At 67.6% G+C, this 57,671-nt stretch carries 43 protein-coding genes and 3 pseudogenes (2 of these 46 cut by a window edge); 15 read left to right on the top strand and 31 right to left on the bottom strand.

Features of this window, described 5'->3' with window-relative positions; all coding sequences use genetic code 11:
• A pseudogene (locus Sp245p_RS36530) lies at positions 1-138 on the bottom strand (DDE-type integrase/transposase/recombinase); its annotated part reaches 441 nt to the left of the window's first position; the annotation flags it as partial.
• A 174-nt stretch (positions 139-312) separates the two neighbouring features.
• Positions 313-1,542 carry an ABC transporter substrate-binding protein gene (locus tag Sp245p_RS12235; RefSeq protein WP_041810932.1) on the bottom strand — a complete coding sequence of 410 codons (1,230 nt, stop codon included), beginning with the start codon at positions 1,540-1,542 and terminating at the stop codon, positions 313-315.
• 113 nt (positions 1,543-1,655) lie between these two features.
• Between Sp245p_RS12235 and Sp245p_RS12240 the strand changes: the two genes are divergently transcribed.
• Positions 1,656-2,345, top strand: coding sequence for a phosphoenolpyruvate hydrolase family protein (locus Sp245p_RS12240; RefSeq protein WP_165359972.1), 690 nt, complete (start codon positions 1,656-1,658; stop codon positions 2,343-2,345).
• Here Sp245p_RS12240 and Sp245p_RS12245 read toward each other — a convergent pair.
• Positions 2,327-4,123, bottom strand: coding sequence for a sigma-54-dependent Fis family transcriptional regulator (locus tag Sp245p_RS12245; protein ID WP_014239650.1), 1,797 nt, complete (start codon positions 4,121-4,123; stop codon positions 2,327-2,329). The genes Sp245p_RS12240 and Sp245p_RS12245 overlap by 19 nt on opposite strands.
• Positions 4,124-4,228: 105 nt before the next feature.
• Between Sp245p_RS12245 and Sp245p_RS12250 the strand changes: the two genes are divergently transcribed.
• Genes Sp245p_RS12250 through Sp245p_RS12260 form a run of 3 tightly spaced genes read left to right on the top strand, consistent with a single transcriptional unit; the run spans position 4,229 to position 6,799 of the window.
• Complete coding sequence (locus Sp245p_RS12250) at positions 4,229-5,464, top strand: Tm-1-like ATP-binding domain-containing protein (protein ID WP_014239649.1); 1,236 nt, start codon at positions 4,229-4,231, stop codon at positions 5,462-5,464.
• 13 nt (positions 5,465-5,477) lie between these two features.
• Positions 5,478-6,314: a phosphoenolpyruvate hydrolase family protein gene (locus Sp245p_RS12255; RefSeq protein WP_041810930.1), complete on the top strand. Its 837-nt coding sequence runs from the start codon at positions 5,478-5,480 to the stop codon at positions 6,312-6,314.
• Positions 6,315-6,325: 11 nt separating this feature from the next.
• A complete protein-coding gene (locus Sp245p_RS12260; protein ID WP_014239647.1) occupies positions 6,326-6,799 on the top strand; it encodes an SRPBCC family protein in 474 nt (157 codons plus the stop codon).
• Here Sp245p_RS12260 and Sp245p_RS12265 read toward each other — a convergent pair.
• Positions 6,765-6,890 (bottom strand): annotated as a pseudogene (locus Sp245p_RS12265) (electron transfer flavoprotein subunit alpha/FixB family protein); the annotation flags it as partial. The gene Sp245p_RS12260 and the pseudogene Sp245p_RS12265 sit on opposite strands and share 35 nt — an antisense overlap.
• A gap of 2 nt (positions 6,891-6,892) precedes the next feature.
• On the opposite strand from Sp245p_RS12265, the gene Sp245p_RS35475 reads away from it, so the two are divergent.
• Both Sp245p_RS35475 and Sp245p_RS12275 read left to right on the top strand, forming a co-directional pair.
• Positions 6,893-7,219, top strand: a complete 327-nt coding sequence (locus Sp245p_RS35475) for a hypothetical protein (RefSeq protein ID WP_014239645.1) — start codon at positions 6,893-6,895, stop codon at positions 7,217-7,219.
• Positions 7,216-7,470, top strand: coding sequence for an ATP-binding protein (locus Sp245p_RS12275; protein ID WP_014239644.1), 255 nt, complete (start codon positions 7,216-7,218; stop codon positions 7,468-7,470). Before Sp245p_RS35475 ends, Sp245p_RS12275 begins: the two co-directional genes overlap by 4 nt.
• On the opposite strand, the gene Sp245p_RS12280 is transcribed toward Sp245p_RS12275, so the two are convergent.
• Positions 7,440-8,312, bottom strand: coding sequence for an AraC family transcriptional regulator (locus Sp245p_RS12280; protein ID WP_014239643.1), 873 nt, complete (start codon positions 8,310-8,312; stop codon positions 7,440-7,442). The two genes, Sp245p_RS12275 and Sp245p_RS12280, sit on opposite strands and share 31 nt — an antisense overlap.
• Before the next feature lie 75 nt (positions 8,313-8,387).
• Between Sp245p_RS12280 and Sp245p_RS12285 the strand changes: the two genes are divergently transcribed.
• Positions 8,388-9,491, top strand: a complete 1,104-nt coding sequence (locus tag Sp245p_RS12285) for an alpha/beta hydrolase (RefSeq protein WP_014239642.1) — start codon at positions 8,388-8,390, stop codon at positions 9,489-9,491.
• A gap of 50 nt (positions 9,492-9,541) precedes the next feature.
• Positions 9,542-9,703 (top strand): hypothetical protein, encoded by a 162-nt coding sequence (locus tag Sp245p_RS34900; RefSeq protein ID WP_158310387.1) that lies wholly within the window; start codon positions 9,542-9,544, stop codon positions 9,701-9,703.
• A 278-nt stretch (positions 9,704-9,981) separates the two neighbouring features.
• Here Sp245p_RS34900 and Sp245p_RS12290 read toward each other — a convergent pair whose 3' ends face one another.
• The 9 genes from Sp245p_RS12290 to Sp245p_RS12330 all read right to left on the bottom strand — a co-directional run bounded on the left by Sp245p_RS12290 (position 9,982) and on the right by Sp245p_RS12330 (position 31,710).
• Positions 9,982-22,686, bottom strand: coding sequence for an Ig-like domain-containing protein (locus Sp245p_RS12290; RefSeq protein WP_109138527.1), 12,705 nt, complete (start codon positions 22,684-22,686; stop codon positions 9,982-9,984).
• Positions 22,687-23,267: 581 nt separating this feature from the next.
• Entirely contained in the window at positions 23,268-23,642 is a 375-nt protein-coding gene (locus tag Sp245p_RS12295) for a hypothetical protein (RefSeq protein WP_014239637.1), read from the bottom strand.
• Between the two features lie 65 nt (positions 23,643-23,707).
• Positions 23,708-24,082 (bottom strand): Rid family detoxifying hydrolase, encoded by a 375-nt coding sequence (locus Sp245p_RS12300; protein WP_014239636.1) that lies wholly within the window; start codon positions 24,080-24,082, stop codon positions 23,708-23,710.
• Between the two features lie 48 nt (positions 24,083-24,130).
• On the bottom strand, positions 24,131-25,375 hold the full coding sequence (locus tag Sp245p_RS12305) for an aminotransferase class V-fold PLP-dependent enzyme (RefSeq protein ID WP_014239635.1): 1,245 nt from the start codon (positions 25,373-25,375) through the stop codon (positions 24,131-24,133).
• A gap of 91 nt (positions 25,376-25,466) precedes the next feature.
• Positions 25,467-26,627, bottom strand: a complete 1,161-nt coding sequence (locus Sp245p_RS12310; RefSeq protein WP_014239634.1) for a mandelate racemase/muconate lactonizing enzyme family protein — start codon at positions 26,625-26,627, stop codon at positions 25,467-25,469.
• A 36-nt stretch (positions 26,628-26,663) separates the two neighbouring features.
• Positions 26,664-28,337, bottom strand: a complete 1,674-nt coding sequence (locus Sp245p_RS12315; RefSeq protein ID WP_014239633.1) for an ABC transporter ATP-binding protein — start codon at positions 28,335-28,337, stop codon at positions 26,664-26,666.
• Complete coding sequence (locus Sp245p_RS12320; RefSeq protein ID WP_014239632.1) at positions 28,334-29,179, bottom strand: ABC transporter permease; 846 nt, start codon at positions 29,177-29,179, stop codon at positions 28,334-28,336. Before Sp245p_RS12320 ends, Sp245p_RS12315 begins: the two co-directional genes overlap by 4 nt.
• Positions 29,176-30,129, bottom strand: coding sequence for an ABC transporter permease (locus Sp245p_RS12325; protein WP_014239631.1), 954 nt, complete (start codon positions 30,127-30,129; stop codon positions 29,176-29,178). The genes Sp245p_RS12320 and Sp245p_RS12325 overlap by 4 nt, the downstream gene beginning before the upstream one ends.
• 15 nt (positions 30,130-30,144) lie before the next feature.
• Entirely contained in the window at positions 30,145-31,710 is a 1,566-nt protein-coding gene (locus Sp245p_RS12330; protein WP_082188127.1) for an ABC transporter substrate-binding protein, read from the bottom strand.
• 152 nt (positions 31,711-31,862) lie between these two features.
• Here Sp245p_RS12330 and Sp245p_RS12335 point away from each other — a divergent pair, with 152 nt between their 5' ends.
• A complete protein-coding gene (locus Sp245p_RS12335) occupies positions 31,863-32,816 on the top strand; it encodes a LysR family transcriptional regulator (RefSeq protein ID WP_158310386.1) in 954 nt (317 codons plus the stop codon).
• A 608-nt stretch (positions 32,817-33,424) separates the two neighbouring features.
• On the opposite strand, the gene Sp245p_RS12340 is transcribed toward Sp245p_RS12335, so the two are convergent.
• The 10 genes and pseudogenes from Sp245p_RS12340 to Sp245p_RS12385 form a co-directional block, all read right to left on the bottom strand.
• Positions 33,425-34,234, bottom strand: coding sequence for a substrate-binding domain-containing protein (locus Sp245p_RS12340; protein WP_014239627.1), 810 nt, complete (start codon positions 34,232-34,234; stop codon positions 33,425-33,427).
• Between the two features lie 11 nt (positions 34,235-34,245).
• Positions 34,246-34,659 (bottom strand): c-type cytochrome, encoded by a 414-nt coding sequence (locus Sp245p_RS12345; protein WP_014239626.1) that lies wholly within the window; start codon positions 34,657-34,659, stop codon positions 34,246-34,248.
• Positions 34,656-35,009 carry a hypothetical protein gene (locus Sp245p_RS12350; protein ID WP_014239625.1) on the bottom strand — a complete coding sequence of 118 codons (354 nt, stop codon included), beginning with the start codon at positions 35,007-35,009 and terminating at the stop codon, positions 34,656-34,658. The genes Sp245p_RS12345 and Sp245p_RS12350 overlap by 4 nt, the downstream gene beginning before the upstream one ends.
• A 9-nt stretch (positions 35,010-35,018) precedes the next feature.
• On the bottom strand, positions 35,019-35,627 hold the full coding sequence (locus Sp245p_RS12355) for a cytochrome c oxidase subunit 3 (RefSeq protein WP_014239624.1): 609 nt from the start codon (positions 35,625-35,627) through the stop codon (positions 35,019-35,021).
• Positions 35,624-37,561, bottom strand: coding sequence for a cytochrome c oxidase subunit I (gene ctaD / locus Sp245p_RS12360; protein WP_014239623.1), 1,938 nt, complete (start codon positions 37,559-37,561; stop codon positions 35,624-35,626). The genes Sp245p_RS12355 and ctaD overlap by 4 nt, the downstream gene beginning before the upstream one ends.
• 12 nt (positions 37,562-37,573) lie before the next feature.
• Entirely contained in the window at positions 37,574-38,602 is a 1,029-nt protein-coding gene (gene coxB / locus Sp245p_RS12365; RefSeq protein WP_014239622.1) for a cytochrome c oxidase subunit II, read from the bottom strand.
• Positions 38,599-39,168, bottom strand: coding sequence for a c-type cytochrome (locus Sp245p_RS12370; RefSeq protein WP_014239621.1), 570 nt, complete (start codon positions 39,166-39,168; stop codon positions 38,599-38,601). Before Sp245p_RS12370 ends, coxB begins: the two co-directional genes overlap by 4 nt.
• On the bottom strand, positions 39,140-40,879 hold the full coding sequence (locus Sp245p_RS12375; protein ID WP_198421074.1) for a methanol/ethanol family PQQ-dependent dehydrogenase: 1,740 nt from the start codon (positions 40,877-40,879) through the stop codon (positions 39,140-39,142). The genes Sp245p_RS12370 and Sp245p_RS12375 overlap by 29 nt, the downstream gene beginning before the upstream one ends.
• A 661-nt stretch (positions 40,880-41,540) precedes the next feature.
• Positions 41,541-41,636, bottom strand: a pseudogene (locus Sp245p_RS12380) (IS5/IS1182 family transposase); the annotation flags it as partial.
• A gap of 301 nt (positions 41,637-41,937) precedes the next feature.
• On the bottom strand, positions 41,938-42,834 hold the full coding sequence (locus Sp245p_RS12385) for a LysR substrate-binding domain-containing protein (protein ID WP_014239618.1): 897 nt from the start codon (positions 42,832-42,834) through the stop codon (positions 41,938-41,940).
• A gap of 135 nt (positions 42,835-42,969) precedes the next feature.
• Between Sp245p_RS12385 and Sp245p_RS35695 the strand changes: the two genes are divergently transcribed.
• From Sp245p_RS35695 to Sp245p_RS12395, 3 genes are all read left to right on the top strand, one after another.
• The gene (locus Sp245p_RS35695) at positions 42,970-43,602 is read left to right on the top strand and encodes an MFS transporter (protein WP_246119761.1); all 633 of its coding nucleotides are present in this window, start codon (positions 42,970-42,972) and stop codon (positions 43,600-43,602) included.
• A gap of 32 nt (positions 43,603-43,634) precedes the next feature.
• Complete coding sequence (locus Sp245p_RS35700; protein WP_246119762.1) at positions 43,635-44,171, top strand: MFS transporter; 537 nt, start codon at positions 43,635-43,637, stop codon at positions 44,169-44,171.
• A gap of 91 nt (positions 44,172-44,262) precedes the next feature.
• Positions 44,263-45,024: a glucose 1-dehydrogenase gene (locus Sp245p_RS12395; protein ID WP_014239616.1), complete on the top strand. Its 762-nt coding sequence runs from the start codon at positions 44,263-44,265 to the stop codon at positions 45,022-45,024.
• Positions 45,025-45,200: 176 nt separating this feature from the next.
• Here the strand turns inward: Sp245p_RS12395 and lipA are convergent, their stop codons facing one another.
• The 7 genes from lipA to Sp245p_RS12430 all read right to left on the bottom strand — a co-directional run bounded on the left by lipA (position 45,201) and on the right by Sp245p_RS12430 (position 53,577).
• On the bottom strand, positions 45,201-46,118 hold the full coding sequence (lipA, locus tag Sp245p_RS12400) for a lipoyl synthase (protein ID WP_014239615.1): 918 nt from the start codon (positions 46,116-46,118) through the stop codon (positions 45,201-45,203).
• Between the two features lie 181 nt (positions 46,119-46,299).
• Positions 46,300-47,085 carry an SDR family NAD(P)-dependent oxidoreductase gene (locus Sp245p_RS12405; RefSeq protein ID WP_014239613.1) on the bottom strand — a complete coding sequence of 262 codons (786 nt, stop codon included), beginning with the start codon at positions 47,083-47,085 and terminating at the stop codon, positions 46,300-46,302.
• Positions 47,086-47,145: 60 nt separating this feature from the next.
• Positions 47,146-48,279 carry an acetoin dehydrogenase dihydrolipoyllysine-residue acetyltransferase subunit gene (locus Sp245p_RS12410; RefSeq protein ID WP_014239612.1) on the bottom strand — a complete coding sequence of 378 codons (1,134 nt, stop codon included), beginning with the start codon at positions 48,277-48,279 and terminating at the stop codon, positions 47,146-47,148.
• 18 nt (positions 48,280-48,297) lie between these two features.
• Positions 48,298-49,329 carry an alpha-ketoacid dehydrogenase subunit beta gene (locus tag Sp245p_RS12415; protein ID WP_014239611.1) on the bottom strand — a complete coding sequence of 344 codons (1,032 nt, stop codon included), beginning with the start codon at positions 49,327-49,329 and terminating at the stop codon, positions 48,298-48,300.
• 41 nt (positions 49,330-49,370) lie between these two features.
• The gene (locus tag Sp245p_RS12420) at positions 49,371-50,354 is read right to left on the bottom strand and encodes a thiamine pyrophosphate-dependent dehydrogenase E1 component subunit alpha (protein ID WP_014239610.1); all 984 of its coding nucleotides are present in this window, start codon (positions 50,352-50,354) and stop codon (positions 49,371-49,373) included.
• A gap of 54 nt (positions 50,355-50,408) precedes the next feature.
• On the bottom strand, positions 50,409-51,467 hold the full coding sequence (locus Sp245p_RS12425; protein ID WP_014239609.1) for an ATP-NAD kinase family protein: 1,059 nt from the start codon (positions 51,465-51,467) through the stop codon (positions 50,409-50,411).
• Between the two features lie 175 nt (positions 51,468-51,642).
• The gene (locus Sp245p_RS12430; protein ID WP_014239608.1) at positions 51,643-53,577 is read right to left on the bottom strand and encodes a sigma-54-dependent Fis family transcriptional regulator; all 1,935 of its coding nucleotides are present in this window, start codon (positions 53,575-53,577) and stop codon (positions 51,643-51,645) included.
• A 416-nt stretch (positions 53,578-53,993) separates the two neighbouring features.
• On the opposite strand from Sp245p_RS12430, the gene Sp245p_RS12435 reads away from it, so the two are divergent.
• The 3 genes from Sp245p_RS12435 to Sp245p_RS12445 all read left to right on the top strand — a co-directional run.
• Positions 53,994-56,324 carry a hybrid sensor histidine kinase/response regulator gene (locus tag Sp245p_RS12435; protein ID WP_014239606.1) on the top strand — a complete coding sequence of 777 codons (2,331 nt, stop codon included), beginning with the start codon at positions 53,994-53,996 and terminating at the stop codon, positions 56,322-56,324.
• Positions 56,325-56,640: 316 nt separating this feature from the next.
• Positions 56,641-57,087: an excinuclease ABC subunit A gene (locus Sp245p_RS12440; protein ID WP_041810922.1), complete on the top strand. Its 447-nt coding sequence runs from the start codon at positions 56,641-56,643 to the stop codon at positions 57,085-57,087.
• 84 nt (positions 57,088-57,171) lie between these two features.
• On the top strand, positions 57,172-57,671 hold the 5' portion of the coding sequence (locus Sp245p_RS12445) for an alpha/beta fold hydrolase (RefSeq protein ID WP_014239602.1). Its footprint extends 607 nt past the window's final position; 500 of the gene's 1,107 nt are visible here — the first part of the coding sequence; its start codon is at positions 57,172-57,174; the stop codon falls past the right edge of the window.

Consider the following 57,671-nt stretch of genomic DNA (forward strand, 5'->3'; position numbering starts at 1 on the left):
GAATCCGCGCATCGTCGGCGTCCTTCCTTTCACCCCGCGATGATCTTGCTCCAAACGGTTGTTCTTGAATTTGGAAGTGCGGTGCCCAACCGCATCCCCGAACACCTGCTTGATAGCTGGCGGGTTGCCGGCGTGCTTGTCCGTCGTAACCGTTTAGTGTTGTTCCCTTTGCGAACGGGCACACGCCCGCTTCGACGCCGCGGATTTCCGCAGCGATCGAGGCGGAACGCTCATCATCCAGACCCCAGCGGTTCGCAACGCGGAGGCATGGAGCAGGATCACCATCGGGGGCAGGAATCTACGCCACCGCCATCATTTCTTCACGAGGGGGCAATCGCTTTGCGAGAGCGGCCGAAATGCCTCCTCGGCGGGAATCGTGGCGCGCAGGGTGTAGTAGTCCCAGGAATACTTGGATTCGGATGGCTTCTTCACCTGCATCAGATACATCTCACGCATGAGGCGACCATCCTCGCGCACCCAGCCGTCCTTCACGAACACGTCGTTGATCCGCGTGCTCTTCAGCTTTTCCATGACGGGGCCGGCCTCGTCGGTGCCGGCGGCCTCGATGGCTTTCAGGTAGGCGAGCGTCGAGGAATAGACGCCGGCCTGCCCCATGTTCGGCATGATCTTCACCCGCTCGTGGAAGCGCCGGGAGAAGGCGCGGGTCTCGTCGTCGCGGTCCCAGTAGAAGGCGGTGGTCAGGTACATCCCCTGCGTCGCCTCCAGCCCCAGGGCGTGGACGTCGGTGTCGAACAGCAGGAGACCGGCGAGTTGCTGCCCGCTCTGGGTCAGGCCGAACTCGGCGGCCGCCTTGATGGCGTTGCGCGCGTCCATCCCGGTGGTGGCGAGGCCGACGATCTTGGCACCCGATGCCTGCGCCTGCGTCACGTAGGACGCGAAATCGAGGTTGTTCAGCGGGAAGCGCACGGCGCCCAGGACCTTGCCGCCGTTCTCTTGGACGATCTTCGCCGTGTTCTCCTCCAGCCCGTGGCCGAAGGCGAAATCGACGGTGAGGAAGTACCAGGTGTCACCGCCCTGCTTGATCGTCTGCGCCCCGGTGCCCTTGGCCAGCGCGTAGGCATCGTAGGCGTAGTGGATGGTGTTGGGCGTGCATTTGTCGCCGGTCAGGCGGGTGACGGACGGGCCGTTGAAGATGGCGACACGGTTCTTGTCGCGGACGATGTCCGCCACCGCCAGCGCCAGACCGGAGTTCGCCACGTCCTGGATGAGGTCGACGTTCTGCGCGTCGATCCACTCGCGCACGATGGACGACCCGACATCCACCTTGTTCTGGTGGTCGGCGGTCAGCACCTCGATGGGCTTGCCCAGCACCGTGCCGCCGAAATCCTCCACCGCCATTTGCGCGGCGGCGATGGAGCCGCGGCCGCTCTGGTCGGAGAAGGCCCCGGACAGGTCGGTGATGACCCCGATCCGGACGACATCGTTCGAGATCCTGGCCCCTTGCTGCGCCGCCGCCGGCAGCATGGTGGCGAGCAGCAGCGCGGTCCCGGACAGCAGCGCGGTGCCCAACTGACGCTTCATCGCTTCCTCCCTTGTTTTGCGTCGTCCCGGCGAGCCTTCACCGAAACCCGTTGCCATACCGTCCCGCCCCATGGTCGATTCCACAACGGCGCGCGATCCGGGGCATGGGTAAAATGGGGAAAAACGGTCGGCTCGACGTACAAATCGTTTCTGCGCTCCGTCCCTGGGCGGAAACGTCCGATGAGCGGCTGTTCTGCCCAGCCTTCGGCGGGCATCCGGTGGACCGCGCCGAGTATCTGGCCCTGCTTCCCGTCCAGGACAGCAACGGGCGGCTGCTCGCCGCCTTGGCCGAAGCGCCGGACGCCGTGCCGGAGGGGGTGTGCGTCGGTGTGCTGGCGGTCGACCCCTTCCGGCCGGTGGGTCCGTTCCTGAAGACCCTGCGCCGGTTCGGGGTGCGCGCGGTCGCAAATTTCCCCACCACCGCGCTGTTCGACGGGGAAACCGGCGAGACGCTGCGCGGCGTCGGGCTCGGTGCGGAGCGGGAGGTGTCGTTCCTGGAGGAGGCTGCCCGTGGGGGATTCGCCGTCACCGGCTTCGCCGCCGACGCGGACATCGGCCGGCGCCTGCGGGCGGCGGGTGCGGGGCGCCTCGTCGTGCATCCGGGTGCCGCGACCGGCGATCCGTCGCGCGACGCCGAGGCGGTCGCGAACGCCGCCGCGGTCGCCGCCGAACTGCGCCAAGAGGGCGGCGGTCCCGTCCTCCTCTATCGAGCGGCCGACTTCGAGGACCATCATGACGTCATGAGGCGGGCGGCCGACGGGCTGGTGCTTCCGCCCGGCGCCGGTCACTCCAACAGGCCGTAGTGACGCATCTTGTTGTAGAGCGTCTTGCGCGACAGGCCGAGGAAGCGGGCCGTCTCCCCCCGGCGGAAGCGGTGCCGCCGCAGGCCGTCGAGAATCCAGTCCCGTTCCGACTGTTTGGGCGACCGGTCTCCGGGCGCGTCGGGGCGCGGGCGGCCCGTGCGCTTGCCGTCCAGGGAAGGCAGGGACTCCGCCTCGATGACGTCGCCGCTGCCGTCCAGCGCCTGCTCGACCAGGGCGCGCAGTTCACGGAGGTTGCCCGGCCAGTCATGGGCGATGAGCAGCCGGAACGCACGCGGCGACAGGCGCACGGGACCCGCTGACGGGCGCAGCGCCGCCGCGAAATGCTCGACCAGCAGCGGAATGTCGTCCAGCCGCTCGCTCAGCGGCGGCAGGTCGATGTCGCGTCGGGCGAGGCGGAGGGCCAAGTTAGGCACGAGCGTCCCGGCGCCGGCCGCGGCCTCCAGGCCCGCCGTTCCGATCAGGATGATCCGCGCGTTGGAGCGCAGGCTGTCCTGGCCGCCCTGGCGGCGGAAGCTGCCGCGCTCCAGGAAGGCGGCAAGCTCGGCCTGCGTGCCGGGCGTCAGGCCCTCCGCGTTCTCGATCACCAGCGTCGTCCCGTTGGCGGCCTCGACCCAGCCGAGACGGCGGCGTCCGCCGTCCGCCGGCTCCACCCCGAACAGCCACCCGCCGTCCAGATGGCGGGCATCGACGGTCATCGGCGGACGCTGGCGCTGCGGACCGCGTCCGTGCAGCAGATTAGCCACCAGCGACCGCCCGCTGCCATCCGGTCCGGCGACCCACACCGGCCCGCCGTCGGGGCCGAGACGCTCCAGCCGTGCCCGCGCCTCCACCAGCGCGTCGGTGCGGCCCACCAACCCCATCCCCTGCCCGGTCTGGTCAAGGCGCCGTTCCAGCCGGTCGATGCGCCGCTGCAGGGTGGAGACCAGCTTGAAGGCGGCGGTCATATCCTCCATCGAGCTTTCCGAGGGCAGGCGGTCGATGGTGGAGCCGCCGATGTAGCCGTCGGCGCGCGCCTCGCGGCAGGCCTCGTGCATCTCCTGCGGGGTGGTGATCGGCCCGCCCTCGATCACGCACAGCGCGCCGGGGTCGGCGGTGCGGATCGCCTTGATGTGGCCGCGGGCGCGGTTGCCGACCTGAAGCACCGACTCCCCGCTGGGCACGCCCACGGCGCCGCCGGCGTTCCAGCCGATGTTGAAGCAATAGACGTCCACCCCCGCCTGGGCGAGCGCCAGCGCCTCCTCCCGGCGGCGGAAATAGCCGACGGTCGCCAGCCCGGCCGCCCGCGCCGCCTCCAGCAGGCGGACCTCCCGCGCGAAGCCCAGGCCGGTGCGCTCCAGCGCCTCGCGGAAGCGCCCGTCGACATGCGACACGGTCGGGAAATTCACCACCCCGCCGAATCCCCAGCCGCGCAGCCGCTCCATGAGGGGAGAAAACTCCTCCTCCGCGAGACCCCAGGCGCAGGCGCCGAAGAAGACCGGAATCGGTGTCGCGTCGACGATCTCCGAGCAGGCGAAGTCGGCGACGAAGGCGTTGCTGTCGCGCAGCGCCAGCATGGTGGCGATGGACGACGCCCCCATGGTGCGGAAGCGTCCCGCGGCCAGCGCCAGCAGGAAGTCGGCGCCGCCGCGCGCCGCCGCGCGGGCGGCAAGGCCGGTGCCGATGGCGGCGCCGACCAGCAACGTGTGCCGGCCCGCGCAGGCCCGCCTCAGATCGTCCAGCAGCTGAGTCCGGTGATGGGGCGCGCGGTCATGGGTCATGCCAACCACTATACCCAATATTACCCGCTCCGCCGCAACGCTCCGGTTGGCACCCCCGGCGGGCGGCCTACACTTCCGGAAAAGACGATGGGAGGAGGCCCGGCCATGGCGGATGCGGAGCGAGGCGCGGCGACGGTCTATGTCGTCGGCTGCTACGACACCAAGGGAATCGAGTTGGACTATGTGCGGGGGCTGATCGCGGCGGAGGGGCTGCGCACGGTGACGGTCGATGTGGGCACCCGCCCGCCCGCCGTCCCGGCCGACGTCTCGGCGCGGGACGTCGCCTCCTGCCACCCCGATGGGGCGGAAGCGGTGCTGGGCACCGACGACCGCGGGCTGGCCGTGTCGCGCATGGCCGACGCGTTCCGGCGCTTCGTCGAGCGGCGCACCGACGTCGCCGGCATGATCGGGCTGGGCGGTTCCGGCGGCACGGCGATCATCGCGCCGGGCATGCGGACGCTTCCCGTGGGGACGCCCAAGCTGATCGTGTCCACCGTCGCTTCCGGGAACGTCGCGTCCTATGTCGGCGAGACGGACCTCTGCATGATGGCCTCGGTCACCGACGTCGCCGGGCTGAACCGGATTTCGCGCCGCGTGCTGGGCAACGCCGCCCACGCGATGGCCGGCATGGTGGCGCGCGCGATCCCCGAGACGGACACCAAGCCGGCGCTGGGCCTCACCATGTTCGGCGTGACGACCCCCTGCGTCACGCAGGTGTCCCTGGCGCTCGACCCCGCCTACGACTGCCTGGTCTTCCACGCCACCGGCACCGGCGGGCGCGCGATGGAGAAGCTCGTCGCCTCGGGCTTGCTGGCGGGCGTGCTGGACGTGACGACCACCGAGGTCTGCGACCTGCTGATGGGCGGCGTCTTCAGCGCCGGGGAGGAGCGGCTGGACGCCATCGCGCGGGCCGGCATCCCCTATGTCGGGTCCTGCGGCGCGCTGGACATGGTGAATTTCGGCCCGCGCGAGACCGTGCCCGACCGCTACCGCGACCGGCTGTTCTATGTGCACAACCCGCAGGTCACGCTGATGCGCACCACGGCGGACGAGAACCGGGCGATGGGCGCCTGGATCGGCCGCAAGCTGAACGCTTTCACCGGGCCGGTGCGCTTCCTCATCCCCGAAGGGGGCGTGTCGGTCCTCGACGCGCCGGGCCAGCCCTTCCACGATCCCGAGGCGGACGCCGCGCTGTTCGATGCGTTGGAGCGCACCGTCGAGCAGACGGACGCGCGCCGGCTGGTCCGCCTTCCCCACAACATCAACGACCCCGCCTTCGCCGCCGCGCTCGTCCAGGCCTTCCGGGACATCGCCGCGGCCGGCCACGGCACGACGCCATAAGGAGCCTTCGACGATGCCCCGCATTCCCCGTCAACAAATCCTCGACCGGTTCCGCGGCATGATGGCCCGCGGCGAACCCATCGTCGGCGGCGGCGCCGGTACCGGGCTGTCCGCCAAATGCGAGGAGGCGGGCGGGATCGACCTGATCGTCATCTACAACTCCGGCCGCTACCGCATGGCCGGGCGGGGCTCGCTGGCCGGGCTGCTCGCCTACGGCAACGCCAACGAGATCGTCGTCGACATGGCGCGCGAGGTGCTGCCGGTGGTCCGGCACACCCCGGTGCTGGCCGGCGTCAACGGCACCGATCCCTTCATGATCCAGGACCAGTTCCTGCGGCGGCTGGCCGATCTGGGCTTCTCCGGCGTGCAGAACTTCCCGACCGTGGGGCTGATCGACGGCGTCTTCCGGGCCAACCTGGAGGAGACCGGCATGGGCTACGGGCTGGAGGTGGACATGATCCGCGCCGCCCATGGCCTGGACCTGCTGACCACGCCCTACGTCTTCTCGGAAGGGGAGGCGGTGGCGATGGCCGAAGCCGGGGCCGACGTCATCGTCTGCCACCTCGGCCTGACCACCGGCGGCAGCATCGGGGCGGAAACGGCGCTGTCGCTGAAGGATTGCGTGCCGAAGATCGACGCCTGGGCGGAAGCGGCTTTGCGGGTGCGCAAGGACGTGATCGTTCTGTGCCACGGCGGCCCGATCGCCACGCCGGAGGACGCCTCCTTCGTCCTCGGCGCGTGCACCGTCTGCCACGGCTTCTACGGGGCGTCCAGCATGGAACGCTTGCCGACGGAAACCGCGCTGACCGAGCAGACGCGCCGCTTCAAGGCCATCACCAAGCAACGCTGAAGGGGGAACGCATGGCACGGGTCTATGTCAGCGCCGTCATCGACGCGCCCGTCGGGCAGGTCTGGGACAAGGCGCGGGATTTCAACGGCCACCACGCCTGGCATCCCATCATCGCGGACAGCCACATCGAGGACGGGCTGCGCAGCGACACGGTCGGCTGCGTCCGCAACTTCGGGCTCACCCCCGGCGGCCGGCTGCGCGAACAGTTGGTGTCCTTCAGCGACCGTGAGCACTCCTACACCTACACGATCCTCGAATCCCCGCTGCCGCTCACCGACTACGTCGCGACCTTCCGCCTGACCGAGGTGACGGAGGGCAACCGGACCTTCGGCGAATGGTGGGCCGACTTCGACTGCCGGCCCGAGGATCTGCCCACGCTGCGCGAGCAGGTCGGCCGGAACACCTTCGCCGCCGGGTTCCGGGCGCTGGCGGACCTGTGCGGCGGCGGCGTCACAGCGCCTGCCGCAACTCCGGCCCCGCCTTGAACAGGTCGGCGACGAGGCCGCAGTCGGTGACCTGGAAGATCGGCGCCTCCTCGTCCTTGTTGATCGCGACGATGACCTTGCTGTCCTTCATGATTGTTTCAGCTTGAGCCTGCGCGAGGTCGAGGTGATCCCCGGCCGCGCGGCGTTGAGGTCAGCTACGAGACCATCCGGGAGTGGGACCTACGCTTTGGCCGGGCGTTCGCCACCACGCTCAAACGTCCTCGACCCCGGCCGGGCGACTGGGATCCGGAAGCCGCCGACCGCGAAATCGAGATTCGCCCGATGCTGCATCGGCTGGTGGGCAGAAGCGCGCTCGATCTCCTCGAACGCTTTGCCGCGAAGGCGGAGAACGCGATTGCGCGGGAGCGGCGGACCAAGCCGGCGCAGGACGGCGATGAGAGGGAAGGAACGGAAGGGTGAAGCAGCTCGTCCGCATCGGCATGATCAACTGGCACCTGCTGCCCGCTGTCGACATCGCCGTGACCGCCGACGTCGGCGTGATCGGTGAGAACCGCAGCGGCAAATCGACCCTGCTCAATCTCACCCAACTGGTCATCACCGGCAACAATGGGCGCATCTTCGCCTCAACGCGAGCGCCACTCATGCGCGGACCGGTCATCACCGGGCCGCGGCCTCGCCGTCATCCGAAGCTCTTGTCGAGCAGTCGATAGAACCAGAACGCCTCGTGGGTGGCCATGAGTCCATTCAACCGTCCCGGGGACAGGCCGGTGAGGCGGCGGACCTCCCGTCCCATGTGCGACTGGTCGGCGAAACCCAGTTCACCGGCGAGCCCCGCCAGGTCGAGCTCGCCACCCTCCCGATCCTGCGCCACGCGGACGGCCACCTCCTCGACCCGGGCGAAGAGCTGCAAATCCCGGTGGCTCAGGCCGGTCCATCCCTTGATGCGGCGTTGGGCTTGCCGCACCCCCCGGCCCGTCCTCGACAGCGTCGCCTTCAGCGCCAGCGAGCACAGCCAGTCCCTCATCAGCGGGGTCCGTCCGGCTTTGCACGGGCGCGGGCCCGACCACAGCGGCTCGAGCCGGTCCTCCAGGCGATGGAACGCCGCCGCTCCCGCCTCCAGCGTGAGGAGGGCTTGGCAGGCGGCCAGCAGCGGGCCGGAGACCATCTCCTCCAGCGGCAGGATCCGATCGACAAGGGAGTCGGCGCCGATTCCACTGAGCCGGCCCAAGGCTTCCGGATAGAAGGCGACCGACAGGGCGTGGACCGGTCCCGGCGACCAGCTCGCCGCGGGACGGCGCTGCGGCCCGGACAGAACCAGCCGCGGCAACGGCGGGCCGAGGACCGGGCGCCCGTCGGCCCTGCGCTCCTCCACCATGTGGAGCGCGCCGTCGAAGATCCACGAGATCATCGACATCGGGGTGGCCGGGTAATGGTTGAACCGCTGCTCGTCCGACAGCGCCACCCCGCGCGTGTCGCGCTCCACGCCGACGAACACGCAGGCGGCAAGGGCCGGGCGCGGCGGCAGCAGGCGGGCGGAGGCGACGGACGGCATCGCGGGTGTCGTTTCCGTTCTATACGGCCGGGCAGGGTCCGGGACAATCTGGCCATGTAATCATCGGAGCCGAGCATGGCCAAGACCAAACTTCAGGGGCGCTTGCGTCACAAAGCCCGCAGCCTCGCCACCATCTCCCTCATCTCCGCCCGCGTGCTGGCCCGTCGCGCCGTCGGCAGGCCGTTGGTTCCGCAGTGGGGCCCTCTGTTCGAGATCGCCAACCTGTTCTGGCGCGCTCAGTTCGACCATGCCTTCGCGCTCAGGGACATCGCCGAAGCCCGCGCCTATTTCGACAGCCTGGTTCACGTTCTGGACAGCTCCCCCGAGGTCGACATCCGGCCCTCCCTCCCCGGCGAACCGCGCGGCGATTGGTTCATCCCGCGCACCCGCAAGGGCGAGGCCACCCTGCTCTATTTCCACGGCGGCGGGTACACGTTCTACGCCGCCGTGACGCGGCAGCTCATCGCCATGCTGGCCGACACGCTGGGGTTTCCCATCTTCGCCCCCGACTACCGCCTGACGCCCGAGCATCCCCACCCCGCGCAGATCGAGGACGCACTGACTGCCTACCGCTTTCTGCTCGCGCAAGGCGTCGACCCGTCCCGCCTCGTCGTCTGCGGGGATTCCGCGGGCGGCCATCTCATGCTGATGACGCTGATCGAACTGCGGAAGGCGGGGCTGCCGCAGCCGGCGATCGGCATCGGCCTCAGCCCGTGGACCGATGTCGGGCGGCGCGGCGCCAGCCAGTTCGGCAACGACCGCTACGACCTCGTGCAAGGCTACATGACGCTGCAATTCGCGGCCTGGCTCAAGGGCGGGGGCGGCTTCGGTGACGCGGAACTCTCCCCCATCGACCAGGACCTGCGGGGACTGGCGCCGCTCTACCTCCAGGCTGGCGGCAAGGAGATCCTGGTCGACATGATCCGCGACTTCGCCCGGACCGCCCGGACCCAAAACGCCCCGGTGCGGCTGGACGTCTGGGAGCATATGACTCACGAGTTCCAGGCCCACGGGCAGGAACTCCCCGAAAGCCGGGAAGCGATAAAGCGTCTGGAGGAAGCGATCCGGTGGGCCGTCGCACCGGCCGGGGAAGAGACCGGATTCCCGTCCACGCCGCAAACCGAGATCGACACCCTTCCCAAAGAGGGTAAGCGTTGCGTAACGGCACATCCGACATGATCGTTTGACAGGGTGACGCCGCGGCCCGCTCGGTGTTGGTCGAGGCCGCCTTGTCGGCGAAGGTGGCGCCGGGACCGCTGCGGGTCTTCTTCAACCGGGTGCAGAAGAAGGCCGGAGCCGGCGCAGCCGCGGTTAGCTACCACCCGCAGGAACGCGCCTACGAGCGGATGGTGGAAGCCTGGACGGAGCGCCCATCGGCGCCTGCCGGATGACGCCCCCCGCATCAAGGCGGCCGCTCCGCGGCCCCGCGCTGACGCGCGGCTGCGGCCTTGACCCGGACTTTGCCATCCGGCGTCTGGCCAGCGTGCGGTCGGTGCTTTGCACCGACCGCATCGGTCCAATGCCCAATTGGAGGTTCTCAACATCATCCGTCGCTGATGATGAGCGACCAGTTCGCAATGTCCTTGGCAAGCACCACGGTGACGGACCGCCGCGACCCATTCCTTCATGAGCGAGGAATGGATCGCAGCGGTCTCTGGCTGCCGAATGATCAGCCGAACCAGCCGGCGACGTTGCCGGTCTGGCCGAGGATGGTGATGCGGTTGCCCCCGCCGACGTCGAGCGTGGTGTTGCCGCCCTCCACCCGCGCCGAGCGGATCACCGCGCCGAGGTCAATGCCGGCCTCGTAGAAGGCCAAGCGGTCGACCCCCACCTCGAAGTCCATCACCACCGACCCGCCCGAGCTGCGCCCGAAGGCGAAGACGTCCGCACCGGCGCCGCCCCACAGCGTGTCCGCGCCGCCGTCGGCGAACAGCAGGTCGTTGCCCGCCCCGCCGTTCAGCAGGTCGTTGCCAGCCCCGCCGAACAGCGTGTCGTTGCCCGCCTCGCCGAACAGCGTGTCGTCGCCGTCGCCGCCGCTGGCCAGGTCGTCGCCCGCGCCGAGCCCGATCAGGTCGCGCCCCGCCCCGCCCAGCGCCACGTCGTTGCCCGCCCCGCCGCTGAGCGTGTCGTCGCCGTCGTCGCCGATCAGGAAGTCGTCGCCCGCCCCGCCGAACAGCAGGTCGTTGCCCGCCCCGCCGGACAGCGTGTCGTCGCCCTCCTCGCCGGTCAGCGTGTCGTCGCCCGCCTCGCCGAACAGGATGTCCTGGCCCGTCCCGCCGAACAGCGCGTCGTTGCCGACCCCGCCGCCGATCAGGTCGTTGCCCTCGCCGCCGAACAGCCAGTCGTCGCCCTCGCCGCCCATCACCACGTCGTCGCCGTCGTCGCCGTACAGCGTGTCGTTGCCGCCGGCGCTGGCGATCGTGTCGTTGCCGCCGCCGCCGTGCAGGAGGTCGTCGCCGGCCCCCAGGTACATGTACTGCTCGTGGTCGTCGCCGTAGACGATCTGCTCGCCGTCGCCGCCGACCAGCGTGGCGTTGCCGACCACCGCCGCGAACTCCACGTTGTCGAGCTGGATGGTCACCGGACCCGCCGCCGCCGTGGTGTCGAGCACCACCGCGGTCGGCGCCGTGCTGGCGACGCCGGTGCCGCCCAGCGTGTTGCCGGTCACCCTGGTCTGCACCGCCTGGCCGGCGGCCACCCCCGGCGTGCTGAAGTCGATGGCGCGCACCAGGAGCTGGGCCTGGGCGGAGAGCACCGAGAGGAAGCCGTCGCCGCCGCCGGTCAGGTTGCCGCGCGAGGCGGTGCCGGCGTCGGTGCGCGCCTCGATGGCGGCGATCAGGCCGGTCAGCCCGCTCTGCGCCTCCGCGGCGGTCTGCCGCTCGGCGCTGCCCGAGGTGGTGACGGCCACGCCGGTGGAGACGCTGACCGTCAGGGTGGTGACGGTGGACACCGCACCGGTCTGGCGGTCGACCACCTGCTCGCGCACCACCGGCACGTCGGCGAGGTCGGCGTTGGCGGTGCTGGTGTCCTCGACGCGGTTGCTGTTGCTGGCCGCGATGGTCACGGTGGTGACGCGCTTGCCGTCGCCGCCGGTGGTGATCGAGCCGTTGACGGTGGCGCCGTCCACGGTGGCCGTCGGCGGCGGGGCGACCGGGGCGGGCTTCTCCACGGTGGCGGTGAGCTTCTGCGTCGTCGCGGTGAAGGGCGGCGCGGCGTTGCCCGCCGGGTCGGTCAGGCCGAGGGTCAGGGTGAGCGTGCCGTCGCCCAGGGCGGAGAGGTCCAGCCCGGTCACCCGCATGGTCGGGCCGCTCATCACGCCGCCGCCGGTGACCTGGCCGCCGCCGGCCGAGGTGATCGTCCAGGTGAAGCTGGTCCCGGCCTCGCCGCCGCTGATGGTGAAGGCGGCGCTGGACTGCTCGATGGCGTCGATGCTGTCGTCCTCGAACAGCACGCTGGCCGTCGGCGGGGTGGTGTCGACGGTCAGCGACTGGGTGCCCGGCGCCGAGATGTTGCCGGCGGCATCCGTGGCGGTGGCCGAGACCGGGTTGGCGCCGTTGGCGTTGAGGCTGAGCGTGCCGGTGACCGGAGTGGCGGTGGCGAGGTTGAGGCTCCAGGCGCCGCCGTTCGTGGCGGTGGTGGTGTAGGTCGCCCCACCGACGGTGACGGTGACGGTGCTGCCGGCCTCGGCCGTGCCGGTGAGGGTGGGCGTCGTGCTGTTGGTCAGCGCCGTGGCGACGGTCGGGGCGTCGGGCAGCGTGGTGTCGATGACCAACGACTGGGTGCCCGGTGCCGAGACGTTGCCCGAGGCATCGGTGGCGGTGGCCGACACCGGGTTGGCGCCGTTGGCGTTGAGGCTCAGCGAGCCGGAGGTCGGCGTCGCGGTGGCGAGGTTGATGGACCAGTTTCCGCCGTTCGTGGCGGTGGTGGTGTAGGTGGCGCCGCCCACCGTGACGGTCACCGTGCTGCCGGCCTCGGCCGAGCCGGTGAGGGTCGGCGTCGTGCTGTTGCTCAGCGCCGTGGCGACGGTCGGGGCATCGGGCAGCGTGGTGTCGATGGTCAGCGACTGGCTGCCGGCCGAGGAGGTGTTCCCCGCGGCGTCGGTGGCGGTGGCCGAGACCGGGTTGGCGCCGTTCGGGTTGAGGCTGAGCGTGCCGGTGACCGGAGTGGCGGTGGCGAGGTTGAGGCTCCAGGCGCCGCCGTTCGTGGCGGTGGTGGTGTAGGTGGCGCCGCCCACCGTGACGGTCACCGTGCTGCCGGCCTCGGCCGAGCCGGTGAGGGTCGGCGTCGTGCTGTTGCTCAGCGCCGTGGCGACGGTCGGGGCATCGGGCAGCGTGGTGTCGATGGTCAGCGACTGGGTGCCGGCCGAGGAGGTGTTCCCCGCGGCGTCGGTCGCCGTGGCCGAGACCGAGTTGGCGCCGTTGGCGTTGAGGTTCAGCGAACCGGCGGTCGGCGTCGCGGTGGCGAGGTTGAGGGTCCAGGCCCCGTTGGTCGCCGTGGTGGTGTAGGTCGCTCCACCGATGGTGACGGTGACGGTGCTGCCGGCCTCCGCCGAGCCGGTGAGGGTCGGCGTCGTGCTGTTGCTCAGCGCGGGGCTGGTCACCGAGGGCGCGCTCGGCGCCGTGGTGTCGATGGTCAGCGATTGCGTGCCGGGGGCCGAGACGTTGCCCGCCGCGTCGGTTGCCGTGGCGGAGACCGGGTTGGCGCCGTTGGCGTTCAGGGTCAGCAAGCCGGAGGTCGGCGTCGCGGTGGCGAGGTTGATGGACCAGCTGCCGTTGGTCGCCATCGTGGTGTAGGTGGCGCCGCCCACCGTGACGGTGACGGTGCTGCCCACTTCCGCCGTACCGGTGAGGGTTGGCGTCGTGCTGTTGGTCAACGCCGCGCTGGTCACCGCCGGAGCGTTGGGCAGCGTGGTGTCGACAGTCAGCGACTGCGTGCCGGCGGAGGAGACGTTGCCCGCCGCGTCGGTGGCCGTGGCCGTAACGGGGTTGGCGCCGTTGGCATCGAGGCTCAGCGAGCCGGCGGTCGGTGTCGCGGTGGCGAGGTTGAGGCTCCAGGCGCCGCCGTTCGTGGCGGTGGTGGTGTAGGTCGCTCCACCGATGGCGACGGTGACGGTGCTGCCGGCTTCCGCCGTGCCGCCGATCACCGGGGTGGCACTGTTGGTCAGTGCCGCCGAGGTCACCGCCGGGGCGTTTGGCGCCGTCGTGTCGATGGTCAGCGACTGGGTGCCCGGCGCCGAGACGTTTCCGGCAGCGTCGGTGGCCGTGGCCGTGACGGGGTTGGCGCCGTTGGCGTTCAGGCTCAGGGAGCCGGCGGTCGGCGTCGCCGTGGCGAGATTGAGGCTCCAGGCCCCGTTGGTCGCCGTGGTGACGTAGGTAGCCCCACCGATGGTGACGGTCACCGTGCTGCCGGTTTCCGCCGTGCCGGTGAGGGTCGGCGTCGTGCTGTTGGTCAGCGCCGTGGCGACGGTCGGAGCGGTCGGAGCGGTGGTGTCGATGGTCAGCGACTGCGTGCCCGGTGCCGAGACATTGCCTGATGCATCGGTGGCGGTGGCCGAGACCGGGTTGGCGCCGTTGGCGTTGAGGCTGAGCGAGCCGGAGGTCGGCGTCGCGGTGGCAAGGTTGACGCTCCAGGTTCCGTTGGTCGCCATCGTGGTGTAGGTGGCGCCGCCCACGGTGACGGTCACCGTGCTGCCCACTTCCGCCGTGCCGGTGAGGGTTGGCGTGGTGCTGTTGCTCAGTGCCGCACTGGTCACCGCCGGGGCGTTGGGCAGCGTGGTGTCGACAGTCAGCGACTGCGTTCCGGCGGAGGAGACGTTGCCGGCGGCGTCGGTGGCCGTCGCCGTGACGGGGTTGGCGCCGTTGGCATTGAGGCTCAGCGAGCCGGCGGTCGGTGTCGCGGTGGCGAGGTTGAGGCTCCAGGCCCCGTTGGTCGCCGTCGTGGTGTAGGTCGCCCCACCGATGGTGACGGTCACCGTGCTGCCGGTTTCCGCCGTGCCGGTCAGTGTCGGCGTCGTGCTGTTGCTCAGCGCCGTGGCGACGGTCGGAGCGGTCGGAGCGGTGGTGTCGATGGTCAGCGTTTGCGTGCCGGGAGCCGAGGTGTTGCCCGCCGCGTCGGTCGCGGTGGCCGAGACCGGGTTGGTGCCGTTGGCGTTCAGGGTCAGGGAGCCGGCGGTCGGTGTCGCGGTGGCGAGGTTCAGGCTCCAGCCGCCGCCGTTCGTGGCGGTGGTGGTGTAGGTCGCTCCACCCACCGTGACGGTCACCGTGCTGCCGGCCTCCGCCGTGCCGGTGAGGGTCGGGGTGGCGTTGTTGGTCAGCGCCGCGCTGGTCACCGCCGGAGCGTCGGGCAGCGTGGTGTCGATGACCAACGACTGGGTGCCCGGCGTGGAGACGTTGCCCGCCGCATCGGTCGCCGTCGCCGTGACGGGGTTGGCGCCGTTGGCATCGAGGCTCAGCGAGCCGGTGACCGGAGTGGCGGTGGCGAGGTTGAGGCTCCAGGCCCCGTTGGTCGCCGTCGTGGTGTAGGTGGCGCCACCCACCGTGACGGTCACCGTGCTGCCGGTTTCCGCCGTGCCGGTGAGGGTCGGCGTCGTGCTGTTGCTCAGCGCCGTGGCGACGGTCGGAGCGCTCGGCGGCGTGGTGTCGATGGTCAGCGTTTGCGTACCGGGAGCCGAGGTGTTGCCCGCCGCGTCGGTCGCGGTGGCCGAGACCGGGTTGGCGCCGTTGGCATCGAGGCTCAGCGAGCCGGTGACCGGAGTGGCGGTGGCGAGGTTCAGGCTCCAGGCGCCGCCGTTCGTGGCGGTGGTGGTGTAGGTCGCTCCACCCACCGTGACCGTCACCGTGCTGCCGGCCTCCGCCGTGCCGCCGATGATCGGTGTGGCGTTGTTGGTCAGCGCCGCGCTGGTCACCGCCGGGGCGTTTGGCGCCGTCGTGTCGATGACCAACGACTGGGTGCCGGGGACCGAGACGTTGCCCGCCGCATCGGTGGCGGTGGCCGAGACGGCGTTCGTGCCGTTGGCGTTCAGGGTCAGGGAGCCGGAGGTCGGAGTCGCGGTGGCGAGGTTGACGCTCCAGGTCCCGTTGGTCGCCGTGGTGGTGTAGGTCGCCCCACCGACGGTGACGGTCACGGTGGTGCCGGCTTCCGCCGTGCCGGTGAGGATCGGGGTGGCGTTGTTGCTCAGGGTTGCGCTGGTCACCGCCGGAGCGTTGGGAGCGGTGGTGTCGATGGTCAGCGACTGCGTGCCGGCCGAGGAGACGTTGCCCGCCGCATCGGTGGCGGTGGCCGAGACGGCGTTCGTGCCGTTGGCGTTCAGGCTCAGGGAGCCGGAGGTCGGCGTCGCGGTGGCGAGGTTGACGCTCCAGGTTCCGTTGGTCGCCGTGGTGGTGTAGGTGGCGCCCCCCACCGTGACCGTCACCGTCGCCCCGGCTTCAGCCGTGCCGCTGAGGGTCGGCGTCGTGCTGTTGCTCAGCGCCGTCGTGACGGTCGGCGCGTTCGGAGCCGCGCTGTCGATGGTCACCGTCAGCGTGCTGGAGGCCGACGACGTGCCGGTGGCATCGCTCGACACGGCGGTCAGGGAATGAGCCCCATCGCCCAGCGAGGCCGTCGTGACGGTCCACAGGCCGTTGGCGTCGGCCGTCACCGTGCCCAGCGCCGTCGCGCCCTCGTACAGCACCACGGTCGTGAACGCCTTGGCCAGGCCGGTGATCGCCGGAGCCGTGACGTTGGTCAGCGTGTCCGTCGTCGAACCGCTGTTCGACGCGCTCGTCAGCGCCAGACTCGCCGGAGTCGGCGGAACGTTGCGGAACAGGGTGATGCTTGTGAAGGCGCCGACCAGGGCGTCGAGATCGCCGTCACCGTCGATGTCCACGATGCTCGGCGACCCCATCATCCCGGCATTGCTCAGCCCGAAGGGATTGGTGCCGACCAGCGTGAAGCTGGGCGCCGTCGCCGTGCCGACGTTGCGGTAGACCACCGTGTCACCGGTGATGTTGCCGATCAGGATGTCGAGGTCGCCGTCGCCGTCGAGGTCCACCATGGTCGGCGACGCCTGCCCCCCGGCATTGCCGAGCCCGAAGGGGTTGGTGCCGACCAGCGTGAAGCTGGGCGCCGTCGCCGTGCCGACGTTGCGGTAGAACAGCGTGTCGCCACCCTGGCTGCCGACCAGGATGTCGAGGGCGCCGTCGCCGTCGAGGTCCGCGATGCTCGGCGACGCGAGGGGGATGAAATTGCTGAGCCCGAAGGGGTTGGTGGCCTCCAGGGTGAAGCTGGGCGCCGTCGCCGTTCCGACGTTGCGCAGGAACAGCAGGGAGCCGGAGTTGCTTCCGACCAGCACGTCGAGGTCGCCATCGCCGTCGAGGTCCGCGAAGGCCGGGGTGGACATCGTCGCACCGCTCAGCCCGAAGGGATCAGTCGCCGCCTCCAAGGTGAAGCTGGGTGCGGTCGCGTTGCCGACGTTGCGGTAGAGCTGGAGATTGATCCCGATGTTGCCGACCAGGGCGTCGAGGTCGCCATCACCATCGATGTCGACGAAGACCGGCTTGGCTTGCGGGAAAAGACCGTTCAAGCCGAAGGGGTTGGTGGCTTCCAGGACGAAGCTGGGATCGCCCGCCACGCGGACCGCCTGACCGGTCAGCGCGCCCGCGGCGTTGCCCGCGGCGTCCGCGGTCTTCGCGCCGGAGCCCGGCGGCGTGTAGTCCACCGTGACGCTCTGGTAGACCGTCGCCCCGGCGTCGAGCGTCAGGGTGACCGTCTTGCCGCTGGTGGCGACCGCGGTGACCGTCCGCGCCACGCCGCCCACCATCACCGTGAAGGCGCCGGCCGGAGTCTGGGCGCCGTCCAGAAGCTCCGAATAGGTCAGGGTCAGCTGCGTCCCGTTCAGCGTCGCCGAGGTGAGCGTCGGTGCCTTGGTGTCGATGGTCAGCGTCAGGGCGGTCGAGGCCGACGAGGTGCCGTTGGCGTTGCTCGACGTGACGGTCAGCGAGTGCGTGCCATCGCCCAGCGAGGCGGTGGAGAGCGTCCACAGGCCGGAGGAGGCGTCGGCCGTCACCGTGCCGATGGCCGTCGCGCCGTCGTACAGCACCACCGTCGACGAGGCGACCGCGGTGCCGACGATCGCCGGCGCCGTGACGTTGGTCAGCGTGTCGGTGGTCGAGCCGCTGTTCGAACCCGCCGTCAGGGTCGGGGCCGTGGGGGTGGCGGGCGGCGGCGTGGTGTTCCGGTAAAGGACCGTCTTGCCGTCGTCCCGGCCGATCAGGGCGTCGAGGTCGCCGTCCCCGTCGATGTCCGCGAAGGTCGGCTTCGCGTTGCTGCCGACGTCGCCCAGGTTGAAGGGGTTGGTGCCCTCCAGGGTAAAGGTGGGCGCCGCCGCCGTCCCGATGTTCCGGTAGAGGACCGTGTTGCCGCTGTCGTTGCCGATCAGCGCGTCGAGGTCGCCATCCCCATCGATGTCCACGAAGATCGGCGTGGCGTTGCTTCCGGCATCGCCGAGGCCGAAGGGATTGGTGCTTTCCAGCGCGAAGGTGGGGGCCGCCGCCGTTCCGACGTTCCGATAGAAGAGCGTGTTGCCATCCGCGTTGCCGATCAGGGCGTCGAGATCGCCGTCGCCGTCGATGTCCACCAGGGACGGCGACGCGAAGCCCCCGGCATTGCTCAAGCCGAAGGGATTGGTGCCCACCAGGGTGAAGCTGGGCGCCGCCGCCGTCCCGACGTTGCGGTAGACGACGGTGTCGCCGCCCGCGTTGCCGGCCAGCAGGTCGAGGTCGCCGTCGCCGTCGATGTCGGCGAGGACCGGCTTGGCGAAGGCGGGCATGCCGCCGCCGACGGTGTTCAGGCCGAAGGGGTTGGTGCCCACCAGGGTGAAGCTCGGCGCCTCCGCCGTGCCGACGTTGCGGTAGACGACGATGTTGGCGTACCAGTCGCCGACCACCGCGTCGAGGTCGCCGTCGCCGTCGATGTCGGCGAAGACCGGGGCGGACTGGCCGACGAAGGTGCCGAGGCCGAAGGGGTTGGTGGCTTCCAGGGTGAACTTGGGATCGCCGCCCACGCGGACCGGCTGGCCGTTCAGCGCGCCCGCGGCGTTGCCGGCCGCATCCACGGTCCTGGCGCCCGAGCCCGGCGGGGTGTAGCTGACCGTCGCGCCCTCATAGAGCGAGGAGGCCCCGGCATCCAGCGTCAGGGTGACCATCCGGCCGTTGACCCCGACCGCGGTGACCGTGCGCACCACGCCGCCCACCGTCACCGTGAAGGCGCCGGCCACCGGCGTCTGGGCGTTGTCCAGCGCCTCCGAGTAGGTCAGCGTCAGCCGCGTCCCGCTCAGCACCGCCGACGTCAGCGTCGGTGCCGCCGTGTCGATGGTCACGTTCAGCGCCGTCGAGGCCGCCGACGTGCCGTTGGCGGTGCTTGCCTTGACGGTCAGCGAATGCGCGCCGTCGCTCAGCGACGCCGACGTGACCGTCCACAGCCCCGCGCCGTTGGCCGTCGCCGTACCCACCGCGGTCGCCCCGTCATACAGCACCACCGTGGCGGATGCCTCCGCCGTTCCGGTGAACGTCGGCGTCGTGACCTTGGTCAGCGTGTCCGTCGTCGAACCGCTGTTCGATCCCACCGTCAGCGCCAGACCGCCCGGCGCGGCCGGCGGCGGCGGAACGTTGCGGAACAGCACCGTATCACCGTCCGTATTGCCGATCAGGGCGTCGAGGTCACCGTCACCATCGATGTCCACGAAGATCGGTGTGGCGTTGTCTCCGACATCGCCAAGACCGAAGGGATTGGTTCCCTCCAGCGTGAAGGTGGGCGCCGCCGCCGTCCCGACGTTGCGATAGAAGAACGTCTGGCCATCCCCGTTGCCGATCAGGGCGTCAAGGTCGCCGTCACCATCAATGTCCAACAGCTTCGGCGTCGCGCTGAACCCGACGTTGCCGAGGCCGAAGGGGTTGGAGCCCTCCAGCGTGAAGGTGGGCTGCGTCGCCGTCCCGACGTTGCGATAGAAGACCGTATGGCCGTCGTCAACGCCGATCAGGGCGTCGAGGTCGCCATCCCCGTCGATGTCCGCCAGTTCCACCGACGATCCGAACCCGGCGCGGCTGAGGCCGAAGGGGTTGGAGCCCTCCAGCGTGAAGGTGGGCTGCGTCGCCGTCCCGACGTTGCGATAGAAGTATGTGTTGCCGCCGGCGGTGCCGACCAGGGCGTCAAGATCGCCGTCGCCGTCGAGGTCGGCGAAGGCCGGTTGCGCCCCGCCGGAACCCACGGTGTTGAGGCCGAAGGGGTTGGAGCCCTCCAGCGTGAAGGTGGGCTGCGTCGCCGTCCCGACGTTGCGATAGAAGACTATTTTGCTGGCGAAGTTGCCGACCAGGGCGTCGAGGTCGCCGTCACCGTCAATGTCCACGAAAATCGGTGTGGCGTTGTTCCCGACACCGCCAAGCCCGAAGGGGTTGGTACCCTCCAGGGTGAAGGCCGGATCGCCCACCACGCGGACCGCATGACCGGTCAGCGCGCCTGCGGCGTTGCCCGCCGCGTCCGCGGTCTTCGCGCCAGAACCCGGCGGGGTGTAGTCCACCGTGACGCTCTGATAGGTCGTCGCCCCGGCATCCAGCGTCAGGGTGACCGTCTTGCCGCTGGAGGCGACCGCGGTGACCGTCCGCGCCACGCCGCCCACCGTCACCGCGAAGGCCCCGGCCGGAGCCTGGGCGCCGTCCAGCAGTTCCGAATAGGTCAGCGTCAGCTGCGTCCCGTTCAGCCGCGCCGAGGTCAGCGTCGGTGCCGTCGTGTCGATGGTCACGCTCAGCGTGGTCGAGGCCGCCGAGGTGCCGGTGTGATAGACGCTGGTGGACTTCGCGGTCAGCGTGTGGACGCCTTCGGCCAGCGTGCCCGTGGTCAGGGTCCACTGGCCCTGGGAGTCGGCCGTGACGGTTCCGATCGCCGAAGCACCGTCGTACAGCACCACCTCCGACAGCGGCACGGCCGAGCCGGTGATGGTCGGTGCGGTGTTTCCGGTGATGGCGTCGGCCGTCGAGCCGGTGTTGGTGCCGGCCGTCAGCGCCAGGGCCGAGGGCGCCGCGGGAGGCGGGGGGCCCTGGAGGTACACGACGAAGTTGCCGTCGCCGTTGCCGATCAGCGCGTCGAGGTCGCCGTCGCCATCGAGGTCGGCGAACACCGGCAGGGCTGCGGTGCCGACGTCGCCCAGGCCGTAGGGGTTGGTGCCGACGACGGTGAAGCTGGGCGCCGCGTTGGTGCCGACGTTGCGGAACACCACCGTGTTGCCGTCGAAGTTGCCGACCAGCACATCGAGGTCGCCGTCGTTGTCGATGTCCACGAAGGCCGGCGTCGAGGCGAAGCCGACATCCTCGAGACCGAAGGGGTTGGTCCCGACGACGGTAAAGCTGGGCGCGGCCGTCGTCCCGACGTTGCGGTACATGGTCAACGAGCCGTCATTGCCGCCGAACAGCACGTCGAGGTCGCCGTCGCCGTCCAAGTCCCAGAGCGTCGCCTTGGCGTAACCGCCGCCGACTTGGCCGATGCCGAAGGCGTTGGTGCCGACCATGGTGAAGCTGGGTGCCGCGGTGGTGCCGACGTTGCGGTATACCACCGTATTGCCTTGACCCTGGCCGAGCAGCAGGTCGAGGTCGCCGTCACCGTCGAGGTCCACGAAGGTGGGCGTGCCGTAAGGGGTGTTGCTGATACCGAAGGGGTTGGTGCCGACGAAGGTGAAGCTGGGCTCCGCCGTGGTGCCGTCGTTGCGGTAGAACCGGACGGACGCGCCGCTGTTGCCGGTCACCAGATCGAGGTCGCCGTCGCCGTCGATGTCGACCAGGGTCGGCCGGGCGGACGTGCCGATGTCGACGAGGCCGAAGGGGTTGGTGCCGAGCAGGATGAAGTTGGCATCGCCCACGGTGACGTTGCGCACCTCCCGGCCGGTCACCGCGGCGGCGGCGTTGCCGGCCACGTCCTGCGTCTTGGCGCCCGAGCCCGGCGGCGTGTAGCCGACGGTGACCGTCTGGTAGCGTTCCACCGCGCTTCCCAGCGTCAGCGTCACCGTCGTGCCGGAGGCGTCCGCCCCCGTCACCGTGCGCGCCACCCCGTTCACCATCACGGTGAAGGCCGACCCCGCCGCGTCGGCGGCACCGTCCAGCGCTTCCGAATAGGTCAGGGTCAGGGTCGTGCCGTTGACCGACGCCGAAACCAGCGACGGCGGGGTGGTGTCGGGCGAGTTGTTGGTGACCGGCTGTGCGGTGAAACTGGCGGCGTCAGTGCCGGTGACGGATTGGACGGCGTTGGCGTCGTTGCCGGCGGTCGGGTCGGTGTAGGAGACGGTGACCGTGTCCGCGTTGGTGACCGCCTGGGCCAGCGTCAGGGTGACCGTCTTGTTCACGCTGTCAACGGCGACGCTGCTGACGGTGACCGGCTGCCCCCCCGCCGTGACGGCGAAGCGGTTCGCCGCCGGAGGGTTGGCGCTGGACAGAGCCAGATCGTAAGTGAGGACCAGCGATGTGCCGTTGACCGTAGCGCCTTGGAGGACCGGGACGGCGGGCGGCGGGGCAATGTTGCGGTACACGCTGAGGGTGCCGCTGCCCTGACCGACCATGGCGTCGAGATCGCCGTCGCCATCGATGTCGAAGAGAGACGGCGCAATCATGCTCGCCGTCCCCCGCGTGAGACCGAAGGGGTTGGTACCGGCCAAGGTGAAGCTGGGTTGCGTTGCCGTGCCGACGTTCCGGTAGAAATAGATGTCGCTGCCGTAGGGCGCGCCGGAGTTGTTCGTTTCGCCGACCAGCATGTCGAGGTCGCCGTCGTTGTCGATATCCGCGAAGACCGGCGTGGAGTAATCCTGGACGTTGCCAAGACCGTAGGGGTTGGTGCCGACCAGGGTAAAACTGGGCTGCGTCGTCGTACCGATGTTCTCGAAGGCGACCAGCCCCGAACTCTTGCCGACCACCAGATCGAGGTCGCCGTCGCCGTCAAGATCCACGAAGACAGGAGCGGCTTTGTATCCGACCCCGCTGAGGCCGAAGGGGTTGGTCGCCTCCAACGTAAAGCTCGGCGCCGCGGAGGTGCCCGCGTTCCGGAAAAGGAACAAGTTTCCGGTGTCGCGTTCGCCAACCAGCACGTCCAGGTCACCGTCGCCGTCGATGTCCGCCAAGGCCGGCACGATGAAGTTGCCAACGTCGGCCAAGCCGAACGGGTTGGTGCCAACCAGCGTGAAGCTTGGCGATGTGGGGGTGCCGACGTTCCGGAAAAGCTGCAGATCGCCGTTGTTGTTGCCGACCAGCACGTCTAGGTCGCCGTCGCCGTCAAAGTCCCCATAACGCAGCACGGTGGCCGAACCGCTGGGGCTCAGGCCAAACAGAGCGGTGCCCATCAGCGTAAAGGTCGGGTCGGTCATGATACAACTGGCTCCAATGGAACTGATGTTCGCGCGGTTTCTTTTTGGATCTCAGCTTAACGGGACTGGTATCAGCCGGAATGGCTTGGCGATGCGGCGAGAGCGACCGGCCCCGGTGCGATAAGGCGAAGCCCCTTCTGGCCCGCCCAGTCCGCAGTGAACGAATCAGTGAGCGCAACTTTGAAGCAACGCATAAGCGAATCGGACATAGGAGGAGCTTCTCCGAGGCTGATGGGTGTAACCCCTTTCAGCCAATACGCTCATAACCCAATTTAGTAAAATGCATAGGATTGAATGCCGAAATTCACTCTGTGAATTTTCCAGGCACTGCCTTGAATTTCCTTGATGTTTTGAACGCAAGCGTGATCGGGCTGGGCCAACGGATGTTGCTGTTGGACATCGTCAGGTTTGCTGACTGGACCAACGTTTTTGGGATGCGCAACTCGCTGAGGCCTAACTGCTCTCTGGTTCGACAGACGGGACTACGATGGTCCATCACCATCGGCACGCGATGCCCCCTTCTCCACCACGATAACGTACATGTCTGGAACGTGCATGTCTGGCGGCGAACGCGTAGACCGTCACCAAGTGTTGCGGTGACCCAGCCAACGCCAGCAGGCGTCGAATCGCGACCGCACCCAAACCGGCTTGCCCAGACCGCCCGCCAGATGGCAGACCGAGGTGTCGACCGTCACCACGAGGTCCAGTTCATCGATGAAGGCTGCGGTGTCGGCGAAGTCGCGGATGTGGCTGGTCCAGTCGATGACCTCCATCCCCAGAGGCGGCGCCTTGGCCTGGACGCCCGCCTCCCCGATCTGCAGGCTGTGGAAGGCGGCGCCCGGAATGGCGGCCAGGCGCGCGAAGACGCCCAGCGTCAGGCTGCGCCGACGGTCGACGGAATTGGCCTTGAAGTCCTCCTTGCGCGGCTCCCCCGCCCACACCAGACCGACCTTCAACCGTCGCTCCCCGGCCAGCCTGAGCCTCCTCCAAATCAGCTGATACCATTGTCCTGTGGAGTGCTTCACACGGCGATGATCGCGTCGATTTCGACCTGGGCGCCTTTCGGAAGGGCCGAAACTTCGTAGCAGGCACGGGCCGGCTTATGCGTGGAAAATACTTTCGCATATTCATCGTTCAGGGCGGCGAAGGTGGACAGGTCGGTGACCAGAATGGTGAGTTTCAGGGATTTGGCGATGTCCGTGCCGGCGGCCTCGGCAATCGCGGCGATGTTGGCAAGGCATTGGGCCATCTGTTCGACGGGGTCTTCCGACACAAAAGCCCCGGTCGCCGGAACGATGGGAAGCTGGCCCGAAACAAACAGCAGATCGCCGTGGCGCATGGCTTGACAATAGGGGCCTATGGCCGCCGGGGCGGAGTCGGTATGAATGGGGGTCACGGCCTGTCTCCTTATGGCTCGTTATGGCTCAGGGGCGGGGAAGTGAGATCAGCCATCACCGTGGCGAATCAGGGACCCGGCGAAAGCGACGAGCTGATCGACGTCCGCCTCGGTGTTGAAGTAGTGCGGGGCCGCGCGGACCAGCGTGGGCAGATGCCGGCGTTCGGCGTCCAGGCGGGTGCTTTCCGGCGACGAGGTGCTGATGACGATGCCACGGGCTGCAGCTCCGGCGACGATGCTCCGCGGGTCCACGGCATCGGAGCTGAAGCTGACGATGGCACTGGGGCACGCGCCCAGGTCATGAGTCCGGAAGCTGGGCACGCTTGCCAAGCCATCTCGAAGCCGCTGTGCCAGCCGGCGGCAGCGGCGCCAGATGCGGTCGATGCCGACTTCCATCGCATAATCGGCGGCCTCGCCCATGCCGAGCCGCGCCATGTGGTTGCTTTCCCAGCTTTCGTAGCGCCGGGCATCATCGCGCAGCTCATAGCGGTTGCGCTCCACCCACCGGGCGCCGATGTGATCAATGAAGGGGGGCTCACACCGGTCCAACATCGCGCGACGGACATACAAGAAGCCCGCGCCACGCGGTCCCCGCAGGAACTTGCGCGACGTCGCGGCCAGAAAGTCGCAGCCGAGTGTCTGGACGTCGACCGGCATCTGACCGACCGCTTGGCAGGCATCCAGAAGATAGGGAATGCCGTGCGCGCGGGCGATCTGCCCGACGGCCGCCGCCGGATTGTTCAACCCACCATTGGTCGGCACCCAGGTCAACGAAATCAGGCGAACCTTCGGATCGATCATCCGCTCAAGCGCTGTCAGATCGACGACGCCTTGCTCATCCGACGGACACACGCGGATAACGACTCCCCGGCGCCGCTGCATCTGGAGCAGGGTCACATAATTGGCGCCGTATTCGGCCTCGGCGGTGATGACCACATCGCCGGGGGTGAAGTCGAGGGAATGAAAAGCCAGCTGCCACGCGACCGTGGCGTTCTCGACGAGAGCGATCTCGGCGGGTGCTGCATTGATCAACTGGGCAATCGACCCATAAACACGCTCCAGTCGCTCCTCGGAAGCCGTGAAGGCACCGTATCCGCCCAGCCGGGCTTCCAGATCCAGGTAGCCGTGCATCCGCTCGACCACGGGGCGTGGCATCAGCGACGCGCCGCAACTCAGGAGGAACGTTTGTCCGGCGAGCCCCGGCGTCTCGGCGCGGAGCGCGTCCAGTTCCTCGTCCAGGATGTCGGCAGGCAAAGGGGAGGCGCCGGCCGGACGCAGATCGTTTCCGGTCATAGTCATTGGACTGCTTTGTAACGGCCGCCGAGGGAAGGCGCCGCCTTCCCCCGGTGGTCTTGACGTGTGCTGCACCCACTCGTGGGCGGTCTTAGCGAACCTCGGCCCAGATGTGCTCCCGGACCACGGCGTCCTTCAGGGTGACGCCGTAACCCGGCCCGTCCGGAATCTGCAGAGCGCCGTTCTTCAGACGGCTCTCGAAGGGCTCCGTCGCCACTTCGATCCAGCCGGGAATGCGGGCCCAGTAGGGGAAGTGTTCCTGCACATAGAAGTTCGGGATCACGGCGCTGAGATGGGTGGCGATGCTGGCCGCAACGGAACTGCCGCAGACATGGGGCTGCACCTTGACGCCGTAGGCATCGGCCATGGCGGCAATCTTATGGGTTTCGGCGAACCCGCCGGTGTTGCCGATGTCCGGCTGCAGGATGCCGACGGCCCGACGCTCCAGCAGATCGCGGAAGCCGTACCGCAGGTATTGCCGCTCGCCGGTGGCGATCGGAATGTTCGTCTTGGCGGCGACCTGTTCCAGCGCACCCAGGTCCCCCGGATCGCAGATTTCCTCGATGAAGGCGATATCCAGATCTTCCAGGCCATGGACGAAGCGGATGGTATCGCTCACCGAGAAACCGCCGGCCAGATCGAGCATGAGCGTGACGTCGGCGCCCACGGTGCGCCGGACCTGCGCGACGATATCCAGCGCGGCGTTTACCGCGTCGCGGTCATCCGCGTAGCGGTTGACCGTGTGCCGAAGGGTCCCGTTGGGCTGAATCCGCGCCAAGGGGTACATTTTCAGGGCCTTGTGCCCGTCCTTCACGGCCGCCTCCGCTTGGCGCAGCAGATCGGCAACGGAGGTCGCGCCGAAGTACCAGCCATTGGCGTAGTAGGCGAGCGTGTCACGCATCCGTCCGCCGAACAGCTCGTGGACCGGAACGTTCAGCGCCCGTGCCCGAATGTCCCACAGAGCCTGCTCGATGGCACTGAGGCCGGCTCCGGCAATGCCCCCAGGATTCTTCAGCCAAAAGGACTGATCGTACATCTCGCCGACCAGGCTGTTGATGCGGGTCGGATCGGCGCCGATCACGAACCGCGCGCACAGATCCTGAATCATGCCCGCGGCGCCGGTCCGGCCGCAGCCGTAAGCCGTGGCGACCTCGCCGAGGCCGGATATTCCCTCATCGGTATCAAGCTTGACGATGACGGGTTTGAGGCCCTCGCTGTTGATGACGTAGATCGTGGCTTTGGTGATCTTCATGATGACGCTGTCCGGTGAATGGGATGGGATAAAGGCTCAGGCGCCGAGTTCATCGCGCAGGGACCGGTGGAGCGCGGAAGCCTCCTCCAGCCATCCGAGGCGCATGGCGGCGACCGAGGAGCGCAGCAGCCGGGTGTAGGGATGACGGGGAGCCCCGAGGACCTGCGCCGTGGGGCCTTGTTCCACGACTTCGCCGTTGCGCAGGACCATGATCTTGTCCGACATCGCAGCCACTGCGGAAAGGTCATGGCTGATGAACAGGATGCCGATGTTCAGCTCGCGCTTGAGTTCGTTGATCAGGTCGAGGACCGATGCCGCGACGATGTTGTCGAGCGCCGAGGTGATTTCGTCGCAGATCAGCACGTCCGGCCGGGCGGCGAGAGAGCGGGCCAGGTTGACCCGCTGCTTTTCACCACCGGACATCTGGCTCGGCTTGCGGTCGACGTAATCGGCGGGCAGATGGACCTGTTCCAGAAGTTCGCGTATCCGCTCGGCGCGGCGCTCTTTGGAGCGTTCCCCGAAGAACGTCAACACCTGTCCGAGGATGCGGCCCACCGTGTGGTGGCGGTTCAGGGACGTGTCGGCCGACTGGAAGGTGATCTGGACGGCCCGGCGCATGGGGAGGGGACGCTTGAGCACATCCCGTTCCATCAGCCGCCCGTTGACCAGGACGTCGCCGTGGCTGGGTTGGACCAAGCCGGCGATGGCACGGGCCATGGTGCTCTTGCCCGACCCGGACTCGCCGACCACCGCCATCATCTCGCCGCCGTTCAGGGTCAGCGACGCACCGCTGAGCGCCTTCACCGCGAAACCGCCGGTGTCGTAGCATACGGCCAGATCGCGAACCTCCAGAAGTGGCGTCCGGTCCGTCCTGTCAGATGGAGATGCCGCTGTCGCGCTGGCGGCGACGGTTTCCGCCATGGTCCCGGATTCGGCATCGAAACCGCGATGCATCTCCAGGAGCTGCCGCGTGTACGGGTGTTCGGGATGATGGAGGATTTGCTCGACCGTGCCACGCTCGACCACCTCGCCGTTGCGCATCACCAGGATGTGGGTGGCGACCTGGACCACCTGGGCGATGTCGTGGCCGACCAGGATGGCGGCGGTCCCGCTGGCGCGGATCCCGGTGTCCAGGGCCTTCAGCACCTCCACCTGGGTGGTGGCATCGAGGGCGCTGGTCGGTTCGTCACAGATCAGAATCTCGGGCATTTCATGCAGGCCCATGGCGATCATGAACCGCTGCAATTGCCCGCCGGAAACCTCATGGGGGAATCGGTTGTAAAAGGCTTCGCCGGTGGGCAGGTCAAGAGTCCGATAGACCTCCCGTGCCCGGGCGTGGGCCGCGTCGGGGGACATGGTGTGATGGATACGGCTGCTTTCCGTGACCTGGCGGTCCAGCCGGATGCGCGGGTTGAAGGAGACCGCGGCACTCTGGGCGATGTAGGCCAGCTTGCGGCCACGCAGGCGCGCCAGTGCCCGCCGGCTCATCCGCAGCAAATCCTGGCCTTGGAAGAGCACCTGCCCGGAAACGTGGCGGACGCCCGGCCGCATGTGCCCCAGGGCGGTCAGCGCCAGGGTCGTTTTCCCGGACCCGGATGCCCCGATGAGCGCCAGGATCTGGCCATGTTCCAGGGTCAGCGAGACGTCCCGCAGAATGGGCTTCCCGCTGTCCGCGGACAGATTCAGATTCTGGATACGGAGAAGCGTCATACCCCGCCTCCCTTCTTTTCACGTTCCTGCAAGCCGTCGACGAACAGGTTCAGCAGGACGGAGACGACCGCGATGGAGAGAGCCGGATAGATCGGTGCCCAGGAACCGATTTGCAGGCCGTCCAGATTTTCGCGGACGAGTCCGCCCCAGTCCGCCATCGGCGGCTGCACGCCAAGACCAAGGAAGCTCAGGCCGCTCATGAAGAGGATGGCGAAGCTCAGGCGCAGGGCGAAATCCGCGGTCAATGGCATGACCACATGCGGCAGCATCTCGCCGAACAGAAGCCACCGATTGCCCTCGCCGCGGGCACGGGCCACGGTGATGAAATCCTGAGCGATCAGGTCTTGCCCAAGCGCGCGGGCGATCCGGAACACGCCGGCGGCATAGACCACGGCTGTCAGAACCACGATGGCGACGAGGGACGGGCCGGTCACGGCGAGCACGACGAGACCGGCAATGATCTTGGGAACGGACAGAACCACGTCGACGATCCGGCTGACGACCGCATCGAACCATCCGCCGCGCAACGCCGCCAGCAGACCCAGCGTGTCGCCGATCAGGTGGGCGAGAATGGTGCTGAGCAAGGCCATGCCAAGGGTGACGCGGCCCGAGCTGAGCAGCCGCGCCAGCAGATCGCGGCCGAGGAAGTCGGTGCCCAACCAGTACTCGTCGGACGGCGGAACGAAGCCGTCGCTGCTCAGAAAAGCGTCGGGGTCGTGCAGCGGCAACAGCGGTGCCGCCAGAACGGCGAAGGCGACCAGCAGCAGGAGGGCGACGACAACCGACAGCAGCGTCGGCCGGAACAGGCTTTTGAGCTGGGAGGGTGTCTGGTGCGGCATCATGAGGAAGCCCCCGGTTCCTTGCGGCTGTCGAACAGCTTGGCGACGATGTCGGCGACCATGATCAGGCCGATGTAGGCGGCCGAGAAAATCATTGCGCAGGCCTGGACCACCGGCAGGTCGCGCGCCTGAACCGAATCCGCCATGAGCCGGGCGAGGCCGGGGAAGGCGAAGATGGTTTCGACGATCACCACGCCACTGATGAGGTAGGCGACATTCATCGCGATGATGTTGATCAGCGGGCCGACGGCGTTGCGCAAGGCGTGGACCGTGATCACGCGGACCGATCCGGCGCCTTTCAGCCGGGCCGTCTCGACATAAGGCTGCGTCAGGATGTTGCCGACCACGGCGCGGGTCATCCGGGCGAGCTGCGCGGTGACGATGATGGTCATGGTGGCCAACGGCAACAGCATGGATTTGATCAGGGTCAGGACCCCCGAGCCGGGCGTCACGTAAGAGATTGCCGGCAGCCAGCGCAGATGGATCGAGAAGACGAGCACACCCAGCGTGGCGACCAGGAATTCCGGCGTCGCGCACAGACCGACGATGACGATGGTCCCGACCCGGTCCAGACGGGTGCCCTTGTGGACAGCCAGGACCATGCCGATCAGCAAGGCCAGGGGAACCGAGACCAACGTGGTCAGCCCGGCCAGCGTCAACGTGTTGGACAGGCGTTCGGACAACATCACGCTGACGGGTTGACGGGAGGTCATCGAAACGCCCCAGTCGCCATGAAATATGCCCCACAGCCAAGCCAGATAGCGAACCGGTGCGGGCTGATCCAATCCCAGTTCGGCCCGCAACGCAGCCACGTTCTCGGGGCTGGCCGACTGTCCAAGCATGATTTGCGCCACATCGCCGGGCAACATCTCGCAGCCGACGAAAATGAGCAGGGAGATGACCAGCAGCAGGACGAAGCCTGCTGCCAGCCGCTTGACGATGAATCTGATCACGGTGAGACCTAGCGCTTACGAAAGCCAGACCTGATCGGAGAACCGGAAGCCGGAAAAGTTTCCGATCTGGTTGGGTGTAAGCCCCTGGATGCGGCTTGAAACACCGTCGAGATAGCTCAGGAAGACCGGCATCGTCACCGCACCGCAGTTGTGCAGGATCTCCTGGATCTCATGGTACATGGCGATGCGCTTGTCCACATCCAGAGTGGCCCGAACGCCGTCGATGAGAGAGTCCAGGCGCGGGTTGCCGTAGTGGGAGAAGTTCCACTGCGAGCCGCTCTTCCAGGTCACGTTGAGCAGCAGATGCGGCGTCGGACGGGGGAAGAAGTTGGTTGCGAAGAAGCGGCGCTTGCCGGCGACGGCGGTCCAGTAGCTCTCCGAGGGCTCGCGCCGCAAGGTCAGGTTGAGGCCTGCCTGGGCGGCGGAGCGCTGCAGAAGCTGGGCGATTTCGACGCTGTAGACCACCCCATCGCTGACCGAGAGTTCGAGCGGGGTCCGCCCGATTCCCGATTTCTTCAGGTAATGCTTGGCTTTGTCGAGATCCAGTTCGCGCTGTGGCAGGTTGGCGTTGTAGTAGGGGCTCATCTTGCCGACCGGATGGTCATTGGCGACGGAGCCGTGGCCCTTGAGCACGGTTTCGACGATCTTCGGGCGGTCGAACATGTTGGCGATGGCCAACCCGAGGTTCGGGTCGAAGTTGGTAGCGGCGTCAAACTGATACCCGGCGTAGCGGGTGCTCGGCGTCTCGAAGATCTTCGTGGACGGGTTCGCCGCGACTTGATCGATGCCCGCGCCTTTCAGGTCCGCGGCCATGTCGATGTCGCCGGACAGCAAGGCGCTGACCCGTGCGTTGGCATCGGTGATCGAGATCATCTCGATCTCGTCCAGGTAAGGCTGACCGTCCTTCCAGAAATTGGTGTTGCGAGTCAGCACGGTGCGAATGCCGGGCTGGAACTCCGCCATGACGAAGGGGCCCGTGCCGATCGGCTTGGAAAAGTCCTCTGTGCCGTCCTTCACCACGCAGAACTGCAGCAGGCCGAGCAGAACGGGCAACTCGACGTCCGCCTCAGCCAAGCGGACCAGAATGGTATCGTCACCTTCCGTGGTCACCGCGGCGATATTGGCCACCAGAGGCTTCGCCGACGAGGCCTTGCCTTCGTTCTTGTGGCGCATGATGGAGAACGCTATGTCCTGAAGCGACAGGGGCTGGCCATCGCTGAATTCCACGCCCTTGCGGATCTTGAAGCGCCATTCGGTGGCCGACGGGTTGGCTTCCCAGGACAGGGCAAGTTCCGGTTGCGCCTGGCCCGAGCCATCGACGCGGGTCAGCGTGTTGAAGACAGCGGACCCGCGGATGTAGTCGTTGGCGTTGGTGAAACGCGCACTGTCGAAGGTATCGTTGGTGCTCTGCTGGGCAAGGGCCAGCCGGACGCGGCCACCTTTCTTCGGCACCATTGCGGAGGGGCTGTTCGTTGTCCCGGCCGCTTGGGCGATGACGGGAATTCCCCCGAGCACGGCCGTCCCCATAGCGGTTCCGAACAAGGTGTGGAAATCACGCCGGCTGATTTTTGAAAAATTCATTCTCTGTTCTCCCTGTTACTTCCTCCGTGTATGGAACAGGGCGACAAGCGTGGGAAGCGAGTTCGTAACAGACTGATAATAAATGATTTGTTTGCTTTGGCGGGGTGCTGTATACCGGCTGCATGGGGGTAATCATAACCAAGGCGCATGATATGAAGCGGGTTTTGCCGCCAACGAACCTCTTTTTGGCTTTTGAGGCGGCTGCGCGGCACCGGAATTTTTCGCGCGCAGCGGAGGAATTGGGAATTAGCCAGCCTGCTGTCAGCCGGGCTGTGGCGTCCCTGGAGGAGGCCATCGGTGTGAAGCTGTTCTTGCGGTCAGGGCCGCGCGTGCGTCTGACCACGCGCGGCGCCGAGCTGAGCGGGTTGATGTCCAACAGCTTCGACGCCATCGAAAAACTGATTGCGTCGTGGAAGGACAAGGAGAGCGGGCGGAAGCCGGTGCTCTTGTCCATCTCTTCATCGATGGCCGCACATTGGCTGATTCCGCGGCTGTTCGACTTCCGGCTGGCGTTCCCCGACGTGGACCTGCGCTTCGAGCTGATCGCCGGAGGTGTCGGGCAGAGTCCGGTTCGGGCTGATCTTGGCTTGCGCCGCTTTCCAGAAACGGCCAAGGCTCCTCCAGAGAGCCACTTCCTGGATGAGATCATCCAGCCGGTGGCCGCGTTGGACTACATAAAGCGCATGGGAACGCTCGACCAACCGCGGCGCAACCGGACGCACACCTTGATCACCCTCAGCGCTCACTGGTGCGACTGGGATACGTTCGCCCGCCTCGCTGGCTTGGAATTGCCTCCGAACCACAAGACGATGGTTTTCTCCGATTATTCGGTGGCGCTTCAGTCGGCCTTGAACGGGCAAGGGATCGTCCTGGGATGGCTGTCGGTGACGTCCCGATTGCTTCGCTACCGCTCACTTCTGGCGGCGTCTGACAAGGGTCTCAACACCCGCGCGACATTCAACTTCATACTTGGTGATCAAACGCCGGTGGGGAGTATTGCGGGAGATGTGCGCGAGTGGTTGTGCGCAGAGGTCGGGAAGGACGTAGCGAAGATCGGTAAAGGGGGACGGCTGCACTCCTTCGAGTGCCATGTTCTAGTCTCCTGATGGGAGATCTGTGCGGGAGTTTGAACCCCGCCGGGTTTTCCGGACCGGATGACTATGGATGCAGGGCCGGGAACGGCGAAACCACCACCGATCAAAGCCCACCTGAGCGGTTCTGACGCGCGACAAAACGCCAGTGACTTCCGGCTGGTCGGAGGCCACAGAAGGCGACGAAAGCCGCGCGAGACCAGTTGTGGAATGGATATGGCGGCGGTGACAGCACCTCTCGTCCGGAAAGGATCACTGGCAGATCGACGACATGGCAACAAGCCAAAGGCCACCCGAGGACGCTTTTCGCATGAACTGCCCGCATTTCGCACAAACCACCCGACGGCGACGTCCTCCACGATGGTCGACCGGTGACGGAAGCCAAAGGATGCGTTGCTAGGATTGCACCCCTAAAGCGTTGGCGCATAAGGCGAAGACTCGAACCGGGTCAGTTTTATTGTGGAAACGGGGTCACGCCGGTTCGGGCGAATTCAGCCTGTTCAATACGTTAATAGGGTCAGTCCATCTGTGGCCTGACATAGATTCGTCGGTGCTCGCAGCCCATCAGCCGGCGCTCGGCCATACTGACACCGATCCCGCGGGCCACGCTGCCGCGCAGCCCCTCAATCTCCGCCCCGAGGCTGCTCCAAGCGGGGCACGCCGAAATCGGCGAGAATGGCGTCGATGGCCGCGCGGTTCCGATCCAGCGCGCCACTGACAAGGTCATGGAACGCCCGGTCCCCGCGCCGCAGCCCCATGGAGATGTCGAAGGCCATGGGAAACAGCGGGCCTTCGGCGGGCGGCGCGACCGGGGTGAGAGCCAGCGGAACCGGCTGACGACCGGCGTAGTAGCCGGCAACCGGCCCCCAGACGATGGCAACGTCCACTGCCCCGCTGGACACCGCCTCCACGATGCCCGCCGCCCCGTCATCACGGCTGTAGTCGCCGTAAACCATGTAGCCGCGCACGTTGTCGACAATGCCCCGCCGCGTCAGCGCGTGCGCCGGCGGCGTGTTGGCGAAGTCGTCGCCGATCATCTGCACGCCGATGCGCAGGCTCCGCAGGCGCGGGTCGTCGAAAGAGGTTATGACCGGCCCGTCCTGCGCCTTCGCGACGAACACATAGCCGGAGCGGTAATAGGGGGCTGTGGTGGACACCATCTCCAGGCCGCTCGGCACGCCGGGGATGAGGTCGCACAGCCCCTCCTTCAACGTGTTGCGAATGAAGCCGCGCCGTTGCGGCCACCATGTGTAGGCGACCGGAACGCCGAGGTCGGCGGCCAGAAGCTCCACGATCCTGTTCTCGAACCCCTCGCGACGCTCGTTGGAGAAGGGAAGGTTGTTCGGGTCGGCGCAGACGCGCAGTTCCTGGATGGGGCCGGCGCCGGCGGGTCCCGTGAGCAGCAGGCACAGCGCGAGGACCGTCCGGAACATCCCCAACCCCCTCACTTCAAGGTGTAGAGAAAGGCCGCGATGTGCCGCGCGTCCTCCTCGCTCACGCCCAGGGACGGCATGGCGGTTTTCGGGTCGACGCCCTGCGGATCGCGGAGCCACAGGACCAGATTGTCGGGTGTGTTCTGAAGCACCCCCGCCACATAGACCCGGTTGGCGATGCCGCCGAGCGGCGGACCGACGACGCCGTTGGCCCGCTGCACGCCCGGAATGCTGTGACAGGACCCGCAGCCGTAGCGCAGCACCGCCTCCCGCCCCGCGGACGGGGAGCCGCCGGTGAGGTCCGCGGCCCGCCGTTCCAGCTCCCACCGCTGGTCCTCCCAGGCATAGGCGGCGATCCCGGCGGCGCTCAGCGCCAGCAGCGCGGACACCACAGCGACGGAACGCAAGGAGAGGGTCGCGATCATCGCTCGCATCCCGTCAGGAACACGGCCGCGAGCGCCTGCGCCAGAATCACCAGGATGAAGAAGGCGGCGGTTCCGGCGCTGAGCCCCGCGACGAAACGGCGGTTGCCGGGATCGGAGTCCCAAGCCCGCCCTTTCCCAGGCTGGCGGGCGCGCCAGGAGACGAATCCGGCGACCGCCGTGGCCGCAGCCAGCAGCAGTCCCAGCGCCACCGCCGGCCAGCCGCTGCTCTGCGCGCAGGTCCAGGGCACGAGGGCGCTGCCCCCCTGCTGTTGCAGGAAGGCGGCCACCGGGCCGGTGGCAAGCCCGGCCCAGATGCCGAAACGCCGTGTGCTGTGCTCGGCGGACGGCATGGCGTCTCCTCACGCGAACCGTGGGACGAGGTAGAGCAGCGCGTAGATGGGAACCCAGGCGCCGACCACGAAGTTCCAATACAGGGCGTTGTCGGTGACGTCGCCCATGCGCCGGGGGTCCTTGCCGTGCCTGGTGAGCATCAGGACGGCCAGCACCGCCGTGTCGCCCACGTCGGTCAGCAGGTGAACGGTGTGCAGGCCGAGGATCGTCCAGAGGATGGAGCCGTAGGCGTTGCTGTCCCACAGCGCGTTCAGCACCGTGAACTCGAACCAGCGGATGCCCAGCGTGACGAGACCGACCGCCAGCATCACCAGCACGGCGCGGCGCGTGCCGCGCAGGTCCGATGCCTCGCCCACCCGCTTGGCCCAGACGTTGGGAACCAGACTCAGCAGGAGAGCCGCGGTCATCAGCGTGCCCCAGGTCATATCGGGCGGGGGCATGCCCGGCGGCCAATGCCGGAACTGCATCATGATGTAGAGGTAGGTGAAGCCGGCTAGCACGAAGGCGAAGCCCTCGATCAGCATGAAGCCCATCGTGCCCCACCAGGTCAGGGTGCTCGGCCCGTGGCCGTGGGTGGGCAGGTCGGACACGTCTCGGACGAAATGCCGCTCGCTCATGATTCCACCACCGGTTCCGGAGGGGTGTGGCGCCGCTTCGGCCAGAACCAGCCGACCAGCCCGACCGCCAGCGGCACCGCCCCCCAGACCAGCGCCCATGGCGTGAAGATCGAACCGATGAACAGCACCGTCACCGCCAGGGCGGACAGCAGCGGCCAGATGGTCGGGCGTGGCGAGGGCTCCCGCAGGTCGGGATGCGCGTCCAGGACGGTGGTCAGCAATACCTCGCGCTCCTCCACCCGCAGGCCGTGGACCATGCCGAGCGGTCCGGCCTTGTCCCACAGCGGCTCCAGCCCCTCTACGACGGGTATGTGGGCGAAGTTGTAGCTGGGCGGCGGCGAGGCGGTCGCCCACTCCAGCGTGCCGGCGTTCCACGGGTTCGGGCCGGCGATGCGGCCGCCGCGCAGGCTGACCAGCACGTTGACGAGGAACAGCGCCACGCTGGCCGCGATCAGCAGGGCGCCGAGCGTGGCCGTCAGGTTCAGGTCCGCCCAGCCCAGCTCCGCCGGGTAGGTGTAGACGCGGCGCGGCATGCCCATCATGCCCAGCAGATGCATGGGGAAGAAGGCGACGTTGAAGCCGATGAAGAACAGCCAGAAATTCCAGCGCCCCAACCGTTCCCCCAGCATCCGGCCGGTGATCTTGGGAAACCAGAAATAGAAGGCCCCGAACAGCGGGAAGACCGCCCCGCCGATCAGCACGTAATGGAAATGCGCCACGACGAAATAGCTGTCGTGCACCTGGAGGTCGAAGGGGACGGAGGCCTGCATGACGCCGGTCAGCCCGCCCAGCACGAAGATAACGATGAAGCCCACGATGAAGAGCAGCGGCACCGTCCATTGCGGCCGGCCGTCCCACAGGGTGGCGATCCAGCAGAAGATCTGGATGCCGCTGGGGATGGCGATCATCATGCTCGCCGCCGTGAAATAGCCGCTGGCGAGGTGCGGCAGGCCGGTCGCGAACATGTGGTGGACCCACAGCCCGAAGCCGAGAAAGGCGGTGGCGACCAGCGCCAGCACCATGGGCACGTGCCCGAACACCGGCCGCCGTGCCATGGCGGCGACGATGCTCGACACCATGCCGAGCGCCGGCAGGAAGATGATGTAGACCTCCGGATGACCGAAGAACCAGAACAGGTGCTGCCACAGCAGCGGGTCGCCGCCTTCCGCCGGGTTGAAGAACTGCGTGCTGACCAGCCGGTCCATGATCAGGAAGCTGCTGGCCAGCATCACCGCGGGCATGGCGAAGATGACCATGAAGGAGGTCACCAGCATCGACCAGACGAACAGCGGGATGCGGTTCAGGCCCATGCCCGGCGCGCGCATCTTGAAGACGGTGACGATGATCTCCACGGCGACGGCCAGGGCCGCCACTTCGGTGAAGGTGATCATCTGCGCCCAGAAGTCGGTGCGCTTGCCGGGCGAATATTCCGGACCGGCCAGCGGCACGTAGCTGAACCAGCCGGTCTCCGGCCCCGTGTTCATCAGGAAGGCGACGACGATCATCACCCCGCCGAACAGGTAGACCCAGTAGCTGAAGGCGTTCAGCCGCGGAAAGGCGATGTTGCGCGTCCCCACCATCAGCGGCACGAGATAGACCGCCATCGCCTCCATGATCGGCACGGCGAACAGGAACATCATCGTCGTGCCGTGCATGGAGAAGAGCTGGTTGTAGCGGTCCGGCCCGACCAGCGTGTTTTCCGGCTGCGCCAGTTGCAGCCGCATCAGCAGGGCGAGGACGCCGCCCACCAGAAAGAAGACGAAGCCGGTGGCGATGTAGCGCCGCCCGATCCGCTTGTGGTCCACCGTGGTCAGCCACCCCCACAGCCCGGGCGGCGTGCCCCAGGTCCGCTCCAGCCGGCGCATGGTGTCCTCCTCAGCAAGGGAGGGGCCGTCGCGGAGTTCGGAGGAGGAGACGCCATCCCTGGGACCCATGACGCCCCTCCTTCACTTCAGGCTGTCGAGGTAGGCGACGAGCGCCTGCAGGTCCGATGGCGGCACGCCCACCAGCGGCATGTGGTTGCCGGGCTTGATGCGCTGCGGGTCGGCGATCCAGCCGGCGAGATTTCCCCGGTTGTACGGCAGGGCGCCCGCGGCGATGCTCCGCCGGCTTGCCAGATGCGTCAGGTCCGGCGCCACGGAGGCCGAGGCCGGCGTGCCGCGGATGCCATGGCACATCGTGCAGGCGGAGGTGAGGAACAGGGCCTGCCCACGCGCCTGCGCCTCGTCCGTGGGGGCGGGAGCGGGCGCCAGCTGCGCCTCCTTCCAGGCGTCGAACGCCGCTCGGGAGTGGACGATCACGTCCAGCGCCATGTGCGCGTGCTGAAGCCCGCAGAACTCCGCGCACTGGCCGCGGAAGGTCCCTTCGCGGTCGGCGGTCAGGAACAGTTCGTTGTCCCGGCCGGGGATCAGGTCCATCTTGCCGTGCAGGTTCGGAATCCACAGGCTGTGGATGACGTCAGCCGCCTTCAGCTTGACCCGCACCGGCACGCCGACCGGCAGGTGGATCTCGTTGGCCGTGGTGATGCTGCGGCTGGGGTCGTCGTTGGGATAGCGGACGGTCCACCACCACTGCTTCCCCTCCACTTCGACGACGACCTCCTCCCGGTTGGCGAGGTGGGTGAGGCTCTTGTCCACGGCGTAGCTCGCCGTGACGAAGACGAACAGGATCAGCACCGTGCCGGCGACCCACACGGCCAGCCCGTTGGTCAGCCGCCGCTCGCCCCCGGCCTGACGCGGCAGAGTTCCGCCCGGCTCCACCCAGCGGTGCCGCCGCGCCAGCGCCCACAGCAGCCAGAGCAGGACGACGGTATAGACGAAGGCGCAGCCGGCGAGGAGAATCCACCCCATCACGCCGATCCGCGCGGCCTGCCCGCCCGCCGGGTCCAGCATGGATTGCGGGCCGGAGCAGGCGGTCAGGACGAGGAAGGGAACAACCCTCCCCGGTCTCGGCAAGGGAACGGGCGGCCCTCTCATGGCCCGCGTCCTTCCGACGACGGAGAGGCCACGCCACCCGGCTTCGGTGGGGTCACGGGCTGGTTCTGCTCGCCCGGCGTGACGGCCATGTGATCGTCGCGGCCGGGCGCGACGTCCTTGCGGACCTCGCGCTGCATGGAGCGGACATAAGCGGCGATCTGCCACAATTGCTGGTCGGGGATCTTGTTGCGGAAGGACGGCATGCCGTTGGGCCGCCCCTCGACGATGGTCGCGGCGATGTTCTCCAGCTCCCCGCCGTATATCCACACCGCGTCCATCAGCGGCGGTCCGATGTCGCCGCCGCCGTGGGCGTGGCAGCCCGAGCAGTTGAACCATTCGAACAGGCGCTTGCCTTCCGAGACGTGGTAGGCGTTGCCCTCATATTCCCGCCTCTGCGGGGGAGGTGGGCTGGGAGCGCCGGCGTAGAGCGTGCCCTGCACGATGGCGCCGGGCTTGACCTCCCCCACCGGCTCGCCACGGTAGCTGCGCTCCTCCCGCTCGCAGGCGGCGAGCAGCAGGGCGCCGAGCAGGGCGAGGCTAACGGCGCTGCGGGAGAGCGAAGACATAGAGCATCCCTCCCTTGGTGGTCCGCTGCGGCAGGTCGGAGACGGCGTTGACGAAGCCCTTGGCGGCGCTGGCGTCGTGGGGGTCGAGATCGCCGGCCACGATGGCGCCGGCCCAGCCGCCCACGCCCGACAGGATGGCGATGTACTGCCGCCCGTCGGGCCCGCGGTAGCTGATCGGCTGCCCGATGATCCCGGACCCGGTTTTGAACCGCCACAGCAGCTCCCCGCTGCCGGCGTCCACCGCCTTGAACCACCCGTCCATGGTTCCGTAGAAGACGAGGCCGCCGGCGGTCGCCAGCGCACCGGACCACAGCGGCAAGTCCTCCTTGAGTTCCCAAACCTTCCTGCGCTGTGCGGGGTCCCAGGCGGTGAAGGTGCCGCGGTGGCCGCCGGGGCCGGCGTACATCTTGACGTTGGCGCCGACATAGGGCGTGCCGGCGATGTAGTTCGCCTCGACGCTCTCCCAATCCATGCACAGGTTGTTGTGCGGAATGTAGACGTTCCCGGTCTTCGGCGAGAAGGCGGACGGGTTCCAGTCCTTGGCGCCCGGCGCGGTCGGGCAGATGTCGCGCACCACCTTGCCGACGCGCGGATGCTTCTCCTCGTTGTATTCAATCAGGCCGGTCTTCAGGTCCACGCCCTTGGTGCTGTTGGCCGGGAAATAGGGGTCGGCGGCCAGCACCTCCCCGCTGCTGCGGTCGATGACGTAGAGATAGCCGTTGCGCTCCGGCCGGATCAGCACCTTGCGGGGCTGCCCCTGCCAGGGCAGGTCGAGCAGAATCAGCTCGTTGATGCCGTCGTAGTCGTACAGATCGTGGGGCACCGCCTGATAGAACCAGCGGGCCTGCCCGGTATCGGGGTTGCGGGCGAAGATGCCGCCGGTCCATTTGTTGTCGCCGGGCCTCTGCTCCGGGTTCCAGGGGCCGGGATTGCCGGTGCCGTGGTAGATCAGGTCAAGCTCGGGGTCGTAGCTGATCCAGCCCCAGACCGTGCCGCCGCCGATCTCCCAGGCGTTGGGCGGCCATGTGCCGACGCCGAGGTCCTTGCCCTTTTCCTTGTCGTAGAAGGGTTTGTAATCGTCCCCGATCAACACGTCCTGATCGGGGCCGGTGTTGTAGGCACGCCAGACAATCTTGCCCGTCCCGGCATCGAGCGCGGTGATCCAGCCGCGCACCCCGAACTCCCCACCCGCGTTGCCGACCAGCACCTTCCCTTTCACCACCAGGGGCGCCATGGTCATGGTCTCGCCCTTGTTGATGTCGCCGAGCTTGGTGCGCCACACCTCCCTCCCCGTCTCCGCGTCCACGGCGACGGTCTGGGCGTCCAGCGTGTTGATGAAGATCCGGCCGTCGGCGAAGGCAGGCCCGCGGTTCACGTAATCGCAGCAGGCGACCCCCTGCGCGGAGGCGGCCGGTCTGGGCTCGAACGTCCATTTGGCGGGAGCGCCGGGCTTGGTGAGGTCGAGAGCGTAGAGTTTGTTGGGATAGGGGGTCACCACATACATGGTGTCGTTCACCACCAGCGGTGCCGCCTCATGCCCGCGCACGACACCGGTGGAGAAGGTGAAGGAAACCTGGAGGTCACGAACGGTGTTCGTGTCGATCTCGTCCAGTTCGCTGTAGCGGGTGCTGGTGTAGTTCTTGGCGGCCATCACCCAATTGCCATCGTCGGGCGGCGAGGCCGCCGGAGCGGCAATGGCTCTGGCGGGCACGCCCGGTTCCTGACCAAGCGCCGGAAAAACGGGGCCGGCCATTCCGGAGGCCATAAGCCAGAGAAGGATGAAGCACGGAGGCGATCGTCTCAAGATACGGGCCCCCCGAAAGGAATTCCCCAGTCCGGGAACCGTCAGCCAAGGGAAAAAGTTCCCTCGCTTGGGCCTTTTCGATCAAATTTCAGAGCAATTGATTTGAGAGAAAATTCATTGCCGCGGCCAAATCATAAAGCGGTCCATACAATGAATTTGCAGTGCAGATTAAAATGATGTGAGGGAAAGGGTCGCCCACCACATCATCTCAAGGCGTTCATGATTGCACGACCATCAATCTTCTCATCGCAAATCCGCCTGAACACGCAGTTGATGTTTTCCACCGGCTCAACCGAAGCGTAAACCTCCACTTTGCCGTCTCCAGCGAACGGCAAGGGGAGGTCAGACTGGCGACAAGCGATGCGGCATGGCAGGGCATTGGGCATGTCCACCAAGCCGTACCGCGGTGTCCGTTTTCCTGCCGGGATCTTCCGCAAGGCAGCTTCGGTGTCCCATTGCTCCGGCCTGGGCCTTGAGGCCGGACTCATAACCAATGGGCGACGGTTGCCACGATGTGGACGGCCACCTGACCCCCGGTCAGCAGGAAAGCGAGCAGCCGACCGCGCGGGACGATCCCGCTGATCACACGGCGATCATCAACGCGGGGCTTGCCACGGGTGTCGCGCGGAAGTTGCGGCTCAAGCCGCCCAAACTGCTCCACCATCAACCAGAACTGACCGTCGCTCAGTACAAAGCCCCTTTCCAGGACTTTGAATCCAACGATTCCATCCGCGAAAGTTCCTTTATGGGTGCGGACCCCAGGAGTGCACCCACAAAGCGTTGACGGATAAGGCAAATCCTTGAACCGGGTCGGTTTGATCGTGGAAGCAGGGTCACGCCAGATTGGCTGAATTCAGCCTTTTCATTACTTTAATAAGAATCAGTCTATCTGTGGACTGACATAGTCTCATCAGACATCACCTACGCCCACCATGGCCGAGGGTCCCGGGGTTCTGCCCGGCTCGTCATCGTGATCCCCGCGCTTCTCCGGCAAGCCAGTCGACGAAGCCGGCAACCAGGTTTCCGGGAGCGGCCTGACGTGGAATAAGCGCGACGTAACCCGTCCTCGGCACCCGGATCTCCGGCAGCGGCGTCATCAGCCTTCCGTTGGCAACGTCGATCTCGAGCATTGGCAACGGGCCGATCCCAATGCCAAGCCCATCTTCCACCGCCTGACGGGTCACGAAAAAGTGATCAAATATCTGGCGGGGATGCCCGGCAGGGTGTTCGAGCCCTGCCGCCTCCAGCCAGTTCGCCCAATCACCGGCGCGGGTTTCGCTTGCAAGCAGCGTATGTCCCTCGATGTCGGCGGGCTTCAGGATCGGCCGTTGCGCGAACAGCGCCGGGCTCATGATCAGCGTATCCACATCATCCAGCACCGGGACGACGCGATGGTGAGGCCATGCATCGTCCCGGGCAACGCCGCGCCGGATCGCCACGTCGACCCCACCGCGCAATTCCTCAAGCACGGTCGAAACCGTGGTAACCGCGACTTCGACCTGCGGATGATCGGCGTGGTACCGGTTGAGGCGCGGGATCAGCCAGCGCATCGCGAAGCTGGTCGGGGCGCTGACACGCAAGATGCGGCGCGCGTCGGGCCGGCCACACGCTTCCGCCGCGACAGCCAGGCGATCGAAGGAAAGGCCGACCTCGGCGGCGAAAATTCTCGCCATCGGCGTCGCGACCATGCGGCGCCCGTCCTTCATGAAAAGCCTCTGCCCGAGCCAGCTTTCGAGCGCAGCGATCTGGCGGCTTACCGCGCCATGGGTGAGGCCGAGTTCGGCCCCGGCTTCGGCATAGCTGCCGGTCCGAGCCGCAACCTCGAAAATGCGCAAGGCATTCAAGGGGGGAAGGCGGCGCATGTGCGATCCGTGAGAAAAACGAACGTTATTCGTGATGCAAAGCATACTAGTCGATGAAATCTCACACGTATACCATGCTGTTCAGATGAGCCCAGCCGAGCAATGCCCGTTGCATTTGCGAGAAATCCATCAACGATGAAATCAAGACATCGCAGCAATCAACAAAAGAGAAGTCTGGTGGGGGCATGCCTCGCCCACGCGCTGCACGACGGGTACACCGACGCTCTCTATGTCTTCCTGCCGGTATGGCAGGCGCAGTTCGGCCTTTCCTATGCGGCGCTTGCCATCGTCCGCGCTCTCTATTCCGGGACGATGGGTGGCCTGCAAATCCCGGCCAACCGGGCCCTCCGCGGCTTGTCGCCGCGAGCGGCGTTGATCCTGTCGACCGTCCTCGCATTGACGGGCTTGCTGATCATGGCGTCGCCGTTCGGCTTTGCGGGTCTTTGCATCGGCCTCGTGGTGGCCGGCGTCGGATCGAGCATCCAGCACCCATGTGGGTCCATGCTCGTCACCGTGAGTTACGGCGCGGCATCGCGACACCCGCTCGGCATCTACAACTTTTCGGGCGATCTTGGAAAAGCCGCGCTGCCGGCACTCGTCGCGGTGCTGCTGCCGACTCTCGGCTGGCAGCCGGTGCTGGGGCTGATGGCGGTGCTTGGAATCGCCCTGTCGGTCGTCCTGGTGCCGCTGGTGCCGGCGGCCCCCTCACCAGGACCGCCAAGACGGAGGCGGCTTCCGGCCAGGGCCGCGGCGGCTTCGGCATTCTGACGGTGATCGGCGCGCTCGATACGGCGACCCGCATGGGCTATCTGCTGTTTCTGCCCTTCCTCATCCATGGACAGGGTGGAGACTCGGCGACGGTCGGAATCGCGCTCGCCCTGCTGTTCATCGGCGGTGCGTTCGGAAAGGCGACGTGCAGCCGGCTCGGGGAGCGGCTGGGGGTCGTCGGCAGCGTCATGCTGACCGAAGCCGCAACGGCCTTGCTGATCACGGCGACGCTGCTCACGCCGTTGACGCCGACGCTCATCCTGCTGCCGCTGCTCGGCATCGTGCTCAACGGCACCTCTTCGGTGCTCTACGGCACCGTGCCGGAGCTTTCCGACGGCGATACGGGCCGGGCTTTCGCAGTTTTTTACACGAGTGTGATCGGTTCCGGAGGCGTTGCACCGATCCTTTACGGCGCGATTGCCGATCACAGCACCCAGACGATTGGTGTGCTGGCTTCGGCGGCGACCGCCGCCCTGATCGTTCCGCTTGTCCTGACGCTGAGGCCCCATCTGAGCAACTCCACCGCGGGACCGTACGGGCAGGCCGGCGTCTCCCGGCACCGGAGTTGAGGTGGATTGGCCAAGGCCGGCAATGAGCCGCCGGCATTCCGTCGCTTCCGGCCCCGCTCGAATTTCCCGCCACCGCATGAAGGTTCTTCCAATGAACACCATCCCTCAGGCGCCGCTGATTCTGATAACGGGCGGCGGGCGTGGCATGGGCGCGGCGACCGCACGGCTTGCCGCCGCCCAGGGCTACGATGTCGCAATCAGCTTCGTCGCCAACGAGTCCGCGGCCCGTGCGGTGGCGGCGGATGTGGAAGCTCTGGGGCGCCGGGCTTTGCCCGTGCGCGCCGACAGCGCGGACCCGGCGCAGGTCACCCAACTGTTCGCCGCGATCGACCGGGAGTTCGGCCGGATCGACGTCCTGGTCAACAACGCCGCGGTGCTTGCGCGGCAGTCCCGGACCGAGGATCTCGACTTCGAGCGGATGCAGCGCATTTTCGCGGTCAACGCGATCGGCCCGATCCTCTGCGCGCAGCAGGCAGCGAAGCGCATGTCGTATCGCCACAACGGGCGGGGCGGCGTGGTGATCAACATCTCATCGGCATCGGCCCGGCTCGGCAGTCCAAACGAATATGTCGACTACGCCGCCTCGAAGGGTGCCCTTGAAACCTTCACGACCGGCTTCGCCAAGGAGGTCGCGCGGGAGGGCATCCGCGTCAACTGCATCCGCCCCGGGCACATCTACACGGACATGCATGCGAGCGGCGGAGAGCCGGGACGGGTGGATCGAGTCAAGGACTCGATCCCCATGGGACGAGGCGGTCAGCCCGAGGAGGTCGCGCGGGCGATCCTATGGCTGGCGAGCGCCGAGGCCTCCTTCATCACCGGCACGTTCCTCGATGTCACCGGCGGCAAGTGAGCAACGGGATCGGCGTTGGGCCCTTCCCTCGACGAACCGTACCAACACAGATCATATCAGCGCCTCGGCCTGTGCGAGCGTCTGGCCCGCTGCATAGAGGACCCGCGCCCTGCTGATCGCTGCCGGGTACGCCGATGCCGACGACGGCGATACCCTGCGCAGCGATCCCGCGATCATCACCGCCCTGTTGGGATCGGTTGCCCTGCGCTTCGCACCAACGCCGCGAAGTCCTGTTCGGCGTGGTAGGAGGAGCGGGTCAGCGGGCTTGCCGAAACCATCCGGAAACCCTTGGCCCGTGCTACTCGTTCGTATTCGGCGAACTCCCCCGGCGGGGCGTAGCGCGCCACCGGGTGGTGGCGCGGCGTGGGCCGCAGATACTGGCCGATGGTCAGGAAATCGACGCCCGCCACCCGCAGATCGTCCATGACCTGAAGCACCTCGGCGCGCTCCTCGCCAAGGCCCAGCATGATGCCGGATTTGGTGAAGATCTCCGGGTGCCGGTTTTTGGCCTGATCGAGAAGGCGCAACGAGTGATAGTAGCGCGCCCCCGGCCGCACCGTCGCGTACAGGCGGGGCACGGTTTCCAGGTTGTGGTTGAAGACGTCCGGCCGGGCATCGGCGACGGTCTCGATGGCTCCCGTCTTGTTGCGGAAGTCGGGAGTCAGGATCTCGATCGTCGTCGTGGGCGAGACGGCGCGGACCCGTTCAATGCAACGCACGAACTGCCGGGCTCCGCCGTCCGGCAGGTCGTCGCGGTCCACCGAGGTGATGACCACATGACGCAGGCCGAGTTCCAGAACCGCCTCCGCCAGGCGGTCCGGTTCCTGTGGATCGAGCGCGTCGGGCCGTCCGGTCGCCACGTTGCAGAAGGCGCAGGCCCGCGTGCACACGCTGCCCAGGATCATCACCGTCGCGTGCCGCTTGCTCCAGCATTCGCCGATGTTGGGACAGGCGGCCTCCTCGCAGACCGTGTGCAGGGCATGCCGGCGAACGAGGGCGCGGGTGTCCTCATTGGCACCGGTGGACGGCGCGCGGGCCCGAAGCCAAGCCGGCTTCTCGGCCTGATGAACAAGCGCAGTGGGTGACGCGGGCATGGCCGTTAGCCCGCCGCGACGGCCGGGGCCGCCGGCTGCACGATGATCTTCATGTGCCGGTCCTTGTTGTGGACCAGCTCCTCGAACCCGCGCGAGACGATCATGTTCGTTTCCTCCAATTAAGTCGTTGCCAATTTTGCCGTTGAACGGTGCGCGTCGCCCCGATATCGCCGGGTTGCGGTCAGGCGAAGACCATCCCGCCGTCGACCAGCAGGGATTGGCCGGTCATGAAGTCGGAATCGGACGAGGCGAGGAAGCGCGCCACCCCCACCAGATCCTCCGCCGTCGAAGGACGGCCCAGCACGGCCCCGGCCGCGAAATGGTTGAACGCCTCGTCCTCGGCCGTCGTCAGGCCGGTGTCGCGGAAGCCCTTGTCGATGATCTTCCACATCTCCGTCGCGACGACGCCGGGGCAGATCGCGTTGGCGGTGATCTTCTCCTTGCCGAAGGCGCGCGCGGCCGCCTGGGTCAAGGCAACCACCGCGAACTTGCTGGCCGAGTAATGGGCAAGCGGTTCGTACCCCTGCTTCCCGGCGATGGAGGCGGTGTTGATGATCTTTCCACCCCCGCCTTGCGCGCGGAAGGTCTTGATCGCCTCCTGCATGCCGATCAGCACGCCCAGCGCGTTGACGTCGGTGACGAAACGCCAATCCTCCTCCGTGATATCGAGAAAAGGCTTGGTCTGGGCGACGCCCGCGTTGTTGAAGAGGACGTCGAGGCGTCCGAAGGAGGTGACGGCCGTGTCGATCATGCGGCGGACGGCGGCGCGGTCGCGGACGTCCACCGTGACCGCGACGGCGTCGCCACCCTTCGCGCGGATGGACTCCGCCACCGTCTTCGCATCCTCCTCCGTGCGATCGGCGATGATCAGCCGCGCGCCGTCGGCCGCGAGCGCGCGGGCCATGGTGGCGCCGATCCCGCGGCCGGCGCCGGTGACGATGATGCTCTTGTCCTTGAGGTTGGACATGGTGCGTCTCCAAGGGCCGGCTTGAGGGAGAGCCGCAAGCCGGCCGGACGGGTGGAAAGGTCAGGCGTTTTTCGTGACGTGGTCCTTGAGGAGGGTGTTGACCGTCCCGGCCGCCTCCATCTGCACCATGTGACCGGCCTTCGGGACCACCTCGACCCGCGCGGCGGAGCCCAGCGCCGTGGCGTGGGCGGCGGGAATGACACGATCCTCCGCGCCCCACACGACCAGCGTCGGCACCTTCGCGGCCCCGACCGCCTCACCGAGAAGGGCCGTCTGCTCCCCGTTCTCGAACATCGAGGACGCAATGGCCCGAAGCGCACCGTCCACGCCGTCCAGCCGCTTGTACTTCAGCAGGTCGTCGGTCATCTGGCGGCTGACGAGGCCGGCGTCGGCGAACAGGGTCTCCAGCACCGGCTTCAGGTCGCGGCGCGAGGTCGCATCGATGAAGCCGGCGATGTAGTCCTGGTTGATCTCCCGCCCCAGGCCGGCCGAGCAGATCAGCGACAGCGACACCACCCGCTCCGGCGCGTCGAGCGCCGTGCGCATGGACACCGCACCGCCCATCGAATGGCCGACCAGATGCGCGGCCTCGATGCCCACCGCGTCCATGAAGTCCCGCACCGCTTTCGACAGGCCGGTCAGCGTCGGGTCGGGCAGCGTCTTGGCGGACTGGCCGTGCCCCGGCAGATCCAGCGCGTAGACCGTGGCGCCCTCCGCCAGGGCGTCGATGGTGAACAGCCAGTTGTCGAGGTCGCCGCCGAAGCCGTGGACCAGCAGCACGGTCGTCGCCCCGTCGCCGCGCTTGGCGTAGCGGATGGTGCCCGCCGCCGTCTCGGCGAACTCGTAGCGCGGGCCGGCATCCGCCCCGTCCTCCTCGCCATCGGCGGCAGGAACGGCGTAGCCGGCGATGAAGGCGTCGATGTCGCTGTCCGGCACGTCGGGTTCAGCCAGCACGGCGATCAGCGCCTTCACCGGGTAGACGGTGCCGGGCTCGCCCAGCACCCGGCGCAGGACGCCGGTCTCGCCGGCCTCGACCACGTTGGTGATCTTGTCGGTCTCGACCTCCAGAAGGTCGTCGCCCAGGTTGACGGTGGCCCCCGGCTGCTTCAGCCAGCCGGTGACCTTGCCCTCCGACATGGACAGGCCCCATTTGGGCATGACGATGGGCTTGATACGCTCGTTGAGAGTGGTCATGAAAAAGCGGCTCCGGGATCAGGCGGCGAGGGTGCTGCGGGGCGAGGGGGCCAGCGTGCGGCGGACGGCGGCGGCGACGGCCTCGGCGCTGGGGATGTAGAGATCCTCCAGCGAGGGCGAGAAGGGCACCGGCGTGTGCGGCGGCGTCACCATCTGGATGCCGGACTTCAGCGCGCCGAAGGCGTTCTGCGCCACGAAGGCCGAAATGTCGGTGGCGAGGTTGCAGCGCGGGTGCGCCTCATCCACCACGACCAGCCGGCCGGTGCGCTCCACGCTGTCGATGATGGTGTCCCAGTCGATGGGCGACAGGGTGCGCAGGTCGATGACCTCCGCCTCCACCTTGTCCTTGGCGAGCGCGTCCGCGGCCTCCATGGCGCGGTGGACGGTCAGGCCGTAGCTGACGATGGTGACGTGATCGCCGTCGCGGAGCACGTTCGCCTCGCCGAAGGGGATGGCGTAGGACTCCGCCGGCACCTCGGTCTCATGGCCGTAGAGGTTCTTGTGCTCGCAGAAGATGACCGGGTCGTTGTCGCGGATCGACTGGATCAGCAGGCCCTTGGCGTCATAGGCGTTCGACGGGCAGACGACCTTCAACCCCGGGATGTGGGTGAACAGCGGGGTGAGCATCTGCGAATGCTGGGCCGCCGCGCGGAAGCCCGCGCCGACCATGCCGCGGATCACCACCGGCGTCTCCGCCTTGCCCCCGAACATGTAGCGGAACTTGGCCGCCTGATTGAAGATCTGGTCGAAGCAGACGCCCATGAAGTCCATGAACATCAGCTCCGCGACCGGGCGCATGCCGCAGGTGGCGGCGCCGATGGCGGCACCGATGTAGGCGGATTCCGACAGGGGCGTGTCCAGCAGGCGGTCGCCGTGCTTGGCGAACAGGCCCTTGGTGACGCCCAGCACGCCGCCCCAGGCGTCGTCCTCGCCGGGCGCGCCGGTGCCGCCGACGATGTCCTCGCCCATGAGGATGACGGTCGGGTCGCGGCGCATTTCGAGGTCCAACGCCTCGTTGATCGCCGTCTTCATGCTGATTTTGCGGGACATGGTGTTTCCTCCGGTGAATGCCGTTTTTTGGCGTGGGCCGCTCAGTAGGCGACGTAGACGTCTTTCAGCAGGTCGGCGGCGACGGGCAGCGGGGCCGCCTTGGCGCAGCGCACGGCGTCCTCGATCAGCGCGTTCACCTCGCGGTCGATGGCCTCCAGCTCGGCGGGGGCGACGGTGCCGGTTTCGGTCAGGCGCTGGGCGAGCAGCTTGATGCAGTCGCGGTTGGCGCGCAGGGTCTCCACCTCGCCCTTGGCGCGGTAGGTCTGGGCGTCGCCTTCGAAATGGCCGTAGAAGCGGACCATGTTGCATTCCAGCAGCGCCGGACCGCCGCCTTCGCGGGCGCGCCGGATGATCTCGCCGGCCGCCTCGTGCACCGCGAAGAAATCGGTGCCGTCCACCGTCACGCCGGGCAGGCCGAAGCCGGTGGCACGGTCGATGTAGCTGTCGCAGGAAACCGCCCATTCCATGGCGGTGGACTCGGCGTAGCCGTTGTTCTCGACCACGAAAACGACCGGCAGGTTCCACACCGCCGCGAGGTTCATGCTCTCTAGAAAGGTGCCCTGGTTCGACGCGCCGTCGCCGACGAAGGTGATGCCGACCCCGCCGTCGCCCCGGAACTTGGCGGCCAGCGCCGCCCCGCAGATCAGCGGCGCGCCGGCGCCCAGGATGCCGTTGGCGCCCATCATGCCCTTCGACAGGTCGGCGATGTGCATCGACCCGCCCTTGCCCCGGCAGGCGCCGGTGGAACGGCCGTAGATCTCCGCCATCATCTCGTGGACATCGACCCCCTTGGCGATGCAATGACCGTGTCCGCGATGGGTCGAGGCGATGCGGTCGTTGTCGTTCAGGTGCATCATGATGCCGGTGGCGCAGGCCTCCTCACCGGCGTAGAGGTGCACGAAGCCCGGAATGTCGCCCTTGGCGAAGTCGATGTGCAGACGCTCCTCGAACTCGCGGATGGTCCGCATGGTCCGGTAGGCTTGCAGCAGGTCCGCTTTGTCGAGTGGATAAGGATTGTTGGTCACGGACGTTTCTCCCTTGTCAGGTTTTTCAAAGGCAGGTTTTTAAAGGCGGGTTTTTCAAAGTTCGGCCGTGACCGGCGCCGGGGCGCCGGTCAGCAGCCTGTATTGGGCGGCGTGCTGCATGCAGCCGCCCACGTTCACGGTGCGGAAGGCGTCGTCCCGGAGCGTCAGGGACACGCGGTCTTGCGCCGAGAATGCGATTTCCCGCTCGCCGTCGAGCGCGATGGAGCCGGCCTTCACCTCCGGCACGAAGGGCACGCCGGCCGGCATGCGGCGCCAGTCAGCGACGCCGACCGAGGCCATCAGCCCCGGCGCGATGGGCGCGCGCAGCACCGTCATGCCGGACGCCGCCGTGCCGGGTGCGGGCGTGCCGAGACGCACCATCAGCCCGCCGCTCTCCTCCCGCGTCACCGGCTCCAGCAGGCCGGCAATGGCCGACATGCCGATGACCTCCGGGTCGGCGAAGGTGACGAACAGCTCGCGGAAGCTGTCCGGTTTCCACAGGGCGCGGGCCCCGACGTAGCGCTCGGTCACCAGGGCGACATCGACCAGCGCGATCTCCTCCACCCGGCCGTTGAGCGACACGTCGATGCGCTTGTTCGCCGCGAAGGCGATGTCCGCCGGCACCTGCCCGGTCACGGCCAAGCCGGTCGCCAGCCCGGTGATGGTCGGCTCGCGGTGTTCGGGAAAGGCGTTGTTGGTGCCGGTGGAGATGCCGGCCACTGGCACCGCCCCGCAGTGCGCCACCACGGCGCGGTGCGTGCCGTCGCCGCCCAGCACGACGATGGCGGCGACTCCCGCCCGGCGCATCCCGTCCGCCGCCCGATGGGTGTCGGCGACGGTGCCGGTGACCGGCATGGGCAGCGGGTGAATGGCGGGATAGGGCGCCTCGCCGTGCGCCGCCGCCCGTGACAGCCCGCGCGCCACATGACGCCCGATGCCGCCATGCTCCGGCATCATCAGGACGTCGGTGACCCCGCAGGCGCGCAGCGCGGCCAGCACCCGCAGGACGATGTTGGCGCGATCCGTGATCTGGAGGTTCGCCGCGTTCGCGACGACCCGGCGGATGTCGCGTGCGGATACTGGATTGGCAATGATGCCGATGACCGGTGCCACGCGTCCTCCCCTTCGCTTCGATGCTTTGAAGGGGTGTATGGCAAGAGCCGTGCCAAATGTGCGTGTGGCTGACTATCCTGGTTCCGCAACGGTTTGCACGACGAGTGGCGGTGTTGCGATCACCTCACCTGTTGCATGACCTGTTGCAGGGGCGTTGCAACAGGTGTTGCATGCCTCAATCCAGCCGGTGCGGTGGGACGATGCCGAAACGGCGCATCTGGCGGTGGATGGTCGAGCGGTCCACGCCCATGTCCCGCGCCGCCGCCGACACGTTCCAGTGCAGGCGGCGCAACACCTCGCGCAGGCGGACGGCGGGGTCAGCGCTGTCCGGGGCGGGCGTCGGAGCGCTCGCCGGCCACGCCTCGAACACGCCGCTGCGCTGCACGGGGTCGGGAATGTCCATCAGTTCGATCAGCCCGTCGGTGCAGACGGCGCAGGCGTAGTCGAGCGCGTTCACCAGTTCGCGCACGTTGCCGGGCCAGCCGTGGGCGCGCAGGGCCGCCAGCGCCGGAGCGGCGATGGTGTAGCCGATGCCGTCCCGCTCCGCCCGCTCGGCCAGCAGCCGGTCGATCAGCCAGTCGAGGTCGCCGCGCTGGCGCAGCGGCGGCACGGTGAACACCGCGCCGTTGAGACGGAAATACAGGTCGTCGCGGAACGTCCCGGCCTTGATCAGTTCGACCAGATCGCGGTGGGTGGCGGCAATGACGCGCACGTCCACCGACACCGCCTTGGTGCGGCCGATGGGGGTGACCTCCCGCTCCGCCAGGACGCGCAGCAGGCGTGTCTGCGAGGACAGCGGCATGTCGCCGATCTCGTCCAGGAACAGCGTGCCGCCGTCCGCCTCCAGGATCAGCCCCTTCTTCCCCCGCGACGTGGCTCCGGTGAAGGAGCCGGGCTCATAACCGAACAACTCGCTCTCGATCAGCGCCTCCGGCAGCGCGGCGCAGTTCACGGCGACGAAGGGCTTGGCCGCGCGCACGCTCGACTGGTGCAGGGCCTTGGCAAGGTGTTCCTTGCCGGTGCCGGTCTCGCCGTGGATCAGCAGGCTCATCCGCGTGTTCACCAGCTTCGCCGCGCGCGTCAGCACCGCTTTCAGCGCCGGATCATCCCCGCACATCGCCTGGAGCGGCTTGGGCAGGTTTCCCTCGTCCTCTTTGCGTGGACGCGGGACGGCGATGGCCGGCGGCGGCATCGCCTGCGCGAACAGGGGTGTCCCACTGCGCCGCAGATGGAGGGTGCGCTGGTCGGTAGGCAGAGAGCGCACGAACCGCACCAGATCGTCCACCTGGCAGTCGAACAGGTCGGAGAAGGATCGTCCGATGAGATCCTCCCGCCCCTCCCCCTCCCCGGCCAGCAATTGCCACGCGCGGTGATTGAAGCCGATGATCCGCCCGGCGCCGTCCAGCGCCATCACGAAGTCCGGATCGACTTCCGCGAACTCCTGGGAGGCGGAGAGCTTGACCACCCACTCCCGGCGGAAATTGTTGTAGAGGTTGGCATTTTCGATCTTGTGCGTGTAGGCCTTGACCAGTTGGAGGGCCAGATACTGGCTGATCTTGGGCTCCGGCGAACGGAGCGCGGAGATGTCCAGCACCGCCGCAAGCCCGCCGCCGCTGTGGAACACCGGGGCCGCTGTGCAGGTGAGGGGAATGTGGGTCGCGTCGAAATGGTCCGTCTGGTGGACGGTCAACGCCTCGCCCGTGGCGATGCAGGTGCCGACCGCGCAGGTGCCGGCCCGTCCCTCGTTCCAGTCCGCGCCGAGATAGAGGCCGGTCCGGCGCAGGTCGTCGTCCGACGCCCGGTCGCCGATGAAGTCGACGGTGACGCCGTTGCTGTCGGTCAGCAGCAGAGCGTAGCCCATGCCGGCCACTTGGTGATACAGCGCCTCCAGACCGAAGCGGGCCATGCGCAGGAACTCGTCCATCGCGTCGCGGTGCAGGCACAGACGCTCGTGCGGGAGGATGTAGGCCTCGCGCCGGACGGTCGGATCCAGCTTGTGGTCGGCCACGCACCGGCGCCAGGATGCGGTGATGATGGCGTCACGCTTCGACGCGATCCCTTCCGAGACGCGGACCAATTCGTTGATGTGCGCCGCTTTGGCGTTCTCCATCAGCGTTTCCTCCCTGGAGCGCAATCGCTCTGATCTGGTCAGCCAAATCGGAGCAATATATCAAGCGCCTCGTCTCACAGGCAATTTGTGCAAAGGTATTGCCGGCACCTGCACCGCGGCCCGGAAATGAGCTTCCCGGCTGGGACTGTTCAGATTCCGGCGGCTTTCGTGCCAGCGTGAGCGCCGCGGGACCTGACGGTGGAGGACCACCTCCGATTTGGAGGTGAAGGATGCGCAACGCTCCGGCGGCGTCCCGCTGACCAAAGGCCATGGTGAAAGCTACGGCGATCGACTGTTAAAGCCAGGAACCATGCGGGACAGCAACTTGCCGACGCACCGGCCTGCCTTCGGACCCTTCATTCTCGGGGCTCATCGGCCATAAGGCAGCCTAAGCGTTCGGATCGGGGGCCAGGAACATGAGTCGAGATCCGCACGCCGGGGGAAGCGCACAGGGGAGCACGCGGCCGTCCACCCGGCCGTCCCCCCGGCCACCCGCCCGGTATGACGATGAGCTGGAACAGGCGATCACCGCGGCCGAGGACGCCCGCGATGAGGCCACGCGCTTGGCCCGAGAGAGCGACCGTCTCCAGGCGCTCCTGATCGACCGCGACCGCGAGGTGGCCCGTTTGCGGGCGGAGGCCGAGCAACGCGAGGCGATCTCCCGGATGCTCTTGAGTCAGTTCGAGACGACGGTGCGCGACCGGCACTTCCGGGACGCCAGCACGGCCGAGGAGTTGCAGGTCGCCTTGGAGGAGTTGGAGGTCACCAACGCCGCCCTTGCCCACGCCAACGAAGAGCTTGAGAGGAAGATCGTCGAGAGGACCGCGGCCATCCGCGCGAGCGAGACCAAATACCGCCTTCTGTTCGAGGCGATGGACGAGGGCTTTCTGCTCGGCGATGTCCTCTTTGACGAAGCCGGCCGACCGGTCGACATCCGGTTCCTGGAGGCGAACCCCTCCGCGACCCGCTTGATGAGGCAGGATATCGTCGGGCGGCGGCTTCGGGAGATCGATCCGTCCTTCGAGCCCCATTGGTACGAGGTCTTCGGCCGCGCCGCGCGCGCCGGCAAGGCCACCCGTGCGGAGCTGTACGCGAAGCCGTTGCGCGCCTGGTTCGACTTTTACGTCTTCAAGGTGGGCGGTGCCGAGGACCGGCGTGTCGCCATCGTGTTCAAGGACGTCACCGAGCGCAAGCGGATCGAAGACGCGCTGAAGCGGTTCAACGCCACCCTGGAAGAGCGGATCGCCGAACGCACCCGCGAGCGTGACCACTTGTGGGAACTCAGCGAGGACCTCCTCGTTTACGCCGATTACGACGGCCGCCTGCTGCGGATCAGCCCGTCCTGGTCGCGCCTGCTGGGCCATGAGCATGCGGCGTTGCTCGCGCGTCCTTACAGCGAGATCATTCACCCGGATGATGCCGGGCTGGTGAGGGCGGCGCTGGACGAGCTTCGCGACCGCCGCAACCCCATGCGACTCAAGTACCGAATTCTTGCGGCGGACGGCTCCTGGCGCTGGATCGCCTGGGTTCTTTCTCCCGATCCGGACGGCTGCCACCTGCATGGCGTCGGCCGCGACGTCACCGCCGAGGAGGCGGCCACGGCGGCGCTTCACTCCGCCGAGGAGCAGCTTCATCAGGCGCAGAAGATGGAGGCGGTGGGCCAGTTGACCGGCGGTGTCGCCCACGACTTCAACAACCTGCTGATGGCGGTGCTCGGCAACCTCGATCTGCTGCGCAAGCACCTGTCCACCGACCCCAAGGCCAAACGGCTGATCAGCGGCGCCATGCAGGGTGCACAGCGCGGGGCGACGCTGACCCAGCGGCTTCTCGCCTTCGCCCGACGACAGGATCTGCAGGCGCAGCCGGTTGCCTTGGGTGCCCTTCTGGACGACATGAGGAATTTGCTGGAACGCTCGGTAGGCCCGCGCATCGTGGTGCGCCTGAAGGTGCCCGCCGCACTGCCGCCGGCCCTGGTCGATCCCAACCAGCTCGAACTGGCGATCCTCAATCTGGCGGTCAACGCCCGCGACGCCATGCCGGAGGGCGGCACGCTCACCTTCGACGTCACCGAAGCCGCCGGAACCGCAGCGGGCGGCGGGCGCGCATCCGGTCCCTTCCTGCGCCTGAGCGTTCAGGACTCCGGCATGGGCATGGACGCGGACACGCTCGCGCGGGCCGTCGAGCCGTTCTTCTCGACCAAGGGCGTGGGCAAGGGCACGGGGCTCGGGCTTTCGATGGTGCATGGGTTGGCGGTGCAGTCCGGCGGGGCGTTTCGGCTGTCCAGCGCGCCCGGTCGGGGGACTCTCGCGGAACTGTGGCTGCCGGTGGCCGCCACGCCGGCCGAAGCCGCCGAGCCGACCACGGAACCGGCTGAGGAACCGGTGGTGGAAGCGGCCTCGGCCACGATCCTCGTTGTCGATGACGACGCGTTGATCGCCATGAGCACCGTCGACATGCTCACCGATCTCGGCCACACCGTTCTCGAGGCGAACGCCGGCCCGCTGGCGCTCGATGTGCTGAGAGGGAACCAGGACATCGACCTGCTCGTCACCGACTACGCGATGCCCGGTATGACGGGGGCTGAACTCGCGTGCGAGGCGCACAGGATCCGCCCCGACCTGCCGGTGCTGCTGGTGACCGGCTACGCGGATCTCCCCGACGGCACCGTCATCGATGTCCCGCGGCTTGCCAAGCCGTACACGCAACAGCAACTCGCCATGGCCGTGGCCAAGCTGCTGGCGGGGTAGCGGGAGCCGCCCGAACGTGAGCCAAGCGGGCGCGGGAGACGTGAACAGTTTCCGTCGGTGAGCAATGCGGCGCCCGGACAACCACCGGCGCCTGCTCGAACCCATCGGCAACATTCCTCCCGTCGCGGTCGAAGCCCGCGACCATGCCCGAACCGAGGGCATCGCCTTGGCGGCGTGACTCAAGCCAAATGACCTCCGACTAACCCGGCGCGGTTCAGTGCGCTTGCCGACCGAAAATCTTTGAAAGCGGTTGCGTAGCCAGCGGCTCTCCTTAAAATAGAGCGCCCTATGAACAGCTCCCACCCTGAGAGGATTCGTGAACCGCACCGCCGCATTAACGCTGATCGCCACAATCGTTGCTACTAGTTTCCCGGCACTAGCGCGCGATGAACGCCTCATGTTCCCGGTGGAAGCTGCCCTCAGCACAGCCGCAGCTCAGGAAAAGTTGGACAGGGGCGTGAGGCTCTATTTCGGTGAGCAGAAGCATCCCAAGCCCGTTGCCAACCTCGGCGAATGGGCGACCAACAAGAAGACCAACGCCTTCAACAAGACCGATCGGGAAGCCTGCGAGTGGGTCTTCCTCAGCGCCGTTCTGGAACTGCAGGAGCGCGCCCGCAAACAGGGCGGTGATGCGGTGATCAACATCAAAAGCAATTACAAGAACACGGAGACGAACAGCAACACGGAGTACATGTGCGGCGCTGGCAACATCATGGCAGGCGTGGCGCTCAAGGGAACCGTGGTGAAATTGGGCGCCAAGTAGAGCTGCCGTCATGGGCCTTGCGGCCGCCGCAGCGATGCCGGGGCGGATGATGCCTGGGCGGATATGGAAGACGAGGAGCGAGCGATGCGGCGTCGGCTGTTGCTGGCGGTGGCCTTTGCAACGACGGTGCTGACCGGCGCCTGCACCGCTGATCCGCCGCCGCCATCGTCGGCGGCGATCACCACTCCGATGCTGATGGGCGGGGCGATGATCGCGAACGACGGCGCGCCGATACCGCTTCACACCTGGCAGGCGGAGAGCGCGTTGCGCGCGGTGATCGTCGCCGTCCACGGCATGAACGATTACGGCCTCGCGTTCGACCGGCCGGCGCGGCTGTGGGCGCAGGCGGGCATCGCCACCTACGCCATCGACCAGCGTGGCTTCGGAAAGGCCATGGAGCGCGGTCATTGGTACGGCGGAGAACGCATGGCCGAGGATGTCGTCGCGCTGTCCAGGCTGGCGCGCGAACGCCATCCCGGCGTGCCCGTCTATCTGCTGGGCGAAAGCATGGGCGGGGCGGTCGTCGTGCTGGCGGCGGCGCGGGCGGAACAGGGACTGCTGTCCGGCATCGTGCTGTCCGCTCC

This window comes from Azospirillum baldaniorum, from assembly GCF_003119195.2.
Classification (GTDB): Bacteria; Pseudomonadota; Alphaproteobacteria; order Azospirillales; family Azospirillaceae; genus Azospirillum; species Azospirillum baldaniorum.

Excerpts from the sequence above, each read along its gene's own strand:
- Sp245p_RS12310 (WP_014239634.1), bottom strand. The coding sequence starts at position 26,627 with ATGAAGATCACCAAAGCCACGATCTACGTCATCAACAGCGAGGGCCTC.
- Sp245p_RS12345 (WP_014239626.1), bottom strand. The coding sequence starts at position 34,659 with ATGATCGCGACCCTCTCCTTGCGTTCCGTCGCTGTGGTGTCCGCGCTG.
- Sp245p_RS12315 (WP_014239633.1), bottom strand. The coding sequence starts at position 28,337 with ATGACGCTTCTCCGTATCCAGAATCTGAATCTGTCCGCGGACAGCGGG.
- Sp245p_RS12320 (WP_014239632.1), bottom strand. The coding sequence starts at position 29,179 with ATGATGCCGCACCAGACACCCTCCCAGCTCAAAAGCCTGTTCCGGCCG.
- Sp245p_RS12350 (WP_014239625.1), bottom strand. The coding sequence starts at position 35,009 with ATGCCGTCCGCCGAGCACAGCACACGGCGTTTCGGCATCTGGGCCGGG.
- Sp245p_RS12385 (WP_014239618.1), bottom strand. The coding sequence starts at position 42,834 with ATGCGCCGCCTTCCCCCCTTGAATGCCTTGCGCATTTTCGAGGTTGCG.
- Sp245p_RS12335 (WP_158310386.1), top strand. The coding sequence starts at position 31,863 with ATGAAGCGGGTTTTGCCGCCAACGAACCTCTTTTTGGCTTTTGAGGCG.
- Sp245p_RS12370 (WP_014239621.1), bottom strand. The coding sequence starts at position 39,168 with ATGTCTTCGCTCTCCCGCAGCGCCGTTAGCCTCGCCCTGCTCGGCGCC.
- Sp245p_RS12290 (WP_109138527.1), bottom strand. The coding sequence starts at position 22,686 with ATGACCGACCCGACCTTTACGCTGATGGGCACCGCTCTGTTTGGCCTG.
- Sp245p_RS12235 (WP_041810932.1), bottom strand. The coding sequence starts at position 1,542 with ATGAAGCGTCAGTTGGGCACCGCGCTGCTGTCCGGGACCGCGCTGCTG.
- Sp245p_RS12405 (WP_014239613.1), bottom strand. The coding sequence starts at position 47,085 with ATGTCCAACCTCAAGGACAAGAGCATCATCGTCACCGGCGCCGGCCGC.
- coxB (WP_014239622.1), bottom strand. The coding sequence starts at position 38,602 with ATGAGAGGGCCGCCCGTTCCCTTGCCGAGACCGGGGAGGGTTGTTCCC.
- Sp245p_RS12435 (WP_014239606.1), top strand. The coding sequence starts at position 53,994 with ATGAGTCGAGATCCGCACGCCGGGGGAAGCGCACAGGGGAGCACGCGG.
- Sp245p_RS12430 (WP_014239608.1), bottom strand. The coding sequence starts at position 53,577 with ATGGAGAACGCCAAAGCGGCGCACATCAACGAATTGGTCCGCGTCTCG.
- Sp245p_RS12410 (WP_014239612.1), bottom strand. The coding sequence starts at position 48,279 with ATGACCACTCTCAACGAGCGTATCAAGCCCATCGTCATGCCCAAATGG.
- Sp245p_RS12245 (WP_014239650.1), bottom strand. The coding sequence starts at position 4,123 with ATGACCCATGACCGCGCGCCCCATCACCGGACTCAGCTGCTGGACGAT.
- Sp245p_RS12340 (WP_014239627.1), bottom strand. The coding sequence starts at position 34,234 with ATGTTCCGGACGGTCCTCGCGCTGTGCCTGCTGCTCACGGGACCCGCC.
- Sp245p_RS12240 (WP_165359972.1), top strand. The coding sequence starts at position 1,656 with ATGGGGAAAAACGGTCGGCTCGACGTACAAATCGTTTCTGCGCTCCGT.
- Sp245p_RS35695 (WP_246119761.1), top strand. The coding sequence starts at position 42,970 with ATGAAATCAAGACATCGCAGCAATCAACAAAAGAGAAGTCTGGTGGGG.
- Sp245p_RS12285 (WP_014239642.1), top strand. The coding sequence starts at position 8,388 with ATGGCCAAGACCAAACTTCAGGGGCGCTTGCGTCACAAAGCCCGCAGC.
- Sp245p_RS12255 (WP_041810930.1), top strand. The coding sequence starts at position 5,478 with ATGCCCCGCATTCCCCGTCAACAAATCCTCGACCGGTTCCGCGGCATG.
- Sp245p_RS12330 (WP_082188127.1), bottom strand. The coding sequence starts at position 31,710 with ATGAATTTTTCAAAAATCAGCCGGCGTGATTTCCACACCTTGTTCGGA.
- Sp245p_RS12305 (WP_014239635.1), bottom strand. The coding sequence starts at position 25,375 with ATGACCGGAAACGATCTGCGTCCGGCCGGCGCCTCCCCTTTGCCTGCC.
- lipA (WP_014239615.1), bottom strand. The coding sequence starts at position 46,118 with ATGCCCGCGTCACCCACTGCGCTTGTTCATCAGGCCGAGAAGCCGGCT.
- Sp245p_RS35700 (WP_246119762.1), top strand. The coding sequence starts at position 43,635 with ATGGGCTATCTGCTGTTTCTGCCCTTCCTCATCCATGGACAGGGTGGA.
- Sp245p_RS12395 (WP_014239616.1), top strand. The coding sequence starts at position 44,263 with ATGAACACCATCCCTCAGGCGCCGCTGATTCTGATAACGGGCGGCGGG.
- Sp245p_RS12415 (WP_014239611.1), bottom strand. The coding sequence starts at position 49,329 with ATGTCCCGCAAAATCAGCATGAAGACGGCGATCAACGAGGCGTTGGAC.
- Sp245p_RS12280 (WP_014239643.1), bottom strand. The coding sequence starts at position 8,312 with ATGCCGTCCGTCGCCTCCGCCCGCCTGCTGCCGCCGCGCCCGGCCCTT.
- Sp245p_RS12355 (WP_014239624.1), bottom strand. The coding sequence starts at position 35,627 with ATGAGCGAGCGGCATTTCGTCCGAGACGTGTCCGACCTGCCCACCCAC.
- ctaD (WP_014239623.1), bottom strand. The coding sequence starts at position 37,561 with ATGGGTCCCAGGGATGGCGTCTCCTCCTCCGAACTCCGCGACGGCCCC.
- Sp245p_RS12250 (WP_014239649.1), top strand. The coding sequence starts at position 4,229 with ATGGCGGATGCGGAGCGAGGCGCGGCGACGGTCTATGTCGTCGGCTGC.
- Sp245p_RS12260 (WP_014239647.1), top strand. The coding sequence starts at position 6,326 with ATGGCACGGGTCTATGTCAGCGCCGTCATCGACGCGCCCGTCGGGCAG.